Here is a 56,230-nt window from a genome sequence, read left to right as displayed (position 1 = left end):
CGCCCAGTACGCGCTCGATCAGGTCGCTCTGAAACAGTTGGAATCCGTGCTGAACGACCGCGCCGACGCGCTGTCCCACACCCGCCTGTTGCTCGGCGGCGGCATCGTGCTGCTCAGCCTGCTGGCGGGCCTGGCCAATTACCTGATCACCCGGGCGTTGCTGCGCCAGTTGGGCGGTGAACCTGCCTACGCCACGGACCTCCTGAACCGGATTGCCACGGGTGATCTGGCCGTTCCCATCGAACTGAAGGACCAGGATCGCGTCAGCCTGTTGTTCGCCCTGCGGGACATGCGCGACCGCCTGTCCGACATCGTCAGCCAGGTCCGCAACGGCGCCGACTCCATTGCTTCGGCCTCGAGCCAGATCACGGCCGGCAACCTGGACCTGTCCTCACGCACCGAGCAACAGGCCAGTTCCCTGGCCGAGACCGCCGCCACGATGGAGGAAATCACCGCCACCGTGCGTCAGAACGCCGACAACGCCCAGCAGGCCAACGCCCTGGCCGAGACGGCAGGCCGCACCGCCACCGAAGGCGGCGCCATCGTCGCCGAACTGGTCACCACCATGGGCGAAATCGACTCACGGGGTCAGCAGGTTGCCGACATCATCGGCGTCATCGACAGCATCGCCTTCCAGACCAATATCCTGGCCCTGAACGCGGCGGTCGAGGCCGCGCGCGCCGGCGAACAAGGCCGGGGCTTCGCCGTGGTCGCCTCCGAAGTCCGCGCGCTGGCGCAACGGTCGGCCGGCGCCGCCAAGGAAATCAAGACCCTGATCGACATCTCGGTGGCATCCACCACCCGGGGCAGCGAACAGGCGGCGCGAGCAGGCGCCACCATGCAGGAAATCGTCGACGGCATCAACCGCGTCACCGACATCATGGGCGAGATCAGCGCGGCCAGCCGCGAACAGACCACCGGCATCGAGGAAATCAATGCCGCCGTCACCCAGATGGACGACGTCACCCGCCAGAACGCCAGCCTGGTCGAGGAATCGGCTGCAGCGGCCGCCAGCCTGCAGGAGCAAGCCGATACCCTGGTCGCCCAGGTCGCGTTCTTCCACCTCGACACGCCGGCACAGGCGGACACACGGCGCCCCGCCGCTGGTCCCCACACGCTGAAGGCCCCCGCACGAGCGCCCCGGCTGCTGGCCACCCGCGTCTAAATCAAGCGTACTCGCCGCCCGTGTGTCCAACTAGCGACACACGGGCGGCGTCGTTTGTCTTTTATCCGCTAAAATCTTAACTTTTAAAGCATTATCTCGTAAAATCTCCTGTCTTATCGCAGCGCACGCATTCTCCATCCTCTCGTCCGCCGCCTCTCAACTCATCTCCGATACGCTGTGCGGCCGAGCCCCCTTATCCCGTAATGACCCAAACTGAAACCGATTTCCAAGGTGTCCGTTCGTCTTCGTACGACCGACAGGCCGATCGCATCATGCTGCCCCTGCTGTGGATTCTGTTCGCCACATCTCTGGGCCTGGCCTCCTGGCACGACACCTGGAATCTGGCCCTGTGGATCGGCCTGCCCCTGGCCCTGATCCCCACAGCCCTGATCTTCTGGCTGCCGGGCCAACTGATCACACGTATGGTGGTGACGACATCTTTCATGATGTTCTGCGCCCTGCACATCCACCAATCCCTGGGCACGATCGAACTGCACTTCGGCATCTTCGTGCTGCTGGCCGTGCTGTTGTGCTACCGCGACCCGCGCGTGATCCTGCTGGGCGCCGCCCTGATCGCCGTCCACCACCTCAGCTTCAACTACCTGCAGGAAGTCGGTTTCCCCACCTATTGCTTCGCCGAACCCAGCCTGGGTCGGGTCATCGCCCACGCCACCTATGTGGTCGTTGAAAGCACGGCGCTGTGTTACATCGCCCAATGGATGCGGCGCGATGCACGCCAGACACACGAACTGACCGGCATGGTCACCCAGATCACCCGCGACGGCCGCATCAGCCTGAACCTGGACGGCCTGGCGCCTGCCAGCCCGATGGGCACCTCCCTGCACCAGGTGCTGCAGGCCATCTCCGACGCGGTCGCCCGGGTCCGGGAAAACGCCCAGGCCATCGACCAGTCCCTGGGCCGGATCACGGCGTCCAACGAGACCGTCAGCGCCGGGGCGCGCAACCAGGCAAACGCCCTCGATCAGGCAGCCACGTCGATCCAGGCCATCACCGCCTCGCTGGCCGACGACCAGCAACGCGCCCAGGCCGCCCGGCAGGACGTCGACCGGACGGTCGCCCTGGCCGGCGAAGGCAGCCAGACCATGACGCGCTCGGTTGAAAGCATGCACGAGATGCGTGCCCTGTCCCAGCGGATCACGGAAATCACCACGCTGATCGACGGCATCGCCTTCCAGACCAACATCCTCGCGCTGAACGCCTCGGTCGAAGCGGCCCGCGCAGGCGAGCACGGCCGAGGCTTCGCGGTGGTCGCCGGCGAGGTCCGTACCCTGGCGCAGCGCAGCGCGGACGCCTCGCGCCAGATCCGCGAACTGATCGACGCCTCCGTACGCCAGGTGGCCGAGGGCACCGACCTCATCGAGCACAGTGGCCGCATCATGTCGCGCCTGTCCGGCGGCATCGACTCGCTCTACAGCATGCTGGAACACCTGCAGCAAGCCAATGAGAGCCAATCCGGACAGATCCAGGACCTGGAGCAGGCGATCAGCAAGATCCAGGACATCGCGCAGGACAATCTGCGTCAGACGCGGGACTCCGGCACCCTGGTGGAACACCTCGATCTGGGTGCCCGACGCCTGAACCAGGCGGTCGGCCTGATTTCATGAAATCAGGCTCCGGGCCGGCCGCCCTGCCCCGCCACCTGGCGATCGGCACGCTGATCTTCGTCAGCACGATCTTCTCCGCCAACCACGTCGCGGCCCGGGTGGCCTTCGATGACGGCGCGGGCGTGCTGCTGGGGCTCATCTGCCGGGCCGGCGCCAGCCTGCTGGCGCTGCTGGGCATCGTGTTGTGGCGCGGCCGGAGTCTGGGCCTGTCTGCCCGGCTGGGCGCCTGGCAGGCACTGCTCGGCCTGCTGATCGCCCTCCAAAGCATCTGCCTGTATTCCGCCGTCGCCCGCATCCCGGTCGCCCTGGCGCTGCTCATCAACAGCCTGTTCCCTCTGCTGTTCGCTCTGCTGACCTGGGCACTGGGCGGCCCGCGCCCGACCCGACGCGCCAGTTTGCTGATGGGGCTGATTCTGGCGGGGCTGACACTGGTCCTGGACCTGCCCGGTCTGCTGGACAACGGCGCTCCCCCGGACGCCCGCTGGGCGACGGGCGTTCTGCTGGCCCTCTCCAGCGCCAGCTTTTTCACCTGCGCACTGTGGGTCACCGAACACCGGCTCGCCGCGCTGCCCGGGCCGGTGCGCAGTCTGTACACCATTCTCATCGTTTTCTGTGTCATGCTGGCCGCAGGTGCGGCCGACTTCATGCCGGACGGCATGCGGTCGCCGGACGGTCTCGTCGGCTGGGCGGCACTGGTGATCCTGTCTTTGTGCTATACCACAGGCTTCTGCACTCTGTTCATCCTCATGCCCCGGCTCGACATGCCGCGCAATGCCCCCGTGATGAATACCGAGCCCGTCGCCAGCCTGGCTCTGGGCTGGTTGATCCTGGACCAGGCCTTCAACGGCCGCCAGCTGTTGGGCGGCCTGCTCGTGCTGTCCTGCATCGTCATCCTGGCGTATTCACGGCGACGCTGACACCCCAGTCCCCTCAGCCTCACGGCCCATCCATCATGTCCTCCCCCCTTCGAGCGACTGGCATCCCGCGATACCACCCCTGCGGCCACCGGCTCCTGCCCGCGCTGGTCCTGTCGTTTCTGCCCCTGGTCCTGGCCCATCCGCCAGCCGCCCGGGCCGCTCTGCAAACAGCCATTGAACAGGCCGCGCCAAAAGCGACCGTACAGGCCGAGACACCGCCCCCCACAGATTGCGCGGGCGGCAAGGTACTGAGCTTCGTCGCCCACCCCGACGACGATCTGCTGTTCATGAATCCCGACCAGTACGACGCGATTCGCCAGAACCGTTGTGTACACACGGTCTACCTGACCGCCGGCGACCGGGACGACGGCATGGCCTACACGCTGGCGCGCGAGCGCGGCATCATGGCTGCCTACGCGGACATGGCCGGCGCGGCCGACGCCTGGCACACCGACGGCCTGGTGGTCGGTCAGCACACCCTGGTGCGCCACACCCTGCGTGCCAATCCACGCATCCAGCTCATCATGCTGCGTCTGCCCGACCCCTGGCTGGGTGCCGGCTGGGGCAGCCTGACGCCCCTGAGCCGCGTGGAATCCGTGCCCCGCGCCCGCGTGCGCTCCTATGCCCCCTATCCGGACACCTATACGCGCAGCGAACTGGTTCATCTGCTGGCCGATCTGATCCGCCAGGAAGCCCCTCAGGACGTCCGCCTGATGGACCCCTCGATCACCATTCCCTATCGTTCGCTATGCTGGCGCTGCGCCGGGCACGACCACCCCGACCACATTGCCGGCGCCCGGCTGGTCGAGGCCGCCATGGCGATCGCCCCCGGTTCTTATTCCCGCACGGCCTATCTGAACTACCCCAGTCAGGAACTGCAGGCCAATCTGGATGCAGCCCAGGCAGCCCGCAAAGCGGAAATCTATCTGCGTTATGCGAAGGACGACCCCAGATCCTGCCCGCCCGGCAGTGCCTGCTCGGCGCCGACGGGTCCCGAGGCCGCCTGGGTCGGCCGGCAGTACTATGTCGCCCGACCTGCCGACCCGCCGCTGCAAGCCCAGGCGCACCAGACCAGCCCCTAGCGTGGTTTAGTCGGGGTCTTCGCCGGTGCCGGATTTCGCTGGCCACCGGCTTGCCTGACTCAGCGCTCGCTCATCGCGCGCATCCAGATCGCCCCTCGCGCGCGCATGATCGATGAGATCGGGCCGGCGCGCCGCCGTCAGCGCCAGGGACTGATCCCGCCGCCAGACGGCGATGCGGGCATGATGGCCGGACAGCAGCGGCTCGGGCACGGCATCGCCGCGCCAGACTTCGGGACGCGTGTAGTGTGGACTGTCCAGCAGACCGCTCAGGGCGGGATTGAAAGAATCCTGCACGGCGGACTCCGCATCGTGCAGCACCCCCGGCAACAGGCGCACCACACTGTCCATCAGGACCATGGCACCCAGCTCGCCGCCCGACAGCACGAAGTCCCCCAGCGAAACCTCCTCGTCCACATAGTGGTCGATGAAACGCTGGTCGATGCCTTCGTACCGGCCGCAGATCAGGATGGCACCGGTTTGTTCCGCCCAGTGCTGGGCGCGCGCCTGGTCGTGCGTCCGGCCGGTCGGCGACAGCAGCACGACGGACGCCGGTTTGTCCGGGACATCGGCACCCGCTTGCAAACGGGCCGCGCGAGCCGCCTCGACCGCGAGGGCCAGCGGTTCGGCCAGCATGACCATGCCCGGACCGCCCCCGTAGGGCCGATCGTCCACCGTGCGATGGACGTCAGTCGTGAAATCGCGCGGATTCCAGGTCTCCAGCGACCAGAGGCCCCGGGCATGCGCGCGACCGCTGACGCCCTGATCGCGCACTGCGGCAAACATTTCGGGAAACAGCGTGATCAGGTCAAACCGCATTTCGGATTCAGAAATCGGCCGGCCAATCGCTGTCGATACGGCGAGCCTGCAGATCGACGTGCTGCACATGTGCAGCCACGAAGGGCACCAGCACGTGACGCGGCCGGCCGCGCGCATCGGCGAGCGGCTGGAAGACGCCATCGGCGTCCGATGCGCCCAGCGCCACCTGCAGCACGGCATGCGCGCCATTGTCCAGGACCTGGTCGACGCGCCCCAGCAGCCGGGGACCATCGTCCCCCATGCCGTGGAAATCACAGCCGATCAGGTCAATCCAGTAGTATTCGTCGTCGTCCGCTTGCGGAAACGCCGTCCGGGGTACCCAGATGGTATAGCCCCGCAAGGCTTCGGCCGCATCGCGGTCGGCGATGCCGTCGACCTGAGCCACCAGAAACTGGCCGCCCTGACGGCGGCATGCACGGATATTCAGGCCGCGCGGACGCGGCGAAGCCCCCGTTCCCAGTGCGGGATCAGGCGCTTTGAGCCACCAGACCGGAGCACCCAACAGGGCCTCCGCCTGGGGCGAATAAGGCTGGAGCTTGAGCCAGCCGCGTACCCCGTGGGCTGCGGCTACCCGGCCGACCTCGACCAGGTCGTCCGGCGGCACGGCATCCAGGAAGGTGGAATCGGCCATCGCCGGCACGACAGGCTGCGATCAGGCAGCGGACGCGACCTTGGCGGAGTATTCCTTGACCAGGCGGGCCACCGTGTCGGACAACTGGGCACCGGAACCGACCCAGTGCTGGACGCGATCCAGGGACAGGCGCAGGCTTTCCTGACCTTCACCGGCGACGGGATTGTAGAAACCCACGCGTTCGATGAAACGGCCATCGCGGCGATTACGCGAATCGGCAGCAACGACATTGTAGAAGGGACGCTTCTTCGAGCCGCCGCGGGCCAGACGAATCACAACCATGGATAATCCTTTGAAAATGCTGTGAAAAACGCAAAATTTTAGCACCACACAGGTGGTGTCCGCAATGGATGCGGTTCAACGGCCTGCGAATACCGTGAAAAACAACACATTAACGACGCTGGACGTAATGTACCTGAACCTCATCGTCACGCGCCTGCTGCGCCAGCAGGGGATTGCCGGTCTGTTGGCAGAAGGCCTGGAAATCCCGACCCGCATGCGGGTCGGTGGTCAACACGGCCAGCACCTGCCCGCTTTCCAATTGAGCCAGCGCTTTCTTGGTGCGCAGGATCGGCAGGGGGCAATTCAGCCCCCGGGCGTCGATTTCCTGATCCGCGTGCAGCGTTTCCATCACACCGCCGCCCCCAGCCTTTCGGCCAGCCAGGCCTGCACGCCGGCCAGGGCACCGTCCAGCGACGCCACATCAGAGCCGCCGCCCATGGCCATGTCCGGACGGCCGCCGCCCTTGCCGCCCACCTGGGCAGCAATGGCACCCACCAGATCGCCGGCCTTGACCCGTGTCGTCAGTTCAGGACTGACACCGGCCACCAGGCTGATCTTGTCATCCGCCACGGCGGCCAGCAGGATCACGGCGCCGGGCAGCTTGGATTTCAGTTGATCGACCATGCCGCGTAGCGATTTGGGATCGACGCCACTGAGCCGCGTGGCCAGCAGCTTGACCCCGGCGACGTCCACGGCCTGACCTGCCAGATCGGACCCCGCAGCGGCCGCCAGCTTGTCCTGCAGGCGCTCGAGTTCGCGTTCGATCTGGCGCGTCTGCTGCTGCAGCGCCTGGATGCGCTCAGGCACTTCGGCAACCTGGGTCTTGAGCAGCCCGGCTGCCTGATCCAGCGTGTCGCGGGTCTGCTGCACCCAGGCCAGGGCACCGTGCCCGGTGATGCCTTCGACCCGACGGATGCCGGCGGCCACACCGCCTTCGGACACGATCTTGAACAGACCGATGTCGCCCGTGCGCGCCACGTGGGTGCCACCGCACAGTTCACGTGAAAAGCCGATGTCCAGCACCCGCACCACGTCGCCGTATTTTTCGCCAAACAGGGCCATGGCCCCGCCGGCCACGGCTTCGTCGTAGCTGAGATGCTGGGTACGCACGGCCTGGTTGGCCAGGACTTCGTCGTTGACGATGGACTCGACCCGGGCGATCTGCTCGGCCGTCATCGGTGCGTCGTGGGCGAAGTCGAAGCGGGTCTTGTCCGGATCGACCAGAGAGCCGCGCTGCTGCACGTGCTCGCCCAGGACCTGGCGCAGGGCCTTGTGCATCAGGTGCGTGGCCGAGTGATTGCGCATCGTATCGGCACGGCGGCGGACGTCGACATGCGTGCCGACCTTGTCGCCCACGGCCAGGGCGCCCTGCTCCAGGACGCCGTGATGGCCAAAAACGTCGGCCTGGATCTTCTGGGTGTCGGCCACCTGAAACCGCACCGAGGCGCCGGTCAATACCCCAGTATCGCCCACCTGACCGCCGGATTCGGCATAGAACGGCGTCGCGTCCAGCACCACCACAGCCTGCTGACCCGAGGCGATGGACGGCACCGAGGCGCCCTCCACATACAGCGCCGTGACGACGGCCTGACCTTCCAGGTGGTCGTAACCGTCGAAACGCGTCGCCACGCCGTCATAGCTGAGATCGGCCGCTGCCTTGAACTTGCCGGCGGCGCGCGCCTGTTCGCGCTGGTGCGCCATGGCCTGTTCAAAGCCGTCCAGATCGACGGGGATATCGCGTTCGCGGCAGATGTCGGCCGTCAGGTCGACCGGAAAACCGTAGGTGTCGTACAGCGTGAACAGCGTCTGGCCGTCCAGCGCCTGGCCGGCCGGCAGGGCCGCCAGCGCGGATTCCAGGATCCGCATGCCGTTTTCCAGGGTTTCGCCGAAGCGCTCTTCTTCCTGACGCAGCACCTGTTCGACCCGCGCCTGCTGGGCGGCGAGTTCGGGATAGGCATCACCCATCTGCCCGACCAGGTCGGCCACCAGACGATGGAAGAACAGGCCCTTCTGGCCCAGCTTGTGCCCGTGACGCAGCGCGCGCCGGACGATGCGGCGCAGCACGTAGCCGCGCCCTTCGTTGCCGGGGATCACGCCGTCGACCACCAGGAAGCTGCAGGCACGGATGTGGTCGGCGATGACCTTCAGGGAATTGTCGGCCAGGTCCGCGCACCCCGTCTCGCGGGCAGCCGCGCGAATCAGGTGCTGGAACAGGTCGATCTCGTAATTGGAATGCACATGCTGCAGCACGGCGGAAATGCGCTCCAGGCCCATGCCGGTATCGACGCAGGGCTTGGGCAGGGGATTCATATTGCCCTGGGCATCGCGCTCGAACTGCATGAACACCAGATTCCAGATCTCGATGTAGCGGTCGCCGTCTTCTTCGGGCGATCCCGGAGGGCCGCCCCAGATGTCCGGGCCGTGGTCATAGAAGATTTCGGAACAGGGGCCGCAGGGCCCCGTGTCGGCCATCTGCCAGAAATTGTCCGAGGCGTAGGGCGCGCCCTTGTTGTCGCCGATGCGGATGATGCGTTCACGCGGTACGCCGATTTCCTGTGCCCAGATGTCATAGGCCTCGTCGTCGTCCTGGTAGACGGTGACCCACAGTTTTTCCTTGGGCAGGCCGTAGACCTCGGTCAGCAGGGTCCAGGCGTTGGTGATGGCGTCGCGCTTGAAATAGTCACCGAAGCTGAAATTGCCCAGCATCTCGAAAAACGTGTGGTGCCGCGCGGTGTAGCCGACGTTTTCCAGGTCGTTGTGCTTGCCCCCGGCGCGCACACAGCGCTGCGCGGTCGTCGCCCGGCGATAGGGCCGGCTGTCCTTGCCGGTAAAAACGTCCTTGAACTGGACCATGCCGGAGTTGGTGAACAGCAGCGTCGGGTCGTTGGCCGGCACGAGCGGCGAGGACGGCACGATCTGGTGTCCTTTGGACTCAAAAAAGGACAGGAACTTCTGACGGATCTCGGAGGTTTTCATTCGTTTGGCCGCAGGGGAAACTAGCCGGCCATTATATGCGTTTTGATCCTTACAACGCCTCGACGGCTGGATAGAACTCGCGGTTCTCGCGCAGCATGCGCGCATGCACGCTCTTCAGTACGGTATTGGCCTCGGTGCGGAAGTCCTCCGGGTTGCGGGTGAGCCGCGTGGCGTCGCCCCAGCGACGGGCAAAATTAATGAAGGCACTGGCGATGCCCTTCATGTCGCCCTGGTAGGCCGCGCTCATGCGCGCCATGCGGTCGTCGCCGCTTTTTTCCAGCGAGGGGTACAGGATGCGATCCTCGATCGCCAGATGCTGGGTGACGACCTGGGCCAGCGCCTTCAGTTCGTGCGCGATGTCCACGGCATGATCGGCAATCCCTTGGTGAGACAAGCGGCGCAGCAAGCTGATGCCGCTGAGGATTTCGACGTGCTGATGCTTGAAGCGATCGATATTCATGATGAGGGTTCCTCTCCCTTAGCTTCCGACAGTCTGTGTCGTATAAGATATATATTAAATAAATCTTATAGCAAACACAAGCGGCGACCACGGGACGGCGCACGCCCAAGCGGCTACAACAAGTGTTCGTAATCGTCGGTATCGGCGTCGGGTGCCCAGGAATGGCTGGACAGCCAGGCCCGGATGCGCGCCACGGCCTGGGACCGCAGTTGGGACACCCGGCCCTCGGTGATGCCCAGGACGGCGGCGATCTCTTTCTGGTTCAGATCCTGCTCGAACTGCAACGACAGCAGCAATTGCTCGCGCTCCGGCAGATTGCTGATGGCCTCGATCAGCACCGAACGCAGTCCTTCACGCATCAGCCAGTCCAGGGGATTGGACCCCTGGCCGCTTGCCACCGCGTCCAGCGCCCCTTCGCCGTCGTGATCTTCCCGATGCAGGGCCAGATCCTCGTACATCAGCACCTGGACGCCGCGCGCTTCTTCGAGCAACCCCTGATAATCCTCCAGATTCATGCTCATTTCTTCGGCAATCTCGGATTCAGTGGCCGGACGCAGCAGACGGTGATGCAGCGCCTGGATGGCATCCTCGATGCTGCGCGCCTTGCTACGCACACTGCGCGGCAGCCAGTCCTGGCTGCGCAGTTCATCCAGCATGGCACCGCGGATGCGAGTGATCGCATAGGTCTCGAACTGCGCGTCGGCCTGCTGTTGATAGCGGCGCACCGCGTCCAGCAGCCCCATCATGCCGGCCTGCATCAGGTCGTCGAGTTCGACGCTGGCCGGCAGCCTGCCGATCAACGCCAGGGCCTGACGGCGCACGAGCGGCGCATGCTGGGCAATCAACTGGTCCTCGGAAAGAGGCATCACACAATCCGTGAAACACATCATAAAAATGTAAGTATGCACCAGGAACGCCCCGGATGCTTCCTCGAGAAACCCGGCTTTCACCCAGGAATTTGCCGCACGGAAACGCGCTTCGGGACGGCACCGATCCCTCTCGGACCCCTCGAACCCTAAAGAAACACCGAAGAAACCCTAAAGTTTCGTCAGTTCCCGCCGTTATGCCAGTATGAAAATCCAGGACGCGTTCGACCTGGGGGGATCACCCCGGACGCTTCCTGACCAGAACAAGCCTATCCGGACAGGAGCACGCATGATTCACCCCATTGGAAATCAACTGGCATCCTCCAGCCTGGGTCTGGCTGCCCCCGCATCCGAGCGGCCCCAGGCCCAGGTCGCCCCCGCCACCCAGGCCACTCCCGTCGAGGACGCCCAATCCAGCCGTTTCAACAAGCAGGCCGGATCGCGCGAACTGGGACTGCGGCAATCGATCGAGCCACCCAAGTCCTCGCTGGAAAAAGCGCTCGAATCCGTCAACGACAGCCTCAAGGCCTGGTCCACCGGCATGCGCTTCGAAATGGACGAGGACGCTCAACGCCTGGTCGTCACGATCGTCGACAGCGCGACTGGCGACGTCCTGCGCACCATCCCGTCCGAGGCCGTCCTGCGGGTCGCTAAAATGATCGTCCAGCTCCAGGGCTCCGGCGTCGACACCCAGGCCTGACCTCTCGAACAGAAACGAAATCTCACCCCACACACAGCCTTTGCCGCCGTCAAACCGGGGCATAATGGCTGAACGGAGAACTCATCATGGCAGCTATTTCTTCCCTCGGCCTGTCGGGCCTGCCGCTCTCGGACCTGCTCCTCAACCTGCAAAAGAACGAAAGCCAGGTCCTGAACGTCATCCAGGGCCGCCAAAAGGCGGCTGAAACCAAGCTCGACGCCTATTCCAAGCTGAAGGCCTCGGTCGAAGCCTTCCAGAAGGCCGCCCAGGCCGTCGGCAAGGCCGACGCCTTCGGTACGATCGCCGTGAAATCCGGCTCGGACGCTTTTTCCGCAACAGCCACCAGTGCAGCCATCCCGGGCCAATACTCCGTTCAGGTGAATCAGCTTGCCTCGTCCCAGACTCTGGTCTACGCCGGACGTGCCGACCGCGCAGCCGACATCGGCACCGGTGGTACCCTGAAGATCACCATCAATGGCGAGGAAAAGTCTCTCGACCTGAACGGCAAGGGCACGTCCCTGGACAAGCTGGTCGTCGCCATCAATGCCGACAAGAATATCGGGGTCAACGCCACCATCGTCAACGACGGCACGCCAGGCAGCCAATACCGCCTGCTGCTGACCAGCCGTGAAACCGGCGAGCAGCACGCTGTCACCAACATTGCCGTCGACGGCAATGCGGACCTGGACTCCTTCCTGGGCTATAGCGGTGGTGGCTCCACGGCGGGCGTCACGGTCCAGGATGCCAAGAATGCCGAACTCACCATCAACGGCATCGCCGTCACCAGCCAGAGCAACACCGTCGAAAACGTGATCGACGGCGTCAAGCTGACGCTGAACCAGACCACGGCCAGCGCCGCCAATCTGAGCCTCACCCGCGACGATGCCGCCGCCAAGAAGACGGTCGAGGACTTCGTCAAGGCATACAACAGCCTGCTGGACACTGTCGGAACGCTGACGAAATACACCGTCGGCGCCGACAACCCGTCCAGCCCTCTGACGGGCGACTCGCTGGCCCGCTCGGTGCAGACCCGCATGCGCGACGCCCTCTCGGGCGCCATCGATTCGGTCAACGGCACCACGCTGTCCAAGATCGGCATCACGACTGACTCCAAGACCGGCAAGCTGAACATCAACGACGCCACCCTGACCAAGGCTCTGTCCGAAAATCTCGATGACGTCAAATCGCTGTTCTCTGGCGGCACCTCCGGCGTCGGCGCCCGGATCAGCCAGACTGCGGAAACCTTCACCCGCGCCGGCGGCCTGTTCAGCACCACCACCGACGGCCTGAACAAGACCATCGCCGACATCAAGAAGCAATACGAGACCACCTCCGACCGCATCGATCAACGCATGGAGACCTACCGCGCCCAGTTCACCCAACTGGACGCCATGGTCAGTCAGATGAATTCGCTCAGCAGCTATCTGTCACAGCAGCTCAGCGCGCTCAACGCCAGCAAGAAATAATCACCACCCATGACCTACGCACCCCGCTCCCGCACCGCCCGCGCCACCGGCTCCTATGCCAACATCGGGCTCGAGACCGAAGTGCTCGGTGCGACTCCCGAGCGCCTGGTCTCGCTGCTGTTCCGGGGTGCGCTCAAAGCCATCTCCCAGGCCCGCCACCACCTGCACGGCGGCAATATCGCAGAACGCGGCAAGGCCCTGTCCAAAGCCATCGATATCGTGGACTCGGGCCTGAAGGCAGGTGTGGACACCGAACGCGGTGGCGAGGTCGCCCGGCTGCTGATCGCTTCCTACGAGCTCATCATCCGCGATCTGATGCTGGCCAATCTGCACAGCGACGAGGCCAAGCTCGATGCGGCCGAAAAAATGCTGATCGATCTGGCCAGTGCATGGCACACAGCCGTCGATCCTCAATTCAGCGATCCGCCTCCCAGCCACTGACCGAATTCAGCCATCGAGCATGTCGTACGCCCCCATCCTCAAGCATTACCAAGAAATCGCCGACCTGTCCGGTCAGATGCTGACCAAGGCCCAGTCGCAGGAATGGGACGAACTGGTGGCGCTCGGCGCTCGCTACCATGAAGCGGTCGAGCGCCTGAAGGCCCTGGACCCGCTGGACGACGATCAGAAGAACGCCCGGCGTGAACTGCTCACCCGCATTCTGGACGACGACGCTCAAATCCGTCAGTTGATCTCCCCCGAACTCGAACGCCTGAGCCACCTGCTGGGTACGTTCAAGCGCCAGCGCACCGTCCTGCAAGCCTACTACAGCACGGTCCGCCCAAACTAGGGCTCCGCCCCCTCCCAGGAACCACGCCATGAGCATCGGGGCCCCCTCCAACCTCGGCACGCTGCTGGTCCAGCGCCTGGACGCCGTGCTGGGCACTACCCTGGGCCAGCAGGCCAACATCGCCTCCGGCGCGGGCCCCCAGGCCGTTCCCCAGCCAGCCAACCCCGAAAATCCCAGCGCGCTGCAGAATCCGACCCAGCGCCACCCCCGCGAATCCGTCGATCAAGCCAACCAGCAAGGCCGTCAACAGGCCGCCGTCGGCAAGGCCGTGCGGGACATGAAGCTGGACAATCTGCTGGGCCGGAACACGACCTTCCTCGGCACCACCCAATCCGCGCCCACTACGCTGGGTTATGCGGCCCGCATCATCCTCGCCCTGCTGAACCAGTTTCCCCGGGACGGTCAGGCCGTACGCGGACAATCGCCGCTGCTGCCCAACACGGGCGGCGGTCCGGCCACCAGCGGCAATGCCGCTGGTCTGCCGGGCGGCGCGGGCGCGCCGGCACCCGGCGCATCGTCCGCCCAGCCGGGCGGCGTCTCCCAGGCCTGGGCTCAGCTCGCCACCACGCTGGGGCAGCCTGGCGCCCTGCCCGCCCGCTTCGCCCAGGCCCTGTCGCAATCCGTGCAGACGAGCGGCCTGTTCTACGAATCCCATCTTGCGCAACTGGCCACGGGCAAGGCCACGCCCCAGGACCTGCGACAGGAGCCCCAGGGCCGCATCCCGCCTCAGCCAGGCGGCACGGCGCAGAATACGCAGAGCAACGCCCCGCAAGCCGCCACACCAGCCCCCGCCACGACGGGCAGCACCGGCCCTGACCCTGCGCAGACCGCCACGACCACCCACCAGCCCCAGACCGCGCCCGCCCCGGGCATCGATCCGCAGGCCCAGTTGCTGGTCCGCCAGCAGCTCGAAGTCCTGGCCAATCAGGCCTTCATCTGGCAGGGCGAGGCCTGGCCGGGCGCCGACATGCAATGGGAAGTCCGCCGCCGCCCCCAGGACGGCGAGGAGGACCGCGATTTCCAGGAAGATCACTGGTCCACCCGCCTCAACCTGCATCTGCCATCCCTGGGAGACGTCCAGGCGCGCCTGAGCCTGTCCGGCGACCAACTGGTCATGCGGCTGGTCGCCCCCCAGTCCGCCGAACGGCTGGGTCAGGCCATCGAACCACTGCGCGCCCGGCTGCTGGCCCAGGGCCTGCAGGCCAGCCAGCTATCCGTCCTGGCCCGGGACGACACTCCCGACACCCCCGACGCCCCGCCGCCGAGCACACAGAACCATGAAGTCGCCGCCTCCTGATCCCCACCGCCCCAGCGCCGTCGCCGTCACCTACGACCCGACGGACGCCGCGCCCCGGGTCGTGGCCAAAGGCTATGGCAACCTGGCGGACACGATCGTACGCACTGCGCGCGAACATGGTCTGTACGTACACGAATCGCCGGAATTGGTCGGCCTGCTGATGCAGGTGGATCTGGACGCGCACATCCCGCCCAAGCTCTACGTCGCCATCGCGGAACTGCTGGCCTGGCTGTACGCCCTGGACACCGAAGGCGGCGTCGTGCGGCGCACGTCCGACGAGGATGCGCCTGCGCCGGCTCACGCCCCGCCACGAGAACCGGCAGACGCTCCGTCCCCAGCCCCCTGATCCAGGCCATACCATGAAAAAAGCCCCCGCAGGGGCTTCATGTCGTATCGCCGGACGGCACCAGGCCAGTCAGACGGCCATATTGGCGATTTCCTTGTAGGCGTCCACCAAGCGGTTGCGCACTTGCACCGTCGCCTGGAACCCCAAAGAGGCCTTCTGCAGATCGATCATCACATTGCTGAGGGAAATGTCCGGATCGCCCATTTCAAAAGCCTTGGCCTGGGTATTGGCAGCATTCTGCGCATGAGAGACGCGGTCCAGGGAACGGGCCAGTTCAGCGGCGAAACCGTGACTGTCCCCGGAAGACGCAACCGGCTGCGCCGACAGGCCCTGGGATTCGCGCGCCACGGCGCGCATCTGGGCAAGCAGGTTTTCGACACTGGCAAGGGCCTGGGAAGTCATCATGGCGAACGGTTCGGAAGTAACGGCTGAAAACAGGTAAAAAAAACAGGCCACCGCTGAACGCACAGGGCCGACGATGTACTATACGGCCGGTCCCGAATCGTCAAGCCCCGCAATAGCGGGGATAAGAACGGGCACTTCCCCGATTTGCCAAATGCATGTACGCACAAGGCGGATCATCCTGAGTCACAAGGCGGATCATCCTAACTAAGCCCCAAAAACGGGGTTTTTCAGGGCTTGCCAGAACACCAATCGCCGCCATAATGGCCGCCAATATCCCACCATTCTGCCGTAACAGCATGCACATCATCCAGACCGTCGGTTTCTGGCCCGGGCGCGCCCTGGCGGCATTCTCAGCAACTTCGACCCGATGAATCCCATTACCGACTGGATGAACCGCAACCCCGCACTGGCGCGGCTGACGGCCCTGCCCCGGCCGGTGCTGCTGGGCCTGGGCGCGGCGATCGTGGCCCTGCTCGTCGTTGCCGCCCTGTGGATGCGCGAACCCGAATACCGCGCGCTGTTCTCGAACGTCGAGGCACGCGATGGCGGCGCCATCGTCTCGGTCCTCAACCAGCGCAACGTCCCCTATAAATTCGCCGACAACGGCGCCACCATCCTGGTGCCCGCCGACCAGGTCTATGCGCTGCGCCTGCAACTGGCCGAACAGGGTCTGCCGCGCGGCGGCAGCGTGGGCTTCGAACTGCTGGACGAACCGAAATTCGGCGCCAGCCAGTTCTCCGAACAGGTCACCTACCAGCGCGCCCTCGAGGGCGAACTGGCCCGCTCCATCGAGGCCCTGCAGCCCGTCAAATCCGCCCGTGTGCACCTCGCCATCCCGCGCCAGTCCCTGTTCGTGCGCGAACGCGAAGCCCCTACCGCCTCGGTGCTGCTGACGCTCTACCCGTCTCGCAGTCTCAGCGAAGCCCAGGTTTCGGCCATCGCCTGGCTGGTGTCCTCCAGCGTACCCAAGCTCAACGCCGAATCGGTCTCCATCGTCGACCAGGATGGCCACCTGATGTCCTCGCCGAGCGGCGAGGCCGGCATGGACAGCACCCGGCGCAACTTCATCAACGATATCGAACAGCGCACGTCCCAGCGCATCCTGACGCTGCTCAACCCGATCGTCGGTTCGGGCAATGTGCGCGCCCAGGTCAGCGCCGACGTGGATTTCTCCCGGCGCGAACAAACGTCCGAAGTCTACCGCCCCAACGAAACGCCGGGCTCGGCCGCCATCCGCAGCAAGCAGACCAGCGACTCGGCCCAGAACGGCATCATGCCTCCGGCCGGCGTACCCGGCGCGCTGTCCAACGAGCCTCCAGCCAATGCCACGGCGCCGATCCAGACGACGCCCGCCACCCCGCCCGCGCAGGCCCAGGCGGCAGGCGCGCAGGGCGCCGCGCCCCAGGCCGGCGGCCCCACCGCGATCAACGGCACGCCCATCGCCGGCTCGGCCCGCCAGGGCCAGGGCTCCATGCGCAACGACGCCACCGTCAACTACGAGGTCGACCGCACCATCAGCCACGTCAAGCACGAATTGGGCACGCTGCAGCGCCTGTCCGTGGCCGTGGTGGTCAATTACCGCGACAAGGACGGCGAACTCGCCCCGCTGGAATCGACCGAAATGGACGACATCAACGCGCTGGTCAAGCAGGCCATGGGCTATTCGGCCGATCGCGGGGACAGCCTCAGCGTGGTCAACAGCGCCTTCACCGACCAGGAGCCCAAGTTCAAGCCCTGGGAAAATCCGGAATACCGTGGCCTGGCCCTGCAGATTCTGAAGGTGCTCCTGGTCCTGGCCGTCCTGTTCTTCCTCTGGCGCTCGGTCGTACGGCCCATCGTCCAGGGCTTTGCCAACGCTCAGGTCGAACGCGCCAAGAACGAAGCCCACCTGGAAACCATGCGCGAACAGCGCCGCCAGGACGAAATGCGCGCCTCGGAAATGAACCGCTACGAGGAAAACCTGGACACCGCCCGCCAACTGGCCCAGCGCGACCCGCGCGCCGTCGCCATGGTGCTGCGTTCATGGATGGATCCCAAGAATGCCAAATCCTGATAATGACCTGAACCGCTGCGCCATCCTGATGATGTCCCTCGGCGAGGACGCGGCAGCCGAAGTCTTCAAATACCTGTCCTCGCGCGAGGTCCAGCAGATCGGCTCGGCCATGGCCAACCTCAAGCAGGTCACGCGCGCTGACGTCGACCAGGTTCTGGAGGACTTCCGCCGCGAGGCCGACCAGTTCATGGCCGTGACCCTGGGTTCGGACGACTACATCCGCTCGGTCCTGACCAAGGCGTTGGGCACCGACCGTGCCGCCAGCCTGATCGAAGACATCCTGGAAGCCGGCGAAGGCACGGGCTCGGGCATCGATGCGCTGAACTGGCTGGAACCGGTCAACGTCGCCGAACTGATCGCCGACGAACACCCGCAGATCATCGCCACCATCCTGGTCCACCTGGAACGCGACCGCGCCTCCGCCATTCTGGCGCTGCTCAACGAGCGCGTGCGCAACGACGTGATGATGCGTATCGCCACCTTCGGCGGCGTGCAGCCGTCCGCGCTGCACGAACTGACCGAGGTGCTCAACGAAGTCCTGTCCGGCCAGGGCGCCAAGCGCTCGAAGATGGGCGGGGTGCGCACTGCGGCCGAGATCCTGAACTTCATGAACACGGCCGAGGAAGAAGCCGTGGTCAGCAGTCTGCGCGAGATCGACGCCGATCTGGCGCAGCGCATCATCGACGAAATGTTCGTGTTCGACAACCTGGTCGACGTCGAGGACGCCGCCATCCAGCTCATCCTGAAGGAAATCGACACCGCCTCGCTGACCATCGCCCTGAAGGGCGCCAGCGAAGAGCTCTGTGCCAAGTTCTTCAAGAACATGTCCAACCGCGCGGCCGAGATTCTGCGCGATGACCTGGATGCTCAGGGCCCGGTACGCATGTCGCGCGTCGAGACCGAACAGAAGGCCATCCTGATGGTGGCGCGCAAGCTCGCCGACGCCGGCCAGATCAACCTGTCGATGGGCAACGACGAGTATGTCTGACAAGTCCGAGCCTTCCATCGATCTGGCGACGCGAGCCCGCTGGCAGCGCTGGGAAATGGAATCTCTGGATGCGCTCAGGCAGCCTCTCAGCCGCCGCGCCAGCGACCGCGATCCGCGCTATCAGGCAGAACTCGCCCGGCGCCGTACCCAGGCAATCGCCGAAGGGCGCGAGGAAGGCCGGGCTCAGGGTCACACGGACGGTTTCGAGCACGGCCGCACAGAAGGCCACGCCCAGGGGCTCGCGCAAGGCCGGGCCGAAGGCCATGCCCAGGGCCTTGAGCAAGGTCTGGCCGAAGGCCATGCCCAAGGGCACGCCCAAGGACTGGCCGAAGGTGCCGCCCTGGCACGCGAACAGGCCGCCCGACTGGACGATCTGACCCGGACCTGCGCCACCGCACTCGACGAAATCGAGCAGGAAGTCGGCCAGTCCGTCATTCAACTGGCCGTGCGCATCGCCGAACAGGTGCTGCGCACCCACATCCGCGACTATCCCAACCAGATCCTGGACCTGGTCCGCGAAGTCATGCAGGCCCGGCCCGAACAAGGCGCCGCGCTGCAACTGCGGCTGCACCCCGACGACCTCGAACTGGTGCGCGCTTTCCTGAAGCAGACCCCGGACCCGGCCCGTTACCGCCTGAGCGCCGACGCAAGCATCACGCGCGGCGGCTGCATCGCGGAAACCGCCCTGGGGTCCGTGGACGCCACGCTGGAAACCCGCTGGCAGCGCATCATCGCCGCGCTGGGCCAGCCGGGCGGGCAGCCATGAATCCGGACGAGACTGCGGCGCACGCTCCCGGCGCGCGCTGGCGGGCGCAGCTCGCCCTGTGCGAACAGCGGGTTTCCGCCCGTCAACCCACCAGCCGACAGGGGCGCGTGACCCGCGCCACCGGCCTGGTGCTCGAAGCCACAGGCCTGCAGTTGCCGGTCGGCGCCGCCTGCAAGGTCCAGGTCTCGCCCGACCAGGACCGCTGGGCCGACGCCGAAGTCGTGGGCTTTCACGCCGACACCCTCTACCTGATGCCGCAAAGCGACATCACAGGCCTGCCCCCGGGCGCTCGCATCGTGCCCGCCGAGACCCTCTTGCTGGACCCGGTCCCGTTGCCCGCCGAGGGCGCCGCACCAGTCGAGACCGCCACGATCATCACGGACCAGGTGCGCCACCTGCCGGTGGGCAACGCCCTGCTGGGCCGCGTCCTGGACGGCGCCGGCCGGCCGCTGGACGGCAAACCCCTGCCCCCCGACCTGGACATGGCCCCCCTGACGGCCTTGCAGATCAACCCGCTCACCCGCGCGCCCGTCGACACGGTGCTGGACGTGGGCGTGCGCGCCATCAACGGCCTGCTGACCGTCGGCCGCGGTCAGCGCATGGGACTGTTCGCCGGTTCCGGGGTGGGCAAGAGCGTGCTGCTGGGCATGATGGCCCGCTACACCCAGGCCGATGTGATCGTGGTCGGCCTGATCGGTGAACGGGGCCGCGAGGTCAAGGAATTCATCGAGCTGAACCTGGGCGCCGACGGTCTGGCCCGATCCGTGGTGGTCGCCGCCCCGGCCGACGTCTCGCCCCTGCTGCGTCTGCAGGGCGCGGTCTATGCCACCCGGCTGGCGGAGTTCTTCCGCGACCAGGGCAAGCACGTGCTGCTGATCATGGATTCCCTGACGCGCTACGCCATGGCCCAGCGCGAAATCGCCCTGGCGATCGGCGAACCGCCGGCCACCAAAGGCTACCCCCCGTCCGTATTCGCCAAACTGCCGACCCTGGTGGAACGCGCGGGCAACGGTGCCCCCCAGGGCGACCGGCCGGCCGGCTCCATCACCGCGTTCTACACCGTACTGACGGAAGGCGACGACCAGCAGGACCCGATCGCCGACTCGGCCCGCGCCATCCTGGACGGCCACATCGTGCTGTCACGCAGCCTGGCGGAATCCGGCCATTACCCGGCCATCGACATCGAGGCCTCGATCTCGCGGGTCATGTCCGCCATCGTGCCCGACAGCCAGTTCCGCCACGTGCACCGATTCAAGCGCATGATGTCCCGGTACCAGCGCAACCGCGACCTGATTGCCGTCGGCGCCTATACTGCGGGAAACGACCCCGAAATCGATCAGGCCATCGAACGCCATCCCTGGCTGGAAGGCTATCTGCAACAGGGCATCGACGTGCGTGTGGACTATGCCGCCGCAGTGGCCGCGCTGACTGGCGTACTGGGAGATGTCTATGAGTCCTGAAACCCCGTTGGACGTGCTGATCAACCTGACCCAGGACAAGCTCGACGAAGCCGGGCGCAACCTGTCTGAACTCAGCACCCGACGTCGCGAGGCTCAAGGGCAATTGAACACCCTGGACGGCTACCGCGCCGACTATACGCAACGCCTGCAGGACACCACCGAACAAGGCGTATCGGCCTCGAATTACCATAACTTTAGGCAGTTTATTGCCACATTGGACGAGGCCATTTCCCAGCAAAATACGATCATCACCCAGATCGACGTGCGCCTCGAGGCCGGACGTAAGCAGTGGCACGATGAAAAGCGTCGTCTGAACTCCTACGAAACCCTCAAGACGCGACAGATCCGCCAGTTGCAATATCGCGAACAACGGCGCGAACAGCGCGCCAGCGACGAGATCTCGGCCGGCTTGTACCGGCGCACACGACAGCCGCATTGAATCCGCCATGAACATGCCCGTCCTTCCTGTCACCAGCTCCAGCCCGTCGCCTGCAGATGTCCAGACGCGCGACGCCGATGCTGCCGCCACGGCGGACACCCCCGCGTTCTCGAACGTGCTGTCGCAGCAACGGGAGGGCGCCGCCCGGCCGGCTGACCCCCGCGCCGCCGGGAAGGCCGGTGAACGAGCCCATGCGGATGCCACCGAACGGCACGATCCCCTGGGCCCGGACGAAACCCTGTCCTTGATCCTCGACAGCGCAGCTCTGCCCCTGATGCAGGCTGCCGTCGCCACTCCCCAAATCCGCCCGGCTCAGGCTGGTCCGTCCGGCCAGGCCGCTACCGATACGCGCGCCGTGCGCCTCCCGATCGAGCTTGCAGGCCGGGCGCCCACCAACGCCCGGGATGGTGCCCTTGCCGCGAAAACGGCCGAAACCAGTTTCAATACCCGCGTCCATACGCCGCGCACCGACCTGCCGGCCGACGCCACACCCACGTTGCGCACGGTCTCGCACGCGAATGCCGCGACGATTTCAAACCCGCATGAATCCGGCCGTGTCCGGCCCGGGACTGCCCAGTTCCAGCCGCAGACGACGGGGCAGCCACTGGCTGCTCAGGTCGCCGCCGTGTTCCAGGCCGCCGAATCGATCGCCCAGGCCCGACCCGCTGCCGGCCTGGAAGGGCTTCAGCCCACGACGCCGGATACCGCCCTGGCCTCGGCCGCGGCGCCGGTCGCTGCCACCACTCTGTCACCTGCCGCCACGCCCATGCCGGCCGCCGCACCCGTCGCCGTGGCCACCCCGCTGTCCAACCCGCAATGGCCTCAGGACTTCAGTCGGCAGATACTGCAACTGACCCAGGGCCTCACCGGTCCGGGCCACACGGTGCACATGCATGTCAACCCGCCGGAACTCGGCCCGATCCACATCACCCTGCACGTGGGCGAATCCATCGCCCAGGCCTCCTTCGTCTCGCCGCACGCCAGCGTGCGTCAGGCGCTGGAAAACGCACTGCCCCACCTGGAACAGCAACTGGCTCAGGCCGGCCTGTCGCTGGGCCAGGCGGACGTCGGCGACCAGCAGCCCGGCCAGCAGGCCCAGGGTCAGGCGCCCTCGGCCCGCAACGGTGACGCCACCTTCAGCCTGGACGGCCAGGCTGCGGACGACGCGGCCCAGCCGATCACCTCCGCGCTTCCCAGGGTCGCCTCCCGGCCAGACGCATTGGTGGATACCTTTGCGTGAACTCTTTCATTCCCCTGGGCAGGACCCGCATTACAATGCTTCATTTTGCCCTTCAGCAGTTATCGTGACGCATTAACTCGGAACCATGCTCAGGCTACTCAAATTCATTCTCCTGCTCATCATCGTCATCGGCGCCTCCGTGGGCGCAACGATGTGGTTCACTGGTCGGGACAGCGCGCCCAGCGCCCCGACAGCAGAACAAGCAGTCCAGGTGCCTGCCGCACCGGTCATGGTCCCGGTCCCGATCTTTGCCGAGCTCGATCCCTTCACCGTCACGCTGTACGGTGAAACCCGCAATCGGATCCTCTACACCGCGATCACCCTGCGCCTGGGCGACGAAGCCTCGCGCAAACAGATCACGGACTATATGCCCGAAGTCCGTGACCGCATCCTCAAGGTGCTCTCGGCGCAGCAACTGCCCCAGATCCAGACGCCGGAAGGCCGTCAGGCGCTGGTCGACGCCCTCAAGGCCACCCTGGCACGCCCGTTTGCGGCACAACTGCCCGGCCCGCTGATCGCCGATGTCCTCTTTACCGCTTTCGTGGTGCAGTAATGGTTTACCAAAGCATGCTCTCCCAGGATGAAGTCGATGCCCTGCTCGCAGGCGTCACCGGCGAGGAGTCCTCGGACCAGCAGGCCACGGCCGAGGTCCAGGACGGGGTTCGGCCCTATGACCTGGGTTCGCCCGACCGCGTCGTGCGGCATCGCATGCAGACCCTGGAGCTGATCAACGAACGCTTCGCCCGCCGTCTGCGCTCGATGTTCTTCGGCTTCATGCGCCGCAACGCCGACATCACCGTCAACGCGATCAAAATCCAGAAATACTCGGATTTCGAACGCAACCTGCCCGTGCCCAGCAACCTGAATATGGTGGCCCTCAAGCCACTGCGCGGCACCGGCCTGTTCACCTACGACCCGAACCTGGTCTTCCTGGTCATCGACAGCCTGTTCGGCGGCCACGGCCGCTACAACACCCGGATCGAAGGGCGTGACTTCACCAACACCGAACAGCGCATCATCCGCCGGCTGATGGGCCTGACGCTGGACTGCTACCGCGAATCCTGGGAATCCGTCTATCCGCTGGAGATGGAATACCTCCGCTCGGAAATGCACACCAAGTTCGCCAGCATCAGCACGGGCAACGACATCGTGGTGGTGGCCACCTTCAACATCGAACTCGGCTCGTCCGGGGGCAAGCTCAATGTCTGCCTGCCCTATTCCATGCTCGAACCCATCCGCGATCTGCTGACGCGCCCGCTGCAGCAGACCGCTTCCGATGCGATCGACCAGCGCTGGACCCAGCAGCTCTCGCGCGAAGTCCGCAGCGCCGAGGTCGAACTGGCTGTGGAATTCACCCGAATCGACACCTCCATCGCCGAATTGCTTCATCTCGCCGTGGGCGACGTGCTGCCGGTGGATATCCGCCCCGCCGTCACGGCTCGCGTGGGCGGCGTCCCTGTGCTCGAATGCGGCTACGGCACCTTCAATGGCCGCTATGCCCTGCGCGTGCGCAAGGTTCTCGCCTCGCCCGACGACTCCGACAAACTGCTAGCCCGCACGAAAAAATGAGCGACATCAAAGACGACACCCAGGACCCGAACCTGCCGGGCCAAGCATCCGAGGGCTCCGTAGAGGACGACTGGGCCGCCGCCATGGCAGAACAGCAATCCGCGCACGACCAGCCCACCCAGGCCAGCGGTCTGGGCGCAGAGGACGACTGGGCCGCAGCCCTGGCCGAACAGACCGCCGCAACTCAGACGGTGGCCCAGCCGGCCAGCGCCCAGGTGTTCCAGCCCTTGTCCAGCCAATCCTCCGAGGCCGACAGCGACATCGACATGATCATGGACATCCCGGTCCAGTTGTCGGTGGAACTGGGCCGCACGCGCCTGACGATCAAGAACATCCTGCAACTGGGCCAAGGCTCGGTGGTTGAGCTCGACGGCCTGGCCGGCGAGCCCATGGACATCTACGTCAACGGCTATCTGATCGCCCAAGGCGAAGTCGTGGTCGTGGACGAGAAATACGGCATCCGCGTCACCGACATCATCACGCCTTCGGACCGCATCGCGCGGCTGAACAACCGCCGCTGATTCGCCATGGACCAGGACCAGATCCTGCGCGTCGTCCTTGCCCTGCTGTTCATCCTGGCCCTGCTGCTGATGCTGGCCTGGGTGGCCCGCCGAGGCGGCTGGCTGCCGGGCCGCGCACAAACGGCCCGTCTGCGCGTACTGGGCACGCTCAGCCTGGGGACACGCAGTTCGGTTGTCCTGGTTCAGGTCGAGAGCGCCCGCCTGGTGCTGGGCGTGAGCGCCCAGCAGATCACCCTGCTGCATACTCTGCCGGACGCCGCTGCCGGCGATGCCGCATCCGGGGACTTTGCCGAGACCCTCGGCAAGACCCTCTCAGGCTCCTGATGCACAGCCCCGTCTCACACGCCGCACGAACGGCGCCCTGGCTATTGGCCGGTCTGGCGCTGATCCTGTACTGGCCCGCCAGCACCCTGGCACAAGCCGCCCTGCCCGCCCTGACCGCCACACCAGGCCCCAACGGCGCGGAAACCTGGTCGCTCAGCGTCCAGACGCTGGTCATGCTGACCATGCTGTCGTTCCTGCCGGCGGCGTTGCTGATGATGACGGGCTTCACCCGAATCATCATCGTCCTGGGCCTGATGCGTAACGCCCTGGGCACGGGCGTCTCGCCGCCCAACTCGGTCCTGGTCGGTCTGGCGCTGTTCCTGACCTTCTTCACCATGTCGCCGGTTTTCGACCAGATCTACGACCAAGCCTATCAGCCGCTGGCGCGCGACGAGATCAGTTTCGAACAGGCACTGGACCGGGGCAGTCAGCCGCTCAAGACCTTCATGCTGCGCCAGACCCGTGAAGCGGACCTGGCGATGTTCGCCGAAATGGCCGGCGTCGGCCCCCTGGAAGACCCGAGCGCCGTCCCTCTGCGCATCCTGGTGCCGTCTTTCGTCACCAGTGAACTGAAGACGGCCTTCCAGATCGGCTTCACGATCTTCATCCCTTTCCTCATCATCGACCTGGTGGTCGCCAGCCTGCTGATGGCACTGGGGATGATGATGGTGCCGCCGGTGACGATCTCGCTGCCCTTCAAGCTGATGCTGTTCGTGCTGGCCGACGGCTGGCACCTGCTGCTGGGTTCGCTGGCCCGCAGCTTCTACCAATAGGAGATCCGGCATGACCCCTGAAGTCGTCATGTCCATGACCTACCAGGCGCTGCGCGTGGCGTTGTTCATGGCCGGCCCCCTGCTGCTGATGACTCTGGCCGTGGGCCTGATCATCAGCATCTTCCAGGCGGCCACCCAGATCAACGAAATGACGCTGTCGTTCATCCCCAAGCTGCTGGCCGTGGGCGCGACCCTGGTGCTGCTGGGGCCCTGGCTGCTCAGTACCATGGTGGATTACATCCGGGGCCTGCTCGATTCCATCCCGGGCCTGGCCTCGTAGGGCCCGGCCACGCAAGGCCATGATTTCCTTCCAGATCGATCAGCTCTACGACTGGATCAACGGTCTGCTGTGGCCGCTGTTTCGCATCGCCGGTCTGGTGGGATCCGCCCCCATCCTCGGCGAATCCTCCGTCCCCATCCGGGTGAAGATCGGTCTGTCCGTCGTCATCACCGTAGTCGCCGCACCGCTGCTCGGCGTCATGCCGGACGTACCGCCAGCCTCCTGGAGCGGGCTGCTGATCGCCGTGCAACAGGTGCTGATCGGCATGGCGCTGGGCTTGTGCATGCGGCTGGTCTTCACTGCCGTCATGATGGCGGGGGAGTTCATCGGCCTGAAGATGGGCCTGGCCTTCGCCTCGTTCTTCGACCCGGCCACGGGCGCCAATACGGCGGTGCTGTCGCGCCTGGTCAACCTGGTGGCGATGCTGATCTTTCTGGCGGTGAACGGTCATCTGCTGATGCTCGACGGCCTGATCCGCACCTTCGAGCTGCTGCCCGTGGGGGCGCCGCTGATGGCCGACGGCTGGGGCGCACTGCTCGACTGGAGCGCTCAGCTCTGGATCTCGGGCATCCTGCTGGCGCTGCCGCTGGTCATCGTGCTGCTGACGATCAACCTGTCCATGGGAATCCTGAACCGGACCGCGCAGCAACTGTCGGTGTTCGCCATCGGTTTCCCGATTTCCCTGACCACGGGCCTGATCACCCTGGCCATCGTGCTGCCCCAGAGCGGCGAGTTTCTGTCCGGCCTGTTCGAAGGCGGCTATCAGGCCATGGCCCGTGTCGCACGTGGCCTGGCGGGCTTGTAGACCCGAGCCCACACGACAGGCGCGAGAGTCCGGGCAGCCGTTCCGCCCCCAGCCTGTCTCAGCGGCCGTCCTTTTGCACCGGATAGGTGACCCCGGGAATGACCTTTGTGCCGGCCGGCAGCAGTGGATTGACCGCTGAGGCGGCGCCCTGAGCGGCTGTGGTGGGTTTTTTCGCCGGGGTGGAGCGGCCGGCATTGGTCGACGCTCGAGCCGACTGTCCGGGCCGGGCCGACTTCGCGGACTGGGTCGGCTGCACCGATCGGGCGGATGACGGTTTGGCATCCGGCGGAATGGTCAGGGAAGCGGGCTGGATGGCATCGATGGCCGGCACGGCGACGGGCGTGGCATCCGTTGCCTCCGCCGACTGCACAACGACGGTCTGCGGTGGTGCTTCGCGCGCGATCCGCTCTTGTTCGGCCCTGGTCTCCCGGTCTGCTTCTTCTGCCGTCCGGGGATGCTGGGCGGGTGGCAGATTGATGGAATTTTCCATACGCTGGAAGGTGCCGTCGGGGCCAAAGCGCAGCCAGGCCTCCTGACGGAAATACACGGCGTCCGTGGCAACGGTGCCCTTGTAGGCCCAGCGGGCCAGCGTGGTATCGCCCTGACGCCAGACGTCCACCGGCTGGGCACCCAGATAACCGGACGCCTGCTCCATTGTCGTGCGGCCTGTCACGATCTGGTTCAACCCCGACGCCTTGAAGGATTCACCGGTGGACGAGCAGGCCGACAGCAAGGCGACTGACACCGTCAGCGCGGCCCAGCGCAACCGCCTGTTCCCCGCTGAAGCCTTGTCCGTAAGGCGTCCGTTCTTCCGGTGCGCACTGAAAAACCCCATGTTCAAAACTCCTCCCATTCATCTTCGCGCGCCGGCTGGCGAGCGGGTGTCGTCGTGTGCGCGGCAGGCAGCCGGGGCGCCGCAGCGCTGGCCGAACGTGTCGGCGCCGCAGCGATCGGCGCTGCGGCAAGCGGCGCTGCGGCAAGCGGCGCTGCGGCAAGCGGCCGCGTTTCAGCCTCGGCGCCCTCGATCTGGAATACCGCCAAGGCCTGGCTGACTTCAGTAGCCAGGGACTCCAGCGACCCTGCCGATTCCGCCGCCTGCTGCACCAGCAGCGCGTTCTGCTGTGTCACAGCATCCATCTGTGTGATCGCCAGATTGATCTGGTCGATGCCCGAGGACTGTTCGATGGTGGCAGCGGTGATCTCGCTCATGATGTCCGACACGCGGGTCACGGCCTCGACGATTTCCCGCATGGTTGCGCCCGCCCGCTGGACCTGCGACGAACCCGCGCCGACCCGGCTGACGGAATCCTCGATCAGCGTCTTGATTTCCTTGGCGGCGCCGGCCGAGCGCTGCGCCAGCGCCCGGACTTCCCCGGCGACCACGGCAAAACCGCGTCCCTGTTCGCCGGCACGGGCGGCCTCGACCGCCGCATTCAGCGCCAGAATATTGGTCTGGAAGGCAATGCTGTCGATCACCCCGACGATGTCGGCGATCTTTTGCGAACTGCCCGAAATGCCTTCCATGGTGGCGACGACCTCGCCCACCACCTCGCCGCCACGCGAAGCCACCTGGGATGCAGTCTGCGCCAATTGATTGGCCTGCTGGGCATTGTCGGCGTTCTGCTTGACCGTGCTGGCCAGTTGTTCCATGCTGGCGGCCGTCTGCTGCAGGGCTGCGGCCTGCTCGTCCGTGCGGCTGCTCAGGTCCAGGTTGCCCGCCGCAATGCGCTGGGCTCCCCCGGCCATCTGTCCCATCCGGCCCCGCACCCCGGAGATCATGGTCTCCAGGCTGTCGCGCATCGCCTTCAGGCCGCGCAGCAAGGCACCGATCTCATCGTGCGATCGCGGCAGGATGGCCACGCGCAGATCCCCCCCCGCGATGCGCTGCAGATGCCGCCCGACGGCCTGCAGGGGCCGCAGCACCGTGCGGATCAGCGTCCGATAGGCCAGCAGCGCCAGCACCACGGCCACGACCAGCAGCGCCAGCAGACCGATATTGGCCCAGTGGAACAGTTGCGCCAGTTCGCCACGCGAGGCTGAACTGCTGTCCTGAATGAATTTGTCGAACTGGCCGAACACCCGGTCCATGCCCCGCGCCGCGCCGCGCAGACGGCCACGCTTCAAGGCCTCGAAACCCCTGGCATCCTGCTTGGCCGCAAAATCGCGCAGTTGCTCGACCTGGGTCCAGTAGTCGTTGAAGGACGCATCCAGCATGTGCTGCAGGGATTCCCCGCTCGAACCTGTCAGGCCACCCGAAGCCTTCAGGGCCGCCATGCTGTCGCGCGAGCGCTTCAACAACTGGTCGGCCTGGCCCAATTCCCAAAGACGCTGTTTTTCATTGGCGATACCCAGCGCCCCGTCGATCTGGGTGGCCGCCTGCTGGGCATAAATGTAGGCATTCTTGACCTCGGAGTTCGCCTGGACCCCGATGGACGACAACTGCCCTACCGTGCGCTGGCTTTCCTGCTGGACGAACCAGGCCCCCCCCACTGCTGCGAACGTCAGCAGGGAGAGCAACGCCACGACCAGCGTCAGCCGAGTGCGCAAGGACAAAGTCACGGAAATCTTTTTCATGTCGCCTCTACTTGTTATAGGCTTCTCCCAGCATGCCATGTCGGTGCCGGGAAGCTTCCAAAGATAAATAGGGCCTTGTAGGCCCTATTCGTCAGGATTGCCCCACGCCCCCGGTCGGGGGGTCGAGCAAAGCGGGATTGCCGAGACAATCCCCGGGTATTGCATGCCGGGCCGAGGCGCCGGCGGCTGGATCATTTGCCGCGGTTGAACAGGCTCAGACCCTGGATGGTTTGAATCGCCAGCCCGGCGCCTTCCAGGGCGATCTTGCGCAGATTGAGCTGGGTGGTGGCCTGGTAGTAATCCAGGTCTTCGATGTCCGACAGGGCCTTGGAGTAGCCCAGGTTGCGCTGGGCGCCGGTGTCGTTCAAAGCGGTCAGTTCGTTCATGCGCGAACCGACGGACGCGCGCACCGTCAGGACATTGTCATACAGCGTGGCCAGCGTCTGCGACGTGGTGTTCATCAGGTTGCGCAGGCTGGCGGAAGCCTTTTCGTCCCCCTGGATGGGCTGCTCCAGCGCATCGGCCAGCGCCCCCATCGCCTGGAACAGGTTCAGGCCGGTCGAGTGCTTCAAGGGTTCGGCCGTAAAGGTGTCGCCGCCGGCGGGTTCGCCCCGGATTTCCAGGGAGGTGCCCTGCCCCAGGTCCAGGGTTTTCTGGCCTGGCGTCCACGGTTGAGGCGCCCCCACGACAGGCGCCCCCGGAGGGGCCGTCGATACGTCCTGTGTGGTGACTGTGTAGTTCGTCCCCGTCGCATCGAACTGGATGCTGAACGAGAACTTGGCGTCGGCATTACCCAGCGCATTGTCGACGATTGAGGCCCGCCCCAGGATCGCCGTGCCGGTATTCGCCGTATCGGCCGTCGACAGGTAATCCCGCGTCCCCGGCTGGGCGCGCTGGAACACATCCGAGCCCACGTCGCTGCCGGGGATCCGGCGAGTCTGGTCGGCCTGGATCAGGCGCTGCAAGGTATCGCCCTGGTAGCTGTAGTTACCGCTGCCCACGGGGCTTTCCGTATAGGCCGGAATGTCGCCTCTGGAACCGGAAAACAGGAATTGTCCGTTGCCGTCGGTGGTGTTGGCGATGCCCAGCGCCGTCTGCTGAGCCTGGCGCAACACGCCCGCCAGGGTGCTGCGGTCGGCATCCGACATCGTGCCGTTGCCGGTTTCGACCAACCGGGTGCGTACGTCCTGCATCAGATAGATCAGGCTCTGAAGCGCGTCGTCCTCGGTGCCCAGATTCTGGTTGGCCACGGCGCGGTTGTCGGCATAACGGGCGTTCTGGGCCTGGGACTGCGACAGATTGATGGACTGCGCCGCACCCAGGGGATCGTCGGCCGGGGTGACCATTTTCTGGCCCGTGCCGATCTGCTGCGACAGATGCATCAGGTCGGCCATCTGCAGGTTGATGGTGTTCAGGCCGGTCTGGAAAACGAGGTTGGTGCTGATGCGCATGATGAATTCCTAAAACGAAGGCGGCTTAGCCACGCAGGGAGAGCAGCGTGTCGAACAGGGTCGAGGCCGCGTCGATCAGGCGCGCGGCGGCGCGGTACTGATCCTGATACTGCATCAGATTGAGGTATTCCTCGTCCGTATTGACGCCGGACACGGCCTGCTGGGCCGAGAAATTCTGGGCGATCAGGGTTTCCTGGGCCTTTTGCGCCGTGATGTTCTGCTGCGTCTTGACCGCCACGGTGCTGACCAGCTTGGAATAGGCCTCGTTCATGCCCATGGTGCCGTTGCCCAGGACCTTTTTGTCCCGCAGTGCGGCCAGATCCAGAGCGTTGTCGCCATTGGCGGTGCCCGCACCGGGAGCCGCCGCCGCAATGTGTGCCGGATCGGTGATGGCCACGGTCATGGCGGCCGACACGTCGCGCGTGGGCTGGATCAGCCAGCTATCGCCCGCCGCCGGAGTCATCCCCGCCGTGTCGATTTCGACGCCGTCGAAACTCAGCGTCGTACCGGTAATGGTCGGCGTCAGGGCCGTGCCTTCAGGCTCCCGCGTGACCTTGTAATTCGTGCCGTCGAACTCGACACGGTAATCCTGGTTGGTGATCTTGGACAGTTCGCCCGGCACGAATGCGGCGGTCGGCGTACCCGCCCCCGCGCTGTTCCGTTCATTGCCGATGACCTTGGGCGTGCCCACGGTGAAAAAATCCACGCCCGGCGTGCCGGCCAGATCCACGCCCAGCTTGTGCTGTTCGTTGATGGCGATGGAGATCCCCAGGGCGACGCGCCCCAGATCGTTCTGCGTGGCGTCCAGGGCATCCGTGCGGAAGGTCAGCAGGCCGCCCAGCTTGCCGCCGGTGATCCGCTTGTCCTCCATCTCGATGGGAACGGGATTGCCCGCCGCGTCCTTGGTGGTGTAATTGACCGCCATTCGGGACGGATCGGCCTTGGACGGATGCACCTCCAGGTGGTAGACGGAATCCCCGCCCAGCACGGTCTGGCCATTGCCGATGGTGAGGCTGACACGATCATCCTGCTCATACGCCTGGACATCCACCAACTGGCCCAGTTCGCTGACCAGTTGGTCGCGCTGATCCAGCAGGTCGTTGGGCGGCTGGTCCGGATTGGTGGCCTTGGCGATGGTGATCTGGCGGTTCATGTCCTGGATGCGATCCAGGTAGCTGTTGATCTGGCTGACCGTGGTGTCGATCTGCGTGTTGACGTTGTTGCGCTGACTGTCCAGGAAGGCGTTGGCGTCGCGGATCTGGGCCGCCAGGCTGTTGGCCTGGCCGATGAGTTCCTGGCGGGCAGCCACGTCGGCCGGGGCCGAGGCCACCGCGTCCAGGCTGTCGAAGAATTTCTGGATGCCCGGGGAAATGCCCACCGTGCGGTCGGCCACCAGGTTATTGATCTGGCTGACCTGGTCGCCGTAGGTCTTCAGCGCCGCGCCGCGCGTCAGCGAACCGGTGAGCTGGCTCTGCAGGAAATTATCGTAGGAACGCTGCACGCTGACGGCCTGCACGCCCCGGCCGATCCAGCCGCCCGACGTCGGCGTGGCCCCCGCCGTCTGCGCCAGAACGGTCTGGCGGCTATAACCCGCAGTCGCGGCATTATTGATGTTGTGCCCCGCCGTCTGCAGACGGTTTTGCGCAACCAGGAGGCCGGCCTTGCCGAGATTCGCCAGATTCATATGCTGCAATCCTATCGGTTACGGATGCGCCGTTCGGGCGCGCTCCGGATATCTTCTCTGATCATAACGGCACGCGGACCAAAAAATTTAGGCATGCAGCGTGAGACGGGGGCATCCCGGTTCAACGGGCGTTGAAATACCCCATGATGGAGATCAGTTTGTCGGCGTAGCCCGGGTCGGTGGCGTAGCCGGCTTCCTGGATACGCCGGGCAGCAGCCTCGGCCGAAGGGGCGGCCACGACCTTGCCGTAGCGGCCGTTACCGCCGACCAGCTCGGCATAATCCTGGAAAGATTCGGCGTAGGACCCGTAGGCTCGGAACGGCTGCGACACCCGGCGCGCCACCCCGTCCTCGTATTCGGTGGTCATCACATTGACCACCTCGCCACGCCAGCCGCCGCCAGCCTTGATGCCGAACAGATTGTGGCTGCTGCGGCCATCCGGACGCCGGATTTCACGTTCGCCCCAGCCGGATTCCAGGGCCGCCTGGCTGAGGATCAGCTTGGCCGGCACACCGCTGCGCTGGGACGCCAGCTCGGCAGCGGCGCCCATGCGGTCCACGAAAGTCCGGATATGCGCCGGCGCACCCTGGATGGCGCCGCCGATCCGGTCGCCTGCCCCACGCCGCGTCAGCAGATTGATCAGAGACGTGATGGAACCGGCCATTTCGTGACGGCCTTCGCCAATGCGCGACTGCAGGCCCGGCAGGCGCGAACGGGCAGCCTCGGGCGGATTGGCCAGCGGATTGCGCGGCTCGTTCAGCACCCCGCCCCGCATCTGCGCCATCAGCGCGTCGGCGAGTCCAAAACCGGGGTTGGCCAAGGCCAGCGCGGCCTGCTCGTCGCTCATGCTCTGGGCCATGCGCGTCGCCTGGGAATCAAACAGAGACGGCATCTGCGCTGACTGCTGGCGCGCCTGCTTGAGCATCATCTGGATGAAGATCGCCTCGAACTGGCGTGCGACCTCGCGCTGCTGGCTCTGGGCGGCATTCCCCCCGACCTGCACCCCGCGCTTGAGGGTGTTCAGGCTGCTGAAATCCAGCGCCGAAGGCGTGGCGTCTGGACTCAGCAAGGGCGCATGCGACACGAATTCCATGGCGGCCTCAGATCACTTCCAGGTCGGCGCGCAAGGCGCCGGCACTCTTGAGATTCTGCAGGATGGACAGCAGATCCTGCGGCGTCGCTCCCAGGGCGTTCAGAGCGCGCACCACGTCGGCCAGATTGGCGCTGGTGGTCACACGCTGGATGGCGCCGCCCTCGCTGCGCATCTCGATCTGGGTATTGTTCGTCACCACGGTCTCGCCGCCGCCAAAGGGCGTGGTCGGCTGGCTGACCTGCTGCTGCGGGCTGATGGTGACCGACAGATTGCCGTAGGCGATGGCGGCCTCGTCGATGGTGACGGTGCGGTTCATCACCACCGAACCGGTACGGGCATTGATCACCACCCGGGCGCGGGCGGGCGGCAGGCCGACCTGCAGGTTTTCCACCTGGGACAGGAAGGCAAGCTGCGCCTTGGGATCGGTCGGCGCGCTCAGTTCGATGGTGCGGCCGTTCAGCGCCGTCGCCGTCTGCGCGCCAAACTTGCGATTGAGCGCTGCCACGACGTTCTGGGCGATGCCGAAGTCGCTGGAGTTCAACTCCAGGCGCACCATGCCGTTCTGGGCGTAGGTCGTGGGCACACCGCGCTCGACGATGGCACCGTCGGGGATGATGCCGCCGTTCAGTTGATTGACCTGGACGCTGGCTCCGCCCTGGGACGCACCGGCGCCGCCGACCAGCAGATTGCCCTGGGCCAGGGCGTAGACCTGGCCATTGGCGCCCTTGAGAGGCGTCATCAGCAGCGTACCCCCACGCAGACTCTTGGCGTTGCCCATGGACGACACCACCACGTCCAGACTCTGGCCCGGCTGGGCGAAAGCCGGCAGACGTGTCGTCACCATGACGGCGGCGACGTTCTTGACCTGCATATTGGTGCCCTGGGGTACGGTCACGCCCAGTTGCGACAGCATATTGGTCAGGCTCTGCTGGGTGAAAGGCGTCTGGCGGACCTGGTCGCCGCTGCCGTCCAGGCCGACCACCAGACCGTAACCGATCAACTGGTTTTCCCGCACACCGGTAAAGGACGCCAGGTCCTTGATGCGCTCGGCCTGAGCGGCGCCCAGCGGCAGCAGCACGCCCAGGCTCAGGGCCAGGGCGCCGGCAGCCAGACGGCGCAGGAAGGGGGGAATCGAAATCAGCATAACGGCCATCACGTCAGAACGGGGCGATGTTGAGGAAGAAGCGCTGCAGCCAGCCCATGGTCTGGACTTCGTCCATCACCCCCTTGCTGCGGTATTCGATGCGGGCGTCGGCCACCTGGGTGGAGGCCACCGTGCCGTTGCCGGTGATCGAGCGCGGGTCCACCACACCGGAAAAGCGGACGTATTCGCTGCCACGGTTGATGGCGATCTGCTTTTCCCCGGCGATCTGCAGGTTGCCATTGGGCAGCACGCCGATCACCGTCGTCGTCAATGTGCCGGTGAACAGGTTGTTGGCGCTGCTGGAGCCCGTGCCCTTGGACTGGTTGCCGCCGGTGGCGTCGAAATTCTGTTTCGGCCCGAGATCGTCGGGCAGAAAATCCGGACTCAACCCGATGCCCATGGACGCGCTGCCGCTGCGGTTGGTGTTGGTATTGACGTTCTTGGCCGCGTTGGTCTTTTCCTGGATCACGATGGTGACGATGTCACCCACATTGCGTGGCCGGCGATCCTCGAACAAGGGATAGTTGCCGTAGGCGGTCGGCTGATAGATGGAACCGTTGGCTTCCGCCATCGGCGGCACCTGAGGCGGGGGCGGCGCGGTCAGCGGCCCCGTGACGATCGGCTCGGGCGGCACCAGCGCGCACCCGGACAAGACCAGCGCCAGCGTCGCCGCCCACGCACCCGCCAAACGACGCAATCCCTTCATGGACATCCTGTATTACAACTGGGTCAGGCGGGCGAGCATCTGGTCGGACGTCTGCACCGCCTTGCTGTTCATCTCGAAGGCGCGCTGGGTGGTGATCATGTTCACCAGTTCCTCGGCCACATTGACGTTGGACGTTTCCACGTAGTTCTGCATCAGCGTCCCCGCACCGTCCAGGCCGGGCTGCAGCAGATTGGCCGGTCCCGAAGCATCGGTTTCCAGGTACAGGTTTTCGCCCATGCTCTGCAAGCCGGTCGGGTTGATGAAGGTCGACAGTTGCAGTTGACCGACCTCGACGTTGGTACCGGCCGCGCCCGGCTGGGTCACGGACACCGTGCCGTCGCGCGAAATCGAAATGGACAACGCATTGTCGGGGATGTTGATCCCCGGCTGGATGGGGTAGCCGCCCGCCGTCACCAGCATGCCGTTCTGGTCGCGCTGGATGCTGCCGTCGCGCGTGTAGGCAAAGGAGCCGTCGGGCATTTCCACTTGCAGAAAACCCTTGCCCAGGATGGCCACGTCCAGCGCATTGCCGGTTTCCTTCAGGCCGCCATCCGTGTGGATGCGCTCGGTGGCCACGACGCGCGCACCGGTACCGACCTGCAGGCCGGAGGGCAACTGGTTGGCCGCACCGACGGCGGCGCCGGGCTGGCGCATCGTCTGGTACATCAGGTCTTCGAACACGGCGCGGCTACGCTTGAAGCCGGTGGTGTTGACGTTGGCCAGGTTGTTGGAAATCACATCCATGCTGGTCTGTTGAGTTTCCAGACCAGTTTTGGCGATCCACAGGGAACGTATCATGTCAGTCGTGCCTGTTCAAAGGGGCGGCGGGCTCAGCCCACCGCCGAAAGAATCGAATTGCCGCGCTCTTCGTTGGTGCTGGCGTTCTTGACGACCTGCATCTGCAACTCGAACTGGCGGGCGTTGGAAATCATGGCCACCATCATGGCGGCCGGATTGACGTTGCTCTTTTCGATGAAACCGGGGGCGATCCGGACGGCTTCGTCCGGCTGGACCGGCTGGCCGCCGGCCGTACGGAACAGGCCATCGTCGCTGCGCACCAGTTGATCCTTGGGCGGATTGACCAGCTTCAACTGCGCCAGCAACTGGATGTCGCGGGGGTTGTCGCCCGCGCCCAGTGCGCTGATCTGGCCGTCCGTGGCAAAAGTCACGCTGCCGCGCTCGGGAATCTCGATGGGCTGGCCGTCGGCCGACAGCACCGGCAGGCCGGTGTGCGTGACCAGTTGATTCTGATCGTTGACGGCGAATTCGCCCGCGCGGGTATAGGCCTCGCCCTGGGGCGTCTGCACCGCAAACCAGCCGTCCCCGGAGATGGCCGCGTCCAGGGCATGGCCGGTCTCGGCCATGATGCCCTGGCGGAAATGGCTGCCCGGCGTAGAGGCCACGGTGCTGACCCGGGTGGGCAGTTCGCCCGCCTGGGGCACCACCGGCACGGACCGGTAGATCGCCATCTGCTCGCGGAACCCGGTCGTGGCCACGTTGGCCATGTTGTTGGAGATGACCGACTGCTGTTCCAGGATGCGGGCCGCGCCGTTGGAGGCGGTGTACAGGATGCGATCCATGCCGGGCTATCCGTTTAGCGCATGGTGATCAAGGTCTGCAGGATCTGGTCCTGCGTCTTGATCGTCTGGGCATTGGCCTGGTAGGTACGCTGGGCAATGATCATATTGACCAGCTCCTGGCTCATGTCCACGTTGGATTCTTCCACTGCCTGGCCCTTGATGACGGCCAGACCGTTGCTGCCCGGGGTGCCCACGATGGGCTGGCCCGAATTGGCGGTCTCGGCCCAGGCATTGCCGCCCACCGGCTGCAAGCCCTGCAGGTTGGCGAAGTCGGCCAGGGCGATCGTGCCCATGGCCTGCTTGGCGCCGTTGGTGTAATTGGCGATCAGTTCACCGTTGGAGCCGATGGACATGCTGGCGTACTCACCCGTTTTATAGCCATTCTGGACGAAATCCTGGGAATAGCTGCCACCAAACTGCGTGGAACCGGCATAGCTGACATTGATGGCCAGCGGCTCCGCCGCCGCACCGCCAGTGACCGGAACGGTATAGTTCAACGTATAGCTGGCCGTGGCGGGATCCAGACGGCCTTCTTTATCAAACTCCATCTTCTGGGCGGGCGTATAAAAGCCCGGTGTGACCACAGCGGGGGGCACAGGCGGAGGCACAATGGCGCCCGTGCCGGCATTCACCACATTGCCATCGACCTTGATGTAGACATCCCAATTATTGACTTCGTTGGGCGCGGCCCCTGTGACCGCACGTTTGACGTAATACTGCTCCACCGTGTGCTCATTGCCCAGGGTGTCGAAGACCGTCAAGGGCGTCATCTTGGAGAAGGATTGCCCGTCATTCGGATCAAACGGATGCGCCGTCTCATCGATCACGGTCGCATTGGAATCCACGTTCACCTTGTTGGTGATGGTGTCAGTTGCCTGAGGCGCGATATTGCCGATCGGCACGGTCATGGGGATCAGGTTGGTGCCGCCCGGTGCATAACCCATCAGCCGCTGCCCCTGGGCATTGACGATGAAGTGATCCTTGTCGGCCAGGAACTGGCCGTTGCGGGTGTACAGCGTGGCGCCGTTGGGCTGGGTCACCACGAACAGGCCCTTGGCCCCGTCGATGGCCATGTCGAACTGGTTGCCTGACGTGGACACGATCCCGGTGGTGAAGCGCTGGTTGATGGACGCGACCTGCACGCCCAGACCGACGCGCGAGCTGGCGTAGACGTCGGCAAACGTGGCCGTACCGGTCTTGAAGCCCACCGTCCCGGAGTTGGCGATGTTGTTGCCGATGACGTCCAGGTTTTGCGAGGCGGCGTTCAGACCGCTGAGACCTTGACCGAAACCCATGATTGACCTCTTTCAGTGCGTACTGCGTTGATTCGTTGAAACGGCGGTACGCGATGCGCCCGCCGCCCGGATTACATGACCTGCCGGATGTCCAGCAGAGAAATCTTTTGCCCCATGGCCAGATTCAGCTTCAGGCCTTCGGAGGTGTAGGCGATGCTGTTGATGTGCCCCGAAGTCAGCGTCTCTGCTGAGACGGGTTTGCCGTTGGCGTCGGAGGCTGCCACCTGGACGGTGTAGGCACCGTCCGGCGCGGGCGCACCGGCGGCATCCAGTCCGTCCCACGTCATCGGGTAGACGCCGGCATCCTTGGCGTCGAATTCGTATTCGCGCACGACCTTGCCGGTGGAATCCAGGATGGAGACCTTGGTCTTGGCCGCGCCGGACATCAGATCGATGCCAAAGGGCGTGGCGGACTTGACGCCCGAATCGGCATCGCTGCCCAGCGAGATTTTTTCGCCCGGATAAAGGATGTCCTTGCCGATCAGGCCGGCGGCCTGCAGGGACTGGGACATGTCCATCTGACCCGACAGGGCCAGCAGGGTATTGTTCAACTGCGAAATGCCGTTGACCATGGACAGTTGCGCGATCTGCGAAGTGACCGCCGCGTTGTCCATGGGATTCAGGGGGTCCTGATTCTGCAACTGCGTGACCAGCAAGGTCAGGAAGCGGTCCTGGGTCTCGCCCATCAGGCTTTTGGTCTGGGCATTGGCCAGTGCGGATGCGGCGTTCGAGCCGTAGACGTCGTTGACGGTGGACATGGCGGGACTCCTTATTGACCCAGGGTGAGGGTCTTGGCCATCAATGACTTGGCCGTATTGATCACTTCCACGTTGGCCTGATAGGACCGCGAGGCGGAAATCATGTTGACGGTCTCGGCAACGACATCGACATTGGGCAGGGTGACGTAGCCCTTGGCATCCGCCAGGGGGTTGCCCGGGTCGTACTGGACGCGCGGCGGCGCATTGCTTTCGAGAACCGAAGCGACCTGCACGCCGCCGACGGCCTCGGAACGTGCCGAGGGCGTCATCTGAAACACGACCTGGCGGGCCTTGTAGGGCTGGCCGTCGGGACCAACGGCGCTCTCGGCGTTGGCGATATTGCTGGCCGTGACGTTCATGCGCTGGGACTGGGCCGACAGCGCGGAACCGGCGATCTGAAAAATGCTGAAAGTGGACATGGCGGTTTCCGTGGCGCAGCCGATTATTGCTGGATCACGGCCAGCAGGGATTTGATGCGACCGTTCAGGATCTGCAGATCCGTCTGGTAGCGCATGGTGTTGTCCGCGAACTGCGTACGCTCGGTGTCCATTTCGACCGTATTGCCATCCAGGCTGGGCTGGGACGGCACACGGTACAGTTCCTGAGCGGGACCGCTGGTGTGGGCGCTGGCCGGGATGTGGCGCGCCGAGGTCAGGGTCAGGGACGTATCCGGCAGACGCGGCAGACCGCCCTCGCCCATGGCTTCGCGCAGGGTGGCGTTGAAATCGATGTCACGCGCCTTGTAGTTGGGCGTGTCGGTGTTGGCGATGTTGGACGCCAGGATTTCCTGCCGCTGCTGACGCAGGGCCAGGGCTTTCTGGTAGAACTCGAAGTCCTTGCCGATTCGATCGATCATGGCTTTACACTGAAACGGATGAGCGGAGTGCGCGCCACCGTGCACCAAATGATCCCCCGACCATTCGCGGCTTTATCGCACGCCACCATAGTACGGTCCCCTCCAGGGGGATAAAGGCCAAAACAAAGCGGGGTTTGAAGCCCTATTCAGCCGTTGTGGGTGCTGTTGACATAAATTGACAGAAAACACGGCTCAGCGGATGCACAGTCCGGCATACCCTACAATGAAAGTCATATGAAAATCATATGAAAGTCATGCGCGTATCCCGACCCCTGCAGTGTTTGCTGCTTCTGCTCTTGCTGTCTCCGGCGACTCTGCCGGGGCTGGCAAACGCCCAGACCGCCCGCCCCGCCCTGCAGGACCCGGCCGCCCTCGTCGCCCAGGCCGAGGCCCTGCTGAAAGAACAGGCGGCCGCCTGGCCGGGCCGTGCCGTCATCCACGTGGATGCCCCACGTATCGTGAACCAGGCCGCCTGCCAGCAGATGGAGGCCTCGCTGTCCAGTTCGGGCCTGCAGCCGCGCACGCCGGTGACGATCCGCTGCCTGGCGCCGCAGCCCTGGACGATCTATCTGCAAGCCAGCGTCCAGATCCAGGGGACCTACTATGTCGCCAACCGCCTGATTCAGCGCGACCAGACCCTGAGCCTGAACGATCTGGATACCCGCGAAGGCGATCTGCTGCGCAACCGCCGGCTGATCGGCGATCCGGCCCACATCGTCGGCTGGATCGCCACGCGCCGCATCCGTGCCGGAAGCGCGATCGAATCCAACGCCCTGCGCGACCCGAACGCCATCGAACGCGGCCAGCAGGTCCGCACCGTGGCACGCGGTGTCGGCTTCGTCGCAACCAGCGAGGGCCAGGCCCTTGAATCCGGCAGCCCAGGCGCCAGAATTCAGGTCCGCACGCCAGGGGGACAGATCATTATCGGTACGGTCATCGACGCCCACACGGTCCAGGTTATGATGTAATTAATCGTGGGGCGCCTAAAGAACCCGCCCGACCCGCCGTTACAAGGGATGCACCAATGATCCCACCCACCCAACCCGGAGACGAGTCTTGAAAATCAATTCCACTTCGTCCAACCCCCTGCTGAATGGGGTGGCCGGGGGAACGCGCGGCGACACGGCTTCCCACGCTTCGTCCGGCGCGGCCGCTGGCGGCCGCACGGCAGTAGACCTCAGCCCGGCCGCCCGCCATCTGGCCGCCCTGAATGACAGCGATGCCGACGTCCAAATCGAACGCGTCCAGCAAATCCGCGATGCGCTGGCCTCCGGCGAACTGAAGATCGACCCCAGCCGCATCGCCGACGGCCTGCTGGCCAGCGTCCGTGATTTGCTGAAATGAGCCTGCTCAAATGAGTCTGGCAGACGATCTGTTGCAGTGCGTGCAGGCCCAATCTGCCTTGCTGGATGAATTCATCCAGACACTGGAAGCCGAATCGGCCACCTTGCTGGACGACCCCACGAATCTCGCCCTGGCCGAACAGACTCAGCGCAAGAACGACTACGCGGAACGCCTGGGACGGCTGGACCAGGAACGCGCCCGTATTCTGGGCGAAATGGAACAGCCCGACACGGCCGCCGGCATCGATGCCGCCTGTGCCGTCTACCCCGAACTTCGCCCGGCCTTCGATGCGCTGTTCGAACGCGCCGACCAGGCCAGCCGCCTGAACCAGGATAACGGCCAGATCCTGCACACCTACATGGAACACAACCAGCGGGCGCTGGATACGCTGCATTCCCTGGTCAATCAGGATCTGTACGACGCCCGCGGGCGCCTACGCCGCCGTCCCTAGCAGTTCTTTCAACGCATACAATTTGAGCAGTCCCGCATGGGACTGACGCGGCGCGAGCCTGTCGGCGCCCAGCATGCGGGCTGCCACCCGCGCGGCGGGCGCCAGGGCCGGGTCCTGCGCCAGGCGCCAGGCCGCCAAGCCCATCTGCGCCGCAAACACCGCCCGATCGACCAGCGGCTCGCGTCCGGCGTCGGCCAGCAATGGCGCGGCCTGACGCCAGGCCGCCTGGCATTCCTGACGCAGCAGCAAAGCACGGGCGATCCGGTAGGCGTCGGGTTCCACCCCCATCCCGGCCACGGCATACCAGACCTTCAACAAGCGGCCGTCACGGGGATCGACAGCCCGCAGACTGAAGATCCGTACCGGCAGGGCGGGTTCGCCTCGGGTGCGCAGTTCGGCCTGCCCTGCCGCCATCCACCAGGCCGGTTGGGCACTTTCCAGGCCCGCCGCCGACAGCAGCGGCCAAAAGGTCTGCGCGTCCAGTGGCTGGTACATCAGGGACTGAACCGCCGCCGACAGGACGCAGGGTTCATCGTCCAGATACACCCGGGTGCGGGGGCTGCTGGCGGCCAGCCAGCAGCGGTCGCGAGCGCTCAGGGCACGCTGCAGCGCCTGACTGCCGCCGTCGAACACGTGCAGAACGGCGGTGGGGGCATCCTCGGTCTCGGTTTCGATCTGCGCCAGCAGAACGTCGGCAGCCGAAGGTGCGGAGATGTGCCCCCCAAAGGGGGCGTTTTCTGCCTTGGGGCGGCCCGGCGGCAGAAAAAGAGCCCCCCGAGGCGTATGCCAGCCATCTGCCAGACCGATCTGCTGCGTGGTCGCGGCCAGCGGCCGGCCCTGATCGTCGAACCAGGCGGTCCCTGACCAGGCGCCGCGCCGCCCCTGCCAATCCAGGGACTGACGCGTGTGCACGACCAGGCCTGGCCGGGTTTCGTCCAGACCGCCATGGGCGACCCGACGCAGGTGCTCGATGGCCTCGGCGGCCTGCGGCAGATCGCCTGCCGCGCGGCTGCGCCACAGGTCGTAGGCCTCGGACAGCACCGGATCCTCGTCCTGCAGGGCCACGGCGGCCTGCAACTGATCCATGCTCAGCGCGTCCCCGCGCGCCGAACCGGTCAGCAACTGCGGCAGCAGGACCTGCTGGCGACGACGCTCGGCAGCGGCGTCCGGATTGTCGGCCGGCTGCGTCATGGACAGCAGCGCCGCCAGATCGGCCTCAGTGGGCGCGTACAAGGTGCGGGTGGCCTGAGCCGGCGCCAGCGCCCGGTCCACCAGTTCGGCGGCCGTCAGGAACAGCAGGTTTTCGGGGACTTTCTGGCCGTTGGACACATAATGGATCGGCAGTTTGTACCGGATCGCCGTGTCCAGCGCGGCCCCCAGGCGCGAGGCCTCGTCGATCTTGGTGACGATGCAGCCACGCAACGGCGTACCGCCGTCGCCGGCATAGGACCGGGCGACCTCGTCCAGTGTGTCGCCATGGCTGACGGCATTGAGCACCAGCAGGCGCTCGACCTTGCGCCCGGCACCCGCCAGCAAGGCGGCCTGCTCGTGGATGTAGCGATCGCGCTGGCTGATGCCGACATTGTCGATCAGCAGGGTCTGGTCAGGGCGCACGGCCTGGATGACCCGGCGCATTTCGTGGACGTCCTGCACGATGTGTACCGGCACGCGCAGCATCTGCCCGTAGATCTTCAACTGTTCGTGGGCACCGATCCGGTAGGTGTCGGTCGTCACCAGCACCAGACTGCCCGGGCCGCTACGGCGCACGCAGCGGGCAGCGAGCTTGGCCACGGTGGTGGTCTTGCCCACCCCGGTGGGACCGACCAGGGCCAGCGCCAGGCCGGGCTGCCACAGGGCGTCCTCGGACTCCAGCACCGGCAGGTGACGGACAAGTTCGTTGCGCGCCCACTGCAGGGCGCCCCGGGTGGCGGCCTGTTCGGGCATGTGCTTGAGCATGGCCCGCAGCAGCGCCGTGCTGAAACCAAAGCGCAGCAGGTTCTGGAACAGCGTGACCGCCTGGGGAGAGCGGCGCAACTGGCTGCCCCACAGCAATTCGTCGATGCGGGTTTCCAGCGAACCCTTGAGTTCGCCGATGACCCCCATCAGATCCGCGCCCGGCGGGCTGGCAGGATGATGCCCCGGCGCGGCATGCGCGGGATGAGGCGCAGCCTGCGGTGCAGGCGCCGTGACGGACCGGGGCGCCATGGAAGGCGCCGACGGGGTGGGCGCGGCCTGACCGCTTTCGGGCAGGGAAGTCTGGTCGGTGGCCAGAATCTCGACCCCGCCGCTGACCCGCTTGTTGGAAATGATCAGGGCGTCGGAGCCCAATGCAAGGCGCACCTGCCGCATGGCCTCGCGGTTGGTGGCACCGAAAAAACGACTGATGTTCAAGCAGGACTCCCGCCGACGACCGCAGTGACGCGAATGATACGCTCTTCAGGGATTTCAGCACTGGAGAGCACGGCCATGTGGGGCAGATGGTGGCGCAGGAAGCGCGACATCGAGCCTCGCAAGACCGGCGGCACCACCAGCACGGGAGCCTCGCCCCGGTCTTCCTGGCCCTGAACGATGCGCTCGACGTCGCTCAGCAGATTGTCTGCCAGACCGGGCTCTAGGGCGCCGCTGCTGCCCATCGCCTGCATCAGCACGCGCTCCAGGCGGGCATCCAGGCCGATGACGCGCAATTCCGTCTCGCCCGCGAACCAGTGCTGGACGATGGCCCGCCCCAGGGCCACCCGGACCTGGGCCAGCAGTTCGTCCAGATTCGGCCCGGTGCCGGCCGGATTGAGGGCGGCCAGGCGCGGCGCGTGCTCGGTGATGGTTTCGAGGATGCTGCGCATGTCGCGGATGGGCACGTCCTCGTCGAGCAGGCTGCGCAGCAGATTCTGCAGTTGCGGCAAGGTGATGGTCTTGGGCACCAGGTCTTCGACCAGCTTGGGCACGTCGCGGGCGACGTGATCCAGCAACTGCTGGGTTTCCTGGCGGCCCAGCAGACGCGACCCGTAGCGATGCATCAGGTGGTTCAGGTGGGTGGCCACCACCGTGGCGGTATCGACCACGGTGTAACCGGCGATCTGCGCCTGTTCGCGCAGCGCCGGGTCGATCCAGAATGCGGGCAGCCCGAAAGCCGGGTCCTTGGTCGGCGTCCCCTGGACGGTGCCCGTCACGCCCCCCGGATCGATGGCCAGCCACTGCCCGGTCTGAGCCACGCCGCGACCGATCTCCACGCCAAACAGCATGATGCGATAGTCCGTGGGTTTGATTTCCAGATTGTCACGAATGTGCACGACCGGCGGCAGAAAGCCCATTTCCTGGGCGAATTTCTTGCGCAGACTGCGGATACGGTGCAGCAATTCACCATTTTGCTGGTGATCCACCAGAGAGATCAGGCGGTAGCCGACTTCCAGGCCGAGCGGATCGACGGGCGCCACGTCGTCCCAACTGGCCTCTGAGGCGGCGGCCACGGCAGCGGCCTGTTCCTGCCCCGGCTCGGCGGCGGCCGCCTGCTGATCGCGCCGCTGGCGTTGCAGCACCATCCAGCCGCACCCGCCGATGATGGCCGCCAGCAGCAGGAAGGCCACGTGCGGCATGTTGGGGATCAGGCCCATCAACGTCAGAATCCCGGCGGTGATGAACAGCACGTTGGGATTGGAGAACAACTGGCCGATCATCTGCTGGCCGACGTCCTGGTCGTTGGCCACGCGCGAGACCACCACGCCGGCGGCGGTGGAGATCACCAACGCCGGAATCTGTGCCACCAGGCCATCGCCGATGGTCAACAGGGTGTAGACGGAGCCTGCGTCGGAAGCCGACATGCCGTGCTGGGCCATGCCGACGATCAGGCCGCCGATGATGTTGATCACCATGATCAGCAGGCCGGCCACGGCATCCCCGCGCACGAACTTGCTGGCGCCATCCATGGCGCCGTAGAACTCGGCTTCCTGGGAGACTTCGGCGCGTCGTGTGCGGGCCTCGTCCTCGCCGATCAGGCCGGCGTTCAGATCGGCGTCGATGGCCATCTGCTTGCCGGGCATGGCATCCAGGGTGAAACGTGCGCCGACTTCGGCGATACGGCCCGCGCCCTTGGTGATGACGGTGAAGTTGATGATCACCAGGATGATGAACACCACGATACCGACGGCAAAGTTGCCACCCACCAGGAAATGGCCGAAGGCCTCGATGACCTGGCCGGCGGCATCCGGCCCTTTGTGACCGTGCAGCAGCACCACCCGGGTGGAGGCGACGTTCAGGGACAGGCGCAGCAGCGTGGCAAACAGCAGCACAGAAGGAAAGGCAGCGAAGTCCAGCGGCTTGCGCGTGAACATGGCCACCAGCAGAATCATCACCGACAGGGAGATGTTGAAGGTGAACAACAGGTCCAGGATGAAAGGCGGCAGCGGCAGGATCATCATGGCCAGAACCATGAGGATCAGCACGGGCCCTGCCATCAGGCGGGCATGCCCGGAGCCGTGGGTCTTGAGAAAATCCAGGAAGCTGTTCATGAGGCGGTGACGAGGGCCGGTTCAGGGCCTTGTTGCGGGTCGAGTTCGGGCGGCACGCGCAGGTCCTGTGGTGCCTGCGGCAGTGTACCCGAGCCCTGACGCCAGTTGCGCAGTTGATAGACCCAGGCCAGGACCTCGGCCACGGCGGCGTACAGAGAGACGGGGATTTCCCGGTCGATCTCGACGTGATGATAAAGGGCGCGCGCGAGCGGCGGGGCTTCCAGCAGGGCAACGCCGTGCTGGCCGGCCAGTTCGCGGATCTGCGCGGCAATCAGGCGCGTACCCTTGGCCACGACCACCGGAGCCCCGCCCTGCCCTTCGCTGTAACGCAACGCCACGGCGTAATGGGTCGGGTTGGTGACGACCACATCGGCCGCAGGCACGGCGCTCATCATGCGCCGCCGTGCCATGGTGCGCTGCTGCTGGCGGATGCGACCCTTGACGTGGGGGTCGCCGTCGCTGTCCTTGTGTTCCTGCTTGACGTCTTCCTTGGACATGCGCAGTTGCTTGGCATGGTTCCAGAGCTGCCAGGGCACGTCGATCAGCACGATGATGATCAGTGACGAGGCGATCAGCAGGCAGCACAGCGCGACCAGGCTCAGCCCTTGCGCCAGGGCCTCGGTCGGCGCCATGCGCGACAGGGCGAGCATATCGTCCCGGTAGGCCCAGATGACCTTGACGCCGACGAAACCGACCAGCCCCGCCTTGGCGAGGGTCTTGATCAGTTCGATCAGGGTCTGCGGCGCAAACAGGCGCTTGATGCCCGGCAGCGGATTGAGCCGCTCGAACTTGGGCTCCAGGGCCTTGGGCGAGAGCAGAAAGCCCCCCAGCGCCACCGAGGAAAAAATGCCGATCACCAGCAGCAGGCCCATGAACGGCAGCACGATCAGCAGCCCATGCCAGGCGGAGTCGCCCGCCACGTTGAGCATGACCTGGGGATCGCGTGCAATCCGGGTGTCGAACCACAGGCCGTTGAACACGATGCCGCGCAGCGTGCGGAAGACCGCCTCGCCCCCGAACCACAGGGCGCTGATGCCGCCGATCAGGGCCATGAAGGTGCCCAGCTCGCGCGAACGCGCAACCTGCCCTTCCTCGCGCGCCTTTTCCAGGCGCCGTGGAGTGGCTGCTTCTGTTTTTTCGAGATCGCTATCCTGGGCCATGCTCAGCCGACGACAATGCAAACAGCCTGGATTGTAGTGTCCAGGCTGTCGGCACGAAGCACGGATAAAAGCGCATTAGGCGCGGCAATTCAAGGGCTTGCAAGCTGCGCATCGGTCGTTGCGGGGGCACTTGCGGGCGCCAGGGCCTGCTCGAACTGCAGATAATCCAGGCCGATCCGCACGGCGCCCCAGCGCGCACCATCCAGATCCAGGGGCACGGAGACGTCGGTGATGATTTCGCCGGTGTCGCGCATATAGGTCTGACACAGCACGCCCCCCCGGTTGGCGATCGCGCCCCGGCTGATCTGGTCGTCGAACAGGCGCTTGTCGCGCACGTGCAGCGTGTCGTGTGCCACGTCCCCGGTGGGCGGACGGGAATAGCGGCGGTTGTGGGTCGGCGCATAGCCGTTCATATCCACCAGGATCGCGTAATAGCCGTGCGGCACCTGATCCAGCACCCCGTCGAGAATGCCCTGCAAGGCCTGATCGATGGCCTGGTCGTAGGCCACGTGATAGCGCGGCGGCTGGCTGCCGGGAATCTGGCGGTAGGCCTTGTCGAAGACATCCAGACCGTCGGCGCGGGTCTGCCGCAGCAGCCCGGCGCAACGGTCGCGCAGCAGGTCGAGGCGGGCCTCCAGATCGTCGAAGGGGGTCGCACCGGTGCGCCAGGCCGCCAGCATTTCCTGCAGGCTTTCGGTCTGAGCGCGCACGCCGTGCACCTGTTCACGCATCGATTCCATGCGCTGGCGCAGGATGGCGCTGTGTTGGGCGATGCGACCAATGGACTGGCTCATGTCCTGATTGGTCTGGTTGACCTGGGCGACGTGATCGGCCACGCCATCCAGTTGGCTGCCGACACCGCCCAGTTCGCGCACCAGGCCATCGAACTGCCCGGCAAAATCGCCCACGAGACGGTCGGAGGCGCGCATGTCGGTATGGATGGACTGACTCTGCCGTTCGGTGTCGGACACCAGGCCGAGGATTTCCCCGGTGTGCTGGACGATGTCCCCAGTGGCCGCGTTGACGCGCTCGGCCAGCTTGCCGACCTCGCTGGCGACCACGGCAAAGCCCCGGCCGGCCTCTCCGGCACGGGCGGCCTCGACGCCCGCGTTCAGGGCCAGCAGGTGGGTCTGCAGTGCGATGTCCTTGATCAGACGGCTGGTGTCCTCGACCGAGCGCGCCCGGTGGCTGAGCTGGGTAATGACCTCGGAAAAAGACTGCATCTGCGTCGACACCCGGGCCACCCGCCGATTCAGGTCGGCCAGTTGCTCCTGGGTGGAGCGCAAGCCCCTGAGTTGCTGGCGGAACACGTCAGCGGCACCCGCCACGATGTCGTTGGTCTGCTGCGACAGGCTGGCGATCTGGGTGCCCTGAGCCGACAGACTTTCGGCTTCGCGGGCCTGCTCGTCAGCCATGGTTTCGCAAGCCTGGGTATGCGCCTGCAGGCGGGCGGCATTGATGGCGATGCGGATGCTGGACTGGCGCATGACGACAAAGCGTTCGCGCAAAGCCCCCAGGAAGCGGCCGACAGGAAGCGCCAGGGGACTGAGCGTCCAGGCGCGGTCGTTCAGGGTCGCCCGGCCCCGTCGCAACTGCCGGATCAGGCGTCCCAGCCCGAGGGTTCTGCCACGTGTGACGGACATGTCGCCTCCCCTACAAAGAAAGGGCCGGTGCCGGCCATGAAACCCCGAGCAAACCCCGGGTCGGCTCATATTGAGTTTCAAAGCTTACGCGGGACTTACATTCCTTCCAATGTCACATTGTCGAGGGAAAACCCCCAATCAAAAACCAAGACTCGCCAACAGATCATCCACCTGGTCCTGATTGGTGACCACGTCGTTCTTGCCCTCGGCGTTGACCACCGGGCCATTGAGCAGCGTCTTGGTTTCTTCGCGCTTTTCCTGAGGCACGCTGTCGATCAGCACCTGGACCAGTTCGGTCTCGATGGCGCCGATCACGCCCAGCATCTTCATGATCACCTGGCCGGTCAGGTCCTGAAAGTCCTGAGCCATGATGATTTCCATCAGGTTGTTCTGCGACGCCTGGGTCTTTTCAGGGACGTCCTTCAGGAAGGCCCGGGTATCGTCCACCAGAGAACGCGCCTGGTCGAGTTCGACCGGATGATCGAACCAATCCTGCCAGCGGGCGTCCAGGGCCTTGGCGTCGCGCTGCATCGAATCCTGCCAGGGCTGGATCTGCTCGGTCGCGTTGAGCACGCGATTGGCAGCCTGCTCGGTCATCTGGGCCACGTAGTGCAGGCGATCGCGCGCGTCGGGAATGGCGTGAGCGGCGTCCTGGATGGCCTGATCCAGACCCAGCTCGCGCATGCTCACGCGCAGGGTGCGGGTGACCATGGCGATGCGATGGATCAACTCCATCGAAGGCTCCACGAAATCGGACTGGCCGGAAGATTGCTCCGTCGTCATGATGCGCCTCCGGTCAGAGTTTTTCGAAAATCTTGTTCAGCTTTTCTTCCAGGGTGGCCGCCGTGAAGGGCTTGACCACATAGCCGCTGGCGCCGGCCTGGGCCGCTGCAATGATGTTTTCCTTCTTGGCCTCGGCCGTGACCATCAGCACCGGCAGGCTGGCCAGGTTCGGATCGGCACGGATGTTCTGCAGCATGGTCAGCCCGTCCATGTTGGGCATGTTCCAGTCCGACACCACGAATTCGAAGCCGCCGTTGCGCAGCTTTTCCAGCGCCTGGGCACCGTCCTCGGCTTCGTCGACGTTCTCGAACCCCAAGTCCTTCAGCAGGTTCTTGACGATCCGGCGCATGGTGGGGAAGTCGTCGACGACCAGGATTTTCATCGTTTTCTGTACCACGTGTCACTCTCCAATCAATAAAAAAGCAGGGTATTCGGGTACCCGATGCCTCTGTTCAAATGTGTCAAACCCGGTTCCCGAAGGCACCGGCGCTTTTCAGGATACGTTCGCTGAGATCATCAAGCGGGACAGCTTCTTCGGCGGCGCCGATCAGCAGCGCCTCACGTGGCATGCCGAAGACGACGCAACTGGCCTCGTCCTGGGCAAAGGTGCGCGCGCCCGCCTGGCGCATCGCCAACAATCCCTGAGCACCGTCCTTGCCCATGCCGGTCAGGATGACACCAATGGCGTTCTTGCCGGCCACCTGGGCGGCTGAATGGAACAGCACGTCCACGGAAGGACGGTGACGGTTCACCGGATCGGTGTATTCCAGCTTCACCACATAGTTGGCGCCCGAACGGGCGAGCTTCATGTGGGCCACGCCGCCCGGTGCCAGATAGACGTGGCCGGGCAGCACCCGCTGGCCGTCCTCGGCCTCGTGGACCTGCACGGCGCACAGGCCGTCCAGGCGCTGCACGAAGGACTTGGTGAAACCGGCCGGCATGTGCTGCGTGATCATGATCGCCGGGCTGTTGGCCGGCAAGGGTTCGAGCACGTGGCGGATGGCCTCGGTCCCACCCGTGGACGAACCGATCATGACGAGTTTTTCGGTGGTCGAGAACGTGCCTGACAGGCGCGGCCGGGCGGCCTCGCCCGCCGCCTGGGCCGGACGCGGGCGCAGGCGGGCATGCGAGGCGGCGCGGATCTTGTCGGCGATCATGTCGCCGTAGTCCAGCAGGCCGTCACGCAGGCCAAGCTTGGGCTTGGTGACGAAATCGACGGCACCCAGTTCCAGCGCCCGGATGGTGACCTCGGAATTGCGCTCGGTCAGCGAGGACACCATCACCACCGGCATGGGCCGCAGGCGCATCAGCCGTTCCAGGAAGTCCAGGCCGTCCATGCGCGGCATTTCGACGTCCAGGGTCAGCACGTCGGGATTGTGCTGCTTGATGAGTTCACGCGCGATGAGCGGATCGGGCGCGGTGGCGACGACCTCCATATCGGGGTGAGCATTGATGATTTCCGTCATCAGACTGCGCACCAGAGCAGAGTCATCGACGCACAGCACGCGGATTTTCTTGTGGACAGCCATTTTTCAGCAGGGCTCCCCCGGATCAGGCGACGGAATAGACCGTCTGCCCCTGAAGACGCAGGGATTTAGTCAGATAGGTGAAGTTTTCCGAGTGGCCCGCAAACATCAGGCCACCCGGTTTGAGCAGAGGCACGAAGCGCTCCAGAATTTTGGTCTGGGTCGGCTTGTCGAAATAGATCATGGTGTTGCGGCAGAAGATCGCATCGAACTTCTGGTTGCTGGTCGACCAACTGGACGACACCAGATTCAGTTCCTCGAAAGTCACCAGATTGCGGATCACCGGCTTGACCATGGCCATGCCGGCCTGGCGTCCAGCCCCGCGCAGGAAATAGCGCCGCAGGAATTCGGGCGGCACCGGCTTGACGCGGTCCAGGGTGTAGACCCCCTTGCGCGCCTGCGCCAGAGCCTGGGTATCGATGTCCGTTGCCACCACCGAGATGCCGGCTTCGGACTGGCCACAGGCATCGTGCAGCGTCATGGCCAGCGTGTAGGGTTCCTCGCCGGTGGACGAGGCACAGCACCAGACGGAGATCGGCTTGCGGCGGGTGCGCACGAAATCGGCCAGGATGCTGAAGTGATGCTGCTCACGGAAGAAGGCTGTGTGATTGATCGTGAAGGCGCTGATGAAGCGGTCCCACTCGTCAGACTGAGGGTTCTGTTCCAGATGGTCCAGGTAGCTGCGCACCGAGGCCGAACCGGAATGGTGCGCCCGCAAGCCCAGGGTGCGAGCCGCCATGTCCTTCTTGTGGTCACCCAGAATGATCCCCGCCCGCCGGTGCAATATCTGCACCGCCCGCGTCAGATCCGCCGCGTCGGCCCTGGGCAGGGCCGGCTGCGAAAAATAGGAGGCGGAAGGTGCATCATGAATCATGGTGGGATCGTCTGGGATCGGAGTCAGGCTCTTTTCATCGCCGGGCCGCCCCAAGATGAAAGGCGCCCCCCTGGGGGGCAGCTAGCCGAAGGCGCAGCGTGGGGGTCATTTGCCAGCGCCAAAGCCGGATGACCGGCGCGCGGAGTATAGCCCAGTTGCCCGCCCTGGACATCGATCACCGGCCCGCCCTCATTGAGGTGGAAGGCGGCAACAGCCGTGCTGAGATGCTCGGCCTGATCCTGCAGGGAGCCGGCGGCGCTGGTCGCCTCCTGCACCAAGGCGGCGTTCTGTTGCACGACGTGATCCATGTCATTGACAGCCGTGTTGATCTGGCTGATGCCGTCGGCCTGCTCGCGCGAGGCCGAGGAAATCTCGTTCATGATGGCCGTGACGCCCTGCACCGACTGGACGATCTCGCTCATGATCCGCCCGGCGTCCTGGACGCGCTCCGACCCCTGGCGCACCCGGATCACGGAATCGTCGATCAGGCCCTTGATTTCCTTGGCGGCCTGGGAACTGCGCTGAGCGAGCGAACGGACTTCGCCGGCCACGACGGCAAAGCCCTTGCCCTGCTCGCCCGCACGGGCAGCTTCGACTGCCGCGTTCAAGGCCAGGATATTGGTCTGGAAGGCGATGCCATCGATCACGCTGACGATCTCGGACATCTTGCCCGAGCTTTCGGTGATGCCAGCCATGGTCTCGGCCACGCTGGTGACGGCGGCGCCGCCGCGCTGGGCCACGTCCACCGCCGTCTTGGCAAGCTGATCGGCCTGGGCGGCATTGTCGGAATTCTGGCGCACGGTGCTGGCCAGTTGCTCCATGCTGGCGGCAGTCTGCTGCAGAGACGCCGCCTGCTGCTCGGTGCGACTGCTCAGGTCGGTGTTGCCGGCGAAGATTTCCTGGGCTCCCAGGCGGATCTCGCCCACACCGCCGCGCACCGTAGCGACCATGCGTACCAGGCTTTCCTGCATGCGCTGCATGGCCAGGTAGAGCACGCCGATCTCGTTGCTCGAAGGCACGTGGATGGCCTCGGTCAGGTCGCCCGCCGCGATCCGGTCGAAATGCCGGCCGGCCGCGCGCAGCGGCCGCAGCACCACGCGCTGCAGGAACAGATAGGCTGCCACGGCGAACAGCAACGCCACCACCATGGACACGCCCACGATGAGGACCACCAGACGCAGGTGCGCCGCCTCGTCCGCCATCGCCTGGGCGGTGAAGGCCTGCTGGCTCTGCCGGAGCGCCTGCGCCGCCTGCTCGAAATGGAGCTCGGCCGGTTCGACCTTTTCGGACTGCAGCTTTTCGTACTGCTCGATCTGCCCGGCCTTGAGCGCCACCAGCACGGGCGGCAGTTCCTGGTCGAGCAATCGCTTGAAGGACTCGATCGCAGGCCCAACCAGATCCACCTGTGCGTTGCCGCCCAGATGCTCCCGGGCGGCCGTGCTGAATCGGTCGAGCGACTCGTGCGCCTGGCCCAGGCGGGTTTCTGCCAGGGCAACCAGCTTGGCCGCGCCTTCGCTGAGCAAAACGCCGTTGGCGGTCGTATCCGCGCCGGTGCTCCAATCGGACAGAATCGCGCTATTGGCCAGATCGCTGTTGATGATGATATTGCTCAAGGCCCGCCCCATCAGGACCTGAACTTCACGGTAGTGGCCGGCGGACTCGTCCAGCAGGCGAATGGACTCATCATCCGCAGTGATTTCTCGCAAGGCATCGTTGCTGAGCTTCAGGGACAGCACGCCCAGCAGCGCCCCCGAAATGAGCATGAAGAAGAAAAAAACGAGCACCAGGATGAGACTGGTGCGGACTTTCAACGCGCCGATGAGTGACTTTCCGCCTGATTGCATGAGATCAAAACCCAGTGTACGAAAACCCGTCGGGGGGACTAAACAACGAATGTGCGGCCTGGTCAGGCGACCGCTTCCTCGACCAGCGCCATTTCTTCGCTGGTCATGAGCTTTTCGATATCCACCAGAATCAGCATGCGTTCGCCGACGGTGCCGATACCGGTCAGGTGCTCGGTGGAGAAGGCCGAGCCGAACTGTGGTGCCGCGCTGATCTGCGAATTCTGCAGGATCAGCACGTCGGACACGCCGTCGACCACCACGCCCACGATCCGGGAGCGGACGTTGAGGATCACCACCACGGTCTGCGAGGTGTATTCCACGTTGTCCATATTGAACTTCAGGCGCAGGTCGACGATGGGCACGATCACGCCACGCAGATTGGTGACGCCCTTGACGAAGGACGGCACGTTGGCGATGCGCGTAACGGTCTGGCTGTCATAGCCCCGGATTTCCTGGACCTTGAGGATATCGATCCCGTATTCCTGGCTGGCCAGGGTGAAGATCAGGAATTCCTTGCCCTGGGTTTCTCCCTGCGCTTGCGTGGGGGTAGCTTGATTCATGATGGCTCCGAGTAGGAATGGAGGTCAGGCGGCCGTGCCGGCCCGCAGCGAGGTGGTGCGTCGCAGGGCGAACACGTCGACGATCAGGGCCACACTGCCATCGCCCAGGATCGTCGCGGCCGAAATGCCCGGCACCTTGCGATAGTTGGTTTCAAGGTTCTTGACCACGACCTGATGCTGGCCGATCAGATGATCCACCATCAGGGCGAAGCGCTGGTCCTCGGCCTGGAGGATCACGGCGATGGCCCGTGTCAGGTTGGTTTCGGCCTGCCCCACATTGAAGACTTCGTGCAGCGCCACGATGGGCAGGTATTCGCCCCGCACATGCAGGACCTGCTCGGTCTCGGAAATGCGGTGGATCTGCTCGTCCGTGGCCTGCATCGATTCGGTGACGTGGGACAGCGGCAGGATGAACGTTTCCTCGCCGACCTTGACCGACATCCCGTCCAGGATGGCCAGCGTCAGGGGCAGCACGATGCGGGTGGTGGTGCCCTCACCCTTGCGCGAAGCCAGTTGCACATGACCGCCCATGCTCTGGATATTGCGTCGCACCACGTCCATGCCGACCCCGCGGCCGGAAATGTCGGTGACTTTGTCCGCAGTGGAGAAGCCCGGCGCGAAGATCAATTGCCAGAGTTCGTCGTCGGGCGTCGCCTCGGACACAGGGAAACCGGAGGAGATGGCCTTTTTCAGGATCCGCTCGCGGTTCAGGCCGGCGCCGTCATCGATCACGTCGATGATGATCTGGCCGCCGTTGTGCTGGGCAGACAGGATCAGGGTGCCTTCCGGGTCCTTGCCCTGGGCGATGCGCGCATCCGGCATTTCCAGTCCGTGGTCCAGGCTGTTGCGCACCAGATGGGTCAAGGGATCGATGATGCGTTCGATCAGGCTCTTGTCCAGTTCAGTCGCCTGACCCTTGGTGACCAGCCGGATACGCTTGCCCAGCTTGGTGGCGTTTTCCCGCACCACACGCGGGAAGCGGCTGAAGACGTAGTCCATCGGCATCATGCGGATGGACATCACGGCCTCCTGGAGGTCGCGGGCATTGCGATCCAGTTGCTCGATGCCGTTGAGCAGACGGTCGTGCAGCACCGGGTCCAGCGTCTGCGAGGTCTGCAGCAGCATGGCCTGGGTGATGACGAGTTCGCCCACCAGATTGATGATCTGGTCGACCTTTTCCACGCCCACGCGGATGGTGCCACTTTCCTTGGGCTTGGCGGCCTGGGCACCGCCGGACTTGTCGGCGGAATCGGCAGCGTCCCGGGAAGCGGCCGATTCCGGCGCTTCCTGGACGGGTGCGGCAACAGGGGCTGCCTCGGCGACCGGAGCGGGCGCGGGCGCGGCCGGCGCGGCAGCGGCG

General features: G+C 65.2%; 58 protein-coding genes (1 of these 58 cut by a window edge). 26 read left to right on the top strand and 32 right to left on the bottom strand.

Annotated features, from left to right (window positions below):
- The 4 genes from WA983_RS05870 to WA983_RS05855 all read left to right on the top strand — a co-directional run.
- Positions 1 to 1,165: the 3' portion of a methyl-accepting chemotaxis protein gene (locus WA983_RS05870; protein WP_424311734.1), read on the top strand. 881 nt of this gene lie to the left of the window's left edge; only the last 1,165 of its 2,046 coding nucleotides appear in the window; its start codon lies off the left edge, out of view; it ends in the stop codon at positions 1,163 to 1,165.
- Between the two features lie 272 nt (positions 1,166 to 1,437).
- A complete protein-coding gene (locus WA983_RS05865; RefSeq protein ID WP_424311733.1) occupies positions 1,438 to 2,790 on the top strand; it encodes a methyl-accepting chemotaxis protein in 1,353 nt (450 codons plus the stop codon).
- Positions 2,787 to 3,707 carry an EamA family transporter gene (locus WA983_RS05860; protein ID WP_424247731.1) on the top strand — a complete coding sequence of 307 codons (921 nt, stop codon included), beginning with the start codon at positions 2,787 to 2,789 and terminating at the stop codon, positions 3,705 to 3,707. Before WA983_RS05865 ends, WA983_RS05860 begins: the two co-directional genes overlap by 4 nt.
- Before the next feature lie 35 nt (positions 3,708 to 3,742).
- Positions 3,743 to 4,789, top strand: coding sequence for a PIG-L family deacetylase (locus WA983_RS05855; RefSeq protein ID WP_424247733.1), 1,047 nt, complete (start codon positions 3,743 to 3,745; stop codon positions 4,787 to 4,789).
- A gap of 6 nt (positions 4,790 to 4,795) precedes the next feature.
- On the opposite strand, the gene trmD is transcribed toward WA983_RS05855, so the two are convergent.
- From trmD to WA983_RS05820, 7 genes are all read right to left on the bottom strand, one after another.
- Positions 4,796 to 5,605, bottom strand: coding sequence for a tRNA (guanosine(37)-N1)-methyltransferase TrmD (gene trmD, locus WA983_RS05850; RefSeq protein WP_424247735.1), 810 nt, complete (start codon positions 5,603 to 5,605; stop codon positions 4,796 to 4,798).
- A gap of 7 nt (positions 5,606 to 5,612) precedes the next feature.
- Positions 5,613 to 6,236, bottom strand: a complete 624-nt coding sequence (gene rimM, locus WA983_RS05845; protein WP_424247737.1) for a ribosome maturation factor RimM — start codon at positions 6,234 to 6,236, stop codon at positions 5,613 to 5,615.
- A 21-nt stretch (positions 6,237 to 6,257) separates the two neighbouring features.
- Positions 6,258 to 6,518, bottom strand: coding sequence for a 30S ribosomal protein S16 (gene rpsP, locus WA983_RS05840; RefSeq protein ID WP_424247738.1), 261 nt, complete (start codon positions 6,516 to 6,518; stop codon positions 6,258 to 6,260).
- Between the two features lie 109 nt (positions 6,519 to 6,627).
- Entirely contained in the window at positions 6,628 to 6,858 is a 231-nt protein-coding gene (locus WA983_RS05835; RefSeq protein WP_424247746.1) for a sulfurtransferase TusA family protein, read from the bottom strand.
- Positions 6,859 to 6,866: 8 nt separating this feature from the next.
- Positions 6,867 to 9,494 (bottom strand): alanine--tRNA ligase, encoded by a 2,628-nt coding sequence (gene alaS, locus WA983_RS05830; RefSeq protein WP_424247740.1) that lies wholly within the window; start codon positions 9,492 to 9,494, stop codon positions 6,867 to 6,869.
- A gap of 49 nt (positions 9,495 to 9,543) precedes the next feature.
- The gene (locus WA983_RS05825) at positions 9,544 to 9,954 is read right to left on the bottom strand and encodes a hemerythrin domain-containing protein (protein WP_424247742.1); all 411 of its coding nucleotides are present in this window, start codon (positions 9,952 to 9,954) and stop codon (positions 9,544 to 9,546) included.
- A 113-nt stretch (positions 9,955 to 10,067) separates the two neighbouring features.
- Complete coding sequence (locus tag WA983_RS05820) at positions 10,068 to 10,820, bottom strand: RNA polymerase sigma factor FliA (protein ID WP_424247744.1); 753 nt, start codon at positions 10,818 to 10,820, stop codon at positions 10,068 to 10,070.
- A gap of 289 nt (positions 10,821 to 11,109) precedes the next feature.
- Between WA983_RS05820 and WA983_RS05815 the strand changes: the two genes are divergently transcribed.
- The 6 genes from WA983_RS05815 to WA983_RS05790 all read left to right on the top strand — a co-directional run bounded on the left by WA983_RS05815 (position 11,110) and on the right by WA983_RS05790 (position 15,419).
- On the top strand, positions 11,110 to 11,520 hold the full coding sequence (locus tag WA983_RS05815; protein ID WP_424311732.1) for a flagellar protein FlaG: 411 nt from the start codon (positions 11,110 to 11,112) through the stop codon (positions 11,518 to 11,520).
- An 86-nt stretch (positions 11,521 to 11,606) separates the two neighbouring features.
- Positions 11,607 to 12,986 (top strand): flagellar filament capping protein FliD, encoded by a 1,380-nt coding sequence (gene fliD / locus WA983_RS05810; RefSeq protein ID WP_424249134.1) that lies wholly within the window; start codon positions 11,607 to 11,609, stop codon positions 12,984 to 12,986.
- A 9-nt stretch (positions 12,987 to 12,995) separates the two neighbouring features.
- On the top strand, positions 12,996 to 13,427 hold the full coding sequence (fliS, locus tag WA983_RS05805; RefSeq protein ID WP_424249136.1) for a flagellar export chaperone FliS: 432 nt from the start codon (positions 12,996 to 12,998) through the stop codon (positions 13,425 to 13,427).
- Positions 13,428 to 13,446: 19 nt separating this feature from the next.
- Positions 13,447 to 13,776, top strand: a complete 330-nt coding sequence (locus tag WA983_RS05800; RefSeq protein WP_424249138.1) for a flagellar protein FliT — start codon at positions 13,447 to 13,449, stop codon at positions 13,774 to 13,776.
- 28 nt (positions 13,777 to 13,804) lie between these two features.
- Positions 13,805 to 15,073, top strand: a complete 1,269-nt coding sequence (locus WA983_RS05795) for a flagellar hook-length control protein FliK (RefSeq protein ID WP_424311731.1) — start codon at positions 13,805 to 13,807, stop codon at positions 15,071 to 15,073.
- Positions 15,054 to 15,419, top strand: a complete 366-nt coding sequence (locus WA983_RS05790; protein ID WP_424251859.1) for an EscU/YscU/HrcU family type III secretion system export apparatus switch protein — start codon at positions 15,054 to 15,056, stop codon at positions 15,417 to 15,419. The genes WA983_RS05795 and WA983_RS05790 overlap by 20 nt, the downstream gene beginning before the upstream one ends.
- Positions 15,420 to 15,488: 69 nt before the next feature.
- Here the strand turns inward: WA983_RS05790 and fliE are convergent, their stop codons facing one another.
- Positions 15,489 to 15,821, bottom strand: coding sequence for a flagellar hook-basal body complex protein FliE (fliE, locus tag WA983_RS05785; RefSeq protein ID WP_424251863.1), 333 nt, complete (start codon positions 15,819 to 15,821; stop codon positions 15,489 to 15,491).
- A 370-nt stretch (positions 15,822 to 16,191) separates the two neighbouring features.
- On the opposite strand from fliE, the gene fliF reads away from it, so the two are divergent.
- The 13 genes from fliF (at position 16,192) to fliR (ending at position 27,042) form a co-directional block, all read left to right on the top strand.
- Entirely contained in the window at positions 16,192 to 17,877 is a 1,686-nt protein-coding gene (gene fliF / locus WA983_RS05780; RefSeq protein ID WP_424311730.1) for a flagellar basal-body MS-ring/collar protein FliF, read from the top strand.
- Entirely contained in the window at positions 17,864 to 18,865 is a 1,002-nt protein-coding gene (gene fliG / locus WA983_RS05775) for a flagellar motor switch protein FliG (protein WP_424248323.1), read from the top strand. Before fliF ends, fliG begins: the two co-directional genes overlap by 14 nt.
- Positions 18,858 to 19,631 carry a flagellar assembly protein FliH gene (locus tag WA983_RS05770; protein ID WP_424248325.1) on the top strand — a complete coding sequence of 258 codons (774 nt, stop codon included), beginning with the start codon at positions 18,858 to 18,860 and terminating at the stop codon, positions 19,629 to 19,631. The genes fliG and WA983_RS05770 overlap by 8 nt, the downstream gene beginning before the upstream one ends.
- Positions 19,628 to 21,091, top strand: a complete 1,464-nt coding sequence (gene fliI, locus WA983_RS05765; protein ID WP_424248327.1) for a flagellar protein export ATPase FliI — start codon at positions 19,628 to 19,630, stop codon at positions 21,089 to 21,091. The genes WA983_RS05770 and fliI overlap by 4 nt, the downstream gene beginning before the upstream one ends.
- Entirely contained in the window at positions 21,081 to 21,530 is a 450-nt protein-coding gene (gene fliJ, locus WA983_RS05760) for a flagellar export protein FliJ (RefSeq protein WP_424248329.1), read from the top strand. The genes fliI and fliJ overlap by 11 nt, the downstream gene beginning before the upstream one ends.
- Positions 21,531 to 21,537: 7 nt before the next feature.
- Positions 21,538 to 22,770 carry a flagellar hook-length control protein FliK gene (locus tag WA983_RS05755; RefSeq protein ID WP_424311729.1) on the top strand — a complete coding sequence of 411 codons (1,233 nt, stop codon included), beginning with the start codon at positions 21,538 to 21,540 and terminating at the stop codon, positions 22,768 to 22,770.
- An 85-nt stretch (positions 22,771 to 22,855) separates the two neighbouring features.
- Positions 22,856 to 23,323, top strand: a complete 468-nt coding sequence (locus tag WA983_RS05750) for a flagellar basal body-associated FliL family protein (protein WP_424248332.1) — start codon at positions 22,856 to 22,858, stop codon at positions 23,321 to 23,323.
- The gene (gene fliM, locus WA983_RS05745) at positions 23,323 to 24,339 is read left to right on the top strand and encodes a flagellar motor switch protein FliM (RefSeq protein WP_424248334.1); all 1,017 of its coding nucleotides are present in this window, start codon (positions 23,323 to 23,325) and stop codon (positions 24,337 to 24,339) included. Before WA983_RS05750 ends, fliM begins: the two co-directional genes overlap by 1 nt.
- The gene (gene fliN, locus WA983_RS05740) at positions 24,336 to 24,860 is read left to right on the top strand and encodes a flagellar motor switch protein FliN (RefSeq protein ID WP_424248335.1); all 525 of its coding nucleotides are present in this window, start codon (positions 24,336 to 24,338) and stop codon (positions 24,858 to 24,860) included. Before fliM ends, fliN begins: the two co-directional genes overlap by 4 nt.
- A 6-nt stretch (positions 24,861 to 24,866) precedes the next feature.
- Entirely contained in the window at positions 24,867 to 25,184 is a 318-nt protein-coding gene (gene fliO / locus WA983_RS05735; protein WP_424248337.1) for a flagellar biosynthetic protein FliO, read from the top strand.
- Positions 25,184 to 25,957: a flagellar type III secretion system pore protein FliP gene (gene fliP / locus WA983_RS05730; RefSeq protein WP_424248339.1), complete on the top strand. Its 774-nt coding sequence runs from the start codon at positions 25,184 to 25,186 to the stop codon at positions 25,955 to 25,957. Before fliO ends, fliP begins: the two co-directional genes overlap by 1 nt.
- 10 nt (positions 25,958 to 25,967) lie before the next feature.
- Entirely contained in the window at positions 25,968 to 26,237 is a 270-nt protein-coding gene (gene fliQ, locus WA983_RS05725; protein ID WP_424248340.1) for a flagellar biosynthesis protein FliQ, read from the top strand.
- Positions 26,238 to 26,256: 19 nt separating this feature from the next.
- On the top strand, positions 26,257 to 27,042 hold the full coding sequence (gene fliR, locus WA983_RS05720) for a flagellar biosynthetic protein FliR (protein ID WP_424248342.1): 786 nt from the start codon (positions 26,257 to 26,259) through the stop codon (positions 27,040 to 27,042).
- A gap of 58 nt (positions 27,043 to 27,100) precedes the next feature.
- Here fliR and WA983_RS05715 read toward each other — a convergent pair whose 3' ends face one another.
- The 13 genes from WA983_RS05715 to flgB all read right to left on the bottom strand — a co-directional run bounded on the left by WA983_RS05715 (position 27,101) and on the right by flgB (position 40,183).
- Positions 27,101 to 27,808 (bottom strand): hypothetical protein, encoded by a 708-nt coding sequence (locus tag WA983_RS05715; RefSeq protein ID WP_424311728.1) that lies wholly within the window; start codon positions 27,806 to 27,808, stop codon positions 27,101 to 27,103.
- A 71-nt stretch (positions 27,809 to 27,879) separates the two neighbouring features.
- Positions 27,880 to 29,616, bottom strand: coding sequence for a methyl-accepting chemotaxis protein (locus WA983_RS05710; RefSeq protein WP_424311727.1), 1,737 nt, complete (start codon positions 29,614 to 29,616; stop codon positions 27,880 to 27,882).
- 191 nt (positions 29,617 to 29,807) lie between these two features.
- Entirely contained in the window at positions 29,808 to 31,067 is a 1,260-nt protein-coding gene (flgL, locus tag WA983_RS05705) for a flagellar hook-associated protein FlgL (RefSeq protein ID WP_424249534.1), read from the bottom strand.
- A 25-nt stretch (positions 31,068 to 31,092) separates the two neighbouring features.
- Complete coding sequence (flgK, locus tag WA983_RS05700) at positions 31,093 to 32,751, bottom strand: flagellar hook-associated protein FlgK (RefSeq protein WP_424249532.1); 1,659 nt, start codon at positions 32,749 to 32,751, stop codon at positions 31,093 to 31,095.
- Positions 32,752 to 32,872: 121 nt separating this feature from the next.
- On the bottom strand, positions 32,873 to 33,844 hold the full coding sequence (gene flgJ / locus WA983_RS05695) for a flagellar assembly peptidoglycan hydrolase FlgJ (RefSeq protein WP_424249530.1): 972 nt from the start codon (positions 33,842 to 33,844) through the stop codon (positions 32,873 to 32,875).
- A gap of 7 nt (positions 33,845 to 33,851) precedes the next feature.
- A complete protein-coding gene (locus WA983_RS05690) occupies positions 33,852 to 34,988 on the bottom strand; it encodes a flagellar basal body P-ring protein FlgI (protein WP_424249528.1) in 1,137 nt (378 codons plus the stop codon).
- 13 nt (positions 34,989 to 35,001) lie between these two features.
- Positions 35,002 to 35,700, bottom strand: a complete 699-nt coding sequence (locus WA983_RS05685; RefSeq protein ID WP_424249526.1) for a flagellar basal body L-ring protein FlgH — start codon at positions 35,698 to 35,700, stop codon at positions 35,002 to 35,004.
- A 6-nt stretch (positions 35,701 to 35,706) separates the two neighbouring features.
- On the bottom strand, positions 35,707 to 36,492 hold the full coding sequence (flgG, locus tag WA983_RS05680; RefSeq protein WP_276809309.1) for a flagellar basal-body rod protein FlgG: 786 nt from the start codon (positions 36,490 to 36,492) through the stop codon (positions 35,707 to 35,709).
- Positions 36,493 to 36,524: 32 nt separating this feature from the next.
- A complete protein-coding gene (gene flgF / locus WA983_RS05675) occupies positions 36,525 to 37,274 on the bottom strand; it encodes a flagellar basal-body rod protein FlgF (protein ID WP_276809307.1) in 750 nt (249 codons plus the stop codon).
- Between the two features lie 14 nt (positions 37,275 to 37,288).
- On the bottom strand, positions 37,289 to 38,569 hold the full coding sequence (gene flgE / locus WA983_RS05670) for a flagellar hook protein FlgE (protein ID WP_424311726.1): 1,281 nt from the start codon (positions 38,567 to 38,569) through the stop codon (positions 37,289 to 37,291).
- Positions 38,570 to 38,640: 71 nt separating this feature from the next.
- The gene (locus tag WA983_RS05665; RefSeq protein ID WP_276809304.1) at positions 38,641 to 39,327 is read right to left on the bottom strand and encodes a flagellar hook capping FlgD N-terminal domain-containing protein; all 687 of its coding nucleotides are present in this window, start codon (positions 39,325 to 39,327) and stop codon (positions 38,641 to 38,643) included.
- An 11-nt stretch (positions 39,328 to 39,338) separates the two neighbouring features.
- On the bottom strand, positions 39,339 to 39,746 hold the full coding sequence (gene flgC / locus WA983_RS05660) for a flagellar basal body rod protein FlgC (protein WP_276809302.1): 408 nt from the start codon (positions 39,744 to 39,746) through the stop codon (positions 39,339 to 39,341).
- Between the two features lie 23 nt (positions 39,747 to 39,769).
- Positions 39,770 to 40,183: a flagellar basal body rod protein FlgB gene (gene flgB, locus WA983_RS05655; protein WP_424247662.1), complete on the bottom strand. Its 414-nt coding sequence runs from the start codon at positions 40,181 to 40,183 to the stop codon at positions 39,770 to 39,772.
- A 245-nt stretch (positions 40,184 to 40,428) separates the two neighbouring features.
- Here flgB and flgA point away from each other — a divergent pair, with 245 nt between their 5' ends.
- From flgA to WA983_RS05640, 3 genes are all read left to right on the top strand, one after another.
- Complete coding sequence (flgA, locus tag WA983_RS05650) at positions 40,429 to 41,151, top strand: flagellar basal body P-ring formation chaperone FlgA (RefSeq protein ID WP_424311725.1); 723 nt, start codon at positions 40,429 to 40,431, stop codon at positions 41,149 to 41,151.
- An 88-nt stretch (positions 41,152 to 41,239) separates the two neighbouring features.
- The gene (flgM, locus tag WA983_RS05645; RefSeq protein WP_424311724.1) at positions 41,240 to 41,527 is read left to right on the top strand and encodes a flagellar biosynthesis anti-sigma factor FlgM; all 288 of its coding nucleotides are present in this window, start codon (positions 41,240 to 41,242) and stop codon (positions 41,525 to 41,527) included.
- A 10-nt stretch (positions 41,528 to 41,537) separates the two neighbouring features.
- Positions 41,538 to 41,978, top strand: a complete 441-nt coding sequence (locus WA983_RS05640) for a flagella synthesis protein FlgN (RefSeq protein WP_424311723.1) — start codon at positions 41,538 to 41,540, stop codon at positions 41,976 to 41,978.
- Here the strand turns inward: WA983_RS05640 and flhF are convergent.
- From flhF to WA983_RS05585, 11 genes are all read right to left on the bottom strand, one after another.
- Entirely contained in the window at positions 41,961 to 44,369 is a 2,409-nt protein-coding gene (gene flhF / locus WA983_RS05635) for a flagellar biosynthesis protein FlhF (RefSeq protein WP_424311722.1), read from the bottom strand. The genes WA983_RS05640 and flhF overlap by 18 nt on opposite strands.
- Positions 44,366 to 46,480, bottom strand: coding sequence for a flagellar biosynthesis protein FlhA (flhA, locus tag WA983_RS05630; RefSeq protein ID WP_424250019.1), 2,115 nt, complete (start codon positions 46,478 to 46,480; stop codon positions 44,366 to 44,368). Before flhA ends, flhF begins: the two co-directional genes overlap by 4 nt.
- The gene (flhB, locus tag WA983_RS05625) at positions 46,477 to 47,640 is read right to left on the bottom strand and encodes a flagellar biosynthesis protein FlhB (protein WP_424250021.1); all 1,164 of its coding nucleotides are present in this window, start codon (positions 47,638 to 47,640) and stop codon (positions 46,477 to 46,479) included. Before flhB ends, flhA begins: the two co-directional genes overlap by 4 nt.
- Positions 47,641 to 47,729: 89 nt before the next feature.
- On the bottom strand, positions 47,730 to 49,283 hold the full coding sequence (locus WA983_RS05620; RefSeq protein ID WP_424250023.1) for a methyl-accepting chemotaxis protein: 1,554 nt from the start codon (positions 49,281 to 49,283) through the stop codon (positions 47,730 to 47,732).
- A 138-nt stretch (positions 49,284 to 49,421) separates the two neighbouring features.
- Complete coding sequence (gene cheZ, locus WA983_RS05615) at positions 49,422 to 50,066, bottom strand: protein phosphatase CheZ (protein ID WP_424250025.1); 645 nt, start codon at positions 50,064 to 50,066, stop codon at positions 49,422 to 49,424.
- Between the two features lie 13 nt (positions 50,067 to 50,079).
- Positions 50,080 to 50,463, bottom strand: a complete 384-nt coding sequence (gene cheY, locus WA983_RS05610; RefSeq protein ID WP_424250027.1) for a chemotaxis response regulator CheY — start codon at positions 50,461 to 50,463, stop codon at positions 50,080 to 50,082.
- Positions 50,464 to 50,527: 64 nt separating this feature from the next.
- Positions 50,528 to 51,595, bottom strand: a complete 1,068-nt coding sequence (locus WA983_RS05605; RefSeq protein WP_424311721.1) for a protein-glutamate methylesterase/protein-glutamine glutaminase — start codon at positions 51,593 to 51,595, stop codon at positions 50,528 to 50,530.
- A gap of 22 nt (positions 51,596 to 51,617) precedes the next feature.
- The gene (locus WA983_RS05600) at positions 51,618 to 52,466 is read right to left on the bottom strand and encodes a CheR family methyltransferase (RefSeq protein ID WP_424251738.1); all 849 of its coding nucleotides are present in this window, start codon (positions 52,464 to 52,466) and stop codon (positions 51,618 to 51,620) included.
- Between the two features lie 23 nt (positions 52,467 to 52,489).
- Entirely contained in the window at positions 52,490 to 54,310 is a 1,821-nt protein-coding gene (locus WA983_RS05595; protein ID WP_424311720.1) for a methyl-accepting chemotaxis protein, read from the bottom strand.
- Positions 54,311 to 54,372: 62 nt separating this feature from the next.
- A complete protein-coding gene (locus WA983_RS05590; RefSeq protein WP_424251736.1) occupies positions 54,373 to 54,870 on the bottom strand; it encodes a chemotaxis protein CheW in 498 nt (165 codons plus the stop codon).
- Between the two features lie 24 nt (positions 54,871 to 54,894).
- A partial coding sequence (locus WA983_RS05585) for a chemotaxis protein CheW (protein WP_424311719.1) occupies positions 54,895 to 56,230 on the bottom strand: 1,336 nt, incomplete at its 5' end.

The organism is Castellaniella sp., from assembly GCF_049650445.1.
In the GTDB taxonomy this organism is placed as follows: Bacteria; Pseudomonadota; Gammaproteobacteria; order Burkholderiales; family Burkholderiaceae_B; genus Castellaniella.
This window is presented reverse-complemented; position numbering and strand designations above follow the sequence as displayed.

Bases quoted from the DNA above. Each gene is read 5' to 3' on its own strand.
- WA983_RS05865 (WP_424311733.1), top strand. From the start codon at position 1,438: ATGCTGCCCCTGCTGTGGATTCTGTTCGCCACATCTCTGGGCCTGGCC.
- WA983_RS05860 (WP_424247731.1), top strand. From the start codon at position 2,787: ATGAAATCAGGCTCCGGGCCGGCCGCCCTGCCCCGCCACCTGGCGATC.
- WA983_RS05855 (WP_424247733.1), top strand. From the start codon at position 3,743: ATGTCCTCCCCCCTTCGAGCGACTGGCATCCCGCGATACCACCCCTGC.
- trmD (WP_424247735.1), bottom strand. From the start codon at position 5,605: ATGCGGTTTGACCTGATCACGCTGTTTCCCGAAATGTTTGCCGCAGTG.
- rimM (WP_424247737.1), bottom strand. From the start codon at position 6,236: ATGGCCGATTCCACCTTCCTGGATGCCGTGCCGCCGGACGACCTGGTC.
- rpsP (WP_424247738.1), bottom strand. From the start codon at position 6,518: ATGGTTGTGATTCGTCTGGCCCGCGGCGGCTCGAAGAAGCGTCCCTTC.
- alaS (WP_424247740.1), bottom strand. From the start codon at position 9,494: ATGAAAACCTCCGAGATCCGTCAGAAGTTCCTGTCCTTTTTTGAGTCC.
- WA983_RS05825 (WP_424247742.1), bottom strand. From the start codon at position 9,954: ATGAATATCGATCGCTTCAAGCATCAGCACGTCGAAATCCTCAGCGGC.
- WA983_RS05820 (WP_424247744.1), bottom strand. From the start codon at position 10,820: ATGCCTCTTTCCGAGGACCAGTTGATTGCCCAGCATGCGCCGCTCGTG.
- WA983_RS05815 (WP_424311732.1), top strand. From the start codon at position 11,110: ATGATTCACCCCATTGGAAATCAACTGGCATCCTCCAGCCTGGGTCTG.
- fliD (WP_424249134.1), top strand. From the start codon at position 11,607: ATGGCAGCTATTTCTTCCCTCGGCCTGTCGGGCCTGCCGCTCTCGGAC.
- fliS (WP_424249136.1), top strand. From the start codon at position 12,996: ATGACCTACGCACCCCGCTCCCGCACCGCCCGCGCCACCGGCTCCTAT.
- WA983_RS05800 (WP_424249138.1), top strand. From the start codon at position 13,447: ATGTCGTACGCCCCCATCCTCAAGCATTACCAAGAAATCGCCGACCTG.
- WA983_RS05795 (WP_424311731.1), top strand. From the start codon at position 13,805: ATGAGCATCGGGGCCCCCTCCAACCTCGGCACGCTGCTGGTCCAGCGC.
- WA983_RS05790 (WP_424251859.1), top strand. From the start codon at position 15,054: ATGAAGTCGCCGCCTCCTGATCCCCACCGCCCCAGCGCCGTCGCCGTC.
- fliE (WP_424251863.1), bottom strand. From the start codon at position 15,821: ATGACTTCCCAGGCCCTTGCCAGTGTCGAAAACCTGCTTGCCCAGATG.
- fliF (WP_424311730.1), top strand. From the start codon at position 16,192: ATGAATCCCATTACCGACTGGATGAACCGCAACCCCGCACTGGCGCGG.
- fliG (WP_424248323.1), top strand. From the start codon at position 17,864: ATGCCAAATCCTGATAATGACCTGAACCGCTGCGCCATCCTGATGATG.
- WA983_RS05770 (WP_424248325.1), top strand. From the start codon at position 18,858: ATGTCTGACAAGTCCGAGCCTTCCATCGATCTGGCGACGCGAGCCCGC.
- fliI (WP_424248327.1), top strand. From the start codon at position 19,628: ATGAATCCGGACGAGACTGCGGCGCACGCTCCCGGCGCGCGCTGGCGG.
- fliJ (WP_424248329.1), top strand. From the start codon at position 21,081: ATGAGTCCTGAAACCCCGTTGGACGTGCTGATCAACCTGACCCAGGAC.
- WA983_RS05755 (WP_424311729.1), top strand. From the start codon at position 21,538: ATGAACATGCCCGTCCTTCCTGTCACCAGCTCCAGCCCGTCGCCTGCA.
- WA983_RS05750 (WP_424248332.1), top strand. From the start codon at position 22,856: ATGCTCAGGCTACTCAAATTCATTCTCCTGCTCATCATCGTCATCGGC.
- fliM (WP_424248334.1), top strand. From the start codon at position 23,323: ATGGTTTACCAAAGCATGCTCTCCCAGGATGAAGTCGATGCCCTGCTC.
- fliN (WP_424248335.1), top strand. From the start codon at position 24,336: ATGAGCGACATCAAAGACGACACCCAGGACCCGAACCTGCCGGGCCAA.
- fliO (WP_424248337.1), top strand. From the start codon at position 24,867: ATGGACCAGGACCAGATCCTGCGCGTCGTCCTTGCCCTGCTGTTCATC.
- fliP (WP_424248339.1), top strand. From the start codon at position 25,184: ATGCACAGCCCCGTCTCACACGCCGCACGAACGGCGCCCTGGCTATTG.
- fliQ (WP_424248340.1), top strand. From the start codon at position 25,968: ATGACCCCTGAAGTCGTCATGTCCATGACCTACCAGGCGCTGCGCGTG.
- fliR (WP_424248342.1), top strand. From the start codon at position 26,257: ATGATTTCCTTCCAGATCGATCAGCTCTACGACTGGATCAACGGTCTG.
- WA983_RS05710 (WP_424311727.1), bottom strand. From the start codon at position 29,616: ATGAAAAAGATTTCCGTGACTTTGTCCTTGCGCACTCGGCTGACGCTG.
- flgL (WP_424249534.1), bottom strand. From the start codon at position 31,067: ATGCGCATCAGCACCAACCTCGTTTTCCAGACCGGCCTGAACACCATC.
- flgK (WP_424249532.1), bottom strand. From the start codon at position 32,751: ATGAATCTGGCGAATCTCGGCAAGGCCGGCCTCCTGGTTGCGCAAAAC.
- flgJ (WP_424249530.1), bottom strand. From the start codon at position 33,844: ATGGAATTCGTGTCGCATGCGCCCTTGCTGAGTCCAGACGCCACGCCT.
- WA983_RS05690 (WP_424249528.1), bottom strand. From the start codon at position 34,988: ATGCTGATTTCGATTCCCCCCTTCCTGCGCCGTCTGGCTGCCGGCGCC.
- WA983_RS05685 (WP_424249526.1), bottom strand. From the start codon at position 35,700: ATGTCCATGAAGGGATTGCGTCGTTTGGCGGGTGCGTGGGCGGCGACG.
- flgG (WP_276809309.1), bottom strand. From the start codon at position 36,492: ATGATACGTTCCCTGTGGATCGCCAAAACTGGTCTGGAAACTCAACAG.
- flgF (WP_276809307.1), bottom strand. From the start codon at position 37,274: ATGGATCGCATCCTGTACACCGCCTCCAACGGCGCGGCCCGCATCCTG.
- flgE (WP_424311726.1), bottom strand. From the start codon at position 38,569: ATGGGTTTCGGTCAAGGTCTCAGCGGTCTGAACGCCGCCTCGCAAAAC.
- WA983_RS05665 (WP_276809304.1), bottom strand. From the start codon at position 39,327: ATGTCCACCGTCAACGACGTCTACGGCTCGAACGCCGCATCCGCACTG.
- flgC (WP_276809302.1), bottom strand. From the start codon at position 39,746: ATGTCCACTTTCAGCATTTTTCAGATCGCCGGTTCCGCGCTGTCGGCC.
- flgB (WP_424247662.1), bottom strand. From the start codon at position 40,183: ATGATCGATCGAATCGGCAAGGACTTCGAGTTCTACCAGAAAGCCCTG.
- flgA (WP_424311725.1), top strand. From the start codon at position 40,429: ATGAAAGTCATGCGCGTATCCCGACCCCTGCAGTGTTTGCTGCTTCTG.
- WA983_RS05640 (WP_424311723.1), top strand. From the start codon at position 41,538: ATGAGTCTGGCAGACGATCTGTTGCAGTGCGTGCAGGCCCAATCTGCC.
- flhA (WP_424250019.1), bottom strand. From the start codon at position 46,480: ATGAACAGCTTCCTGGATTTTCTCAAGACCCACGGCTCCGGGCATGCC.
- flhB (WP_424250021.1), bottom strand. From the start codon at position 47,640: ATGGCCCAGGATAGCGATCTCGAAAAAACAGAAGCAGCCACTCCACGG.
- WA983_RS05620 (WP_424250023.1), bottom strand. From the start codon at position 49,283: ATGTCCGTCACACGTGGCAGAACCCTCGGGCTGGGACGCCTGATCCGG.
- cheZ (WP_424250025.1), bottom strand. From the start codon at position 50,066: ATGACGACGGAGCAATCTTCCGGCCAGTCCGATTTCGTGGAGCCTTCG.
- WA983_RS05605 (WP_424311721.1), bottom strand. From the start codon at position 51,595: ATGGCTGTCCACAAGAAAATCCGCGTGCTGTGCGTCGATGACTCTGCT.
- WA983_RS05600 (WP_424251738.1), bottom strand. From the start codon at position 52,466: ATGATTCATGATGCACCTTCCGCCTCCTATTTTTCGCAGCCGGCCCTG.
- WA983_RS05595 (WP_424311720.1), bottom strand. From the start codon at position 54,310: ATGCAATCAGGCGGAAAGTCACTCATCGGCGCGTTGAAAGTCCGCACC.
- WA983_RS05590 (WP_424251736.1), bottom strand. From the start codon at position 54,870: ATGAATCAAGCTACCCCCACGCAAGCGCAGGGAGAAACCCAGGGCAAG.